Source organism: Pseudomonas sp. PS01303, from assembly GCF_029959385.1.
Lineage (GTDB): Bacteria > Pseudomonadota > Gammaproteobacteria > Pseudomonadales > Pseudomonadaceae > Aquipseudomonas > Aquipseudomonas rustica.
Genome location: NZ_JASCPK010000011.1, coordinates 1 through 57,671, shown reverse-complemented (window position 1 = coordinate 57,671; position 57,671 = coordinate 1). Strand labels below are relative to the sequence as shown.

General features: G+C 60.4%; 27 protein-coding genes and 1 rRNA gene (1 of these 28 running past the window's edge). 12 read left to right on the top strand and 16 right to left on the bottom strand.

Annotated elements, in window-relative coordinates; all coding sequences use genetic code 11:
- Positions 1-652, top strand: the 3' portion of a protein-coding gene (locus tag QMX93_RS06400) for a slipin family protein (protein WP_007917711.1). It extends 107 nt beyond the left edge of the window; only the last 652 of its 759 coding nucleotides appear in the window; its start codon lies off the left edge, out of view; it ends in the stop codon at positions 650-652.
- Between the two features lie 38 nt (positions 653-690).
- Here the strand turns inward: QMX93_RS06400 and QMX93_RS06395 are convergent, their stop codons facing one another.
- The 12 genes from QMX93_RS06395 to QMX93_RS06340 all read right to left on the bottom strand — a co-directional run bounded on the left by QMX93_RS06395 (position 691) and on the right by QMX93_RS06340 (position 16,772).
- Positions 691-2,271, bottom strand: coding sequence for a glycosyltransferase family 39 protein (locus QMX93_RS06395; protein ID WP_282353772.1), 1,581 nt, complete (start codon positions 2,269-2,271; stop codon positions 691-693).
- Between the two features lie 94 nt (positions 2,272-2,365).
- Positions 2,366-3,934 carry an efflux transporter outer membrane subunit gene (locus tag QMX93_RS06390; protein ID WP_282353770.1) on the bottom strand — a complete coding sequence of 523 codons (1,569 nt, stop codon included), beginning with the start codon at positions 3,932-3,934 and terminating at the stop codon, positions 2,366-2,368.
- Positions 3,931-5,001 (bottom strand): HlyD family secretion protein, encoded by a 1,071-nt coding sequence (locus QMX93_RS06385; protein WP_282353767.1) that lies wholly within the window; start codon positions 4,999-5,001, stop codon positions 3,931-3,933. The genes QMX93_RS06390 and QMX93_RS06385 overlap by 4 nt, the downstream gene beginning before the upstream one ends.
- 27 nt (positions 5,002-5,028) lie before the next feature.
- Positions 5,029-6,567 carry an MFS transporter gene (locus QMX93_RS06380; RefSeq protein WP_282353764.1) on the bottom strand — a complete coding sequence of 513 codons (1,539 nt, stop codon included), beginning with the start codon at positions 6,565-6,567 and terminating at the stop codon, positions 5,029-5,031.
- A gap of 195 nt (positions 6,568-6,762) precedes the next feature.
- Positions 6,763-7,680 (bottom strand): LysR family transcriptional regulator, encoded by a 918-nt coding sequence (locus QMX93_RS06375; protein WP_053116440.1) that lies wholly within the window; start codon positions 7,678-7,680, stop codon positions 6,763-6,765.
- A 130-nt stretch (positions 7,681-7,810) separates the two neighbouring features.
- Complete coding sequence (locus tag QMX93_RS06370; protein ID WP_212546384.1) at positions 7,811-8,677, bottom strand: ABC transporter permease; 867 nt, start codon at positions 8,675-8,677, stop codon at positions 7,811-7,813.
- 21 nt (positions 8,678-8,698) lie between these two features.
- The gene (locus QMX93_RS06365) at positions 8,699-9,559 is read right to left on the bottom strand and encodes an ABC transporter ATP-binding protein (RefSeq protein WP_282353760.1); all 861 of its coding nucleotides are present in this window, start codon (positions 9,557-9,559) and stop codon (positions 8,699-8,701) included.
- A gap of 5 nt (positions 9,560-9,564) precedes the next feature.
- Complete coding sequence (locus QMX93_RS06360; RefSeq protein ID WP_282353759.1) at positions 9,565-10,590, bottom strand: ABC transporter substrate-binding protein; 1,026 nt, start codon at positions 10,588-10,590, stop codon at positions 9,565-9,567.
- Positions 10,591-10,608: 18 nt separating this feature from the next.
- Positions 10,609-11,505: a TauD/TfdA family dioxygenase gene (locus tag QMX93_RS06355; RefSeq protein WP_053116436.1), complete on the bottom strand. Its 897-nt coding sequence runs from the start codon at positions 11,503-11,505 to the stop codon at positions 10,609-10,611.
- 370 nt (positions 11,506-11,875) lie between these two features.
- On the bottom strand, positions 11,876-13,243 hold the full coding sequence (locus QMX93_RS06350; RefSeq protein ID WP_282353757.1) for an HlyD family type I secretion periplasmic adaptor subunit: 1,368 nt from the start codon (positions 13,241-13,243) through the stop codon (positions 11,876-11,878).
- Entirely contained in the window at positions 13,233-15,389 is a 2,157-nt protein-coding gene (locus QMX93_RS06345) for a type I secretion system permease/ATPase (protein WP_212546386.1), read from the bottom strand. Before QMX93_RS06345 ends, QMX93_RS06350 begins: the two co-directional genes overlap by 11 nt.
- A gap of 33 nt (positions 15,390-15,422) precedes the next feature.
- Entirely contained in the window at positions 15,423-16,772 is a 1,350-nt protein-coding gene (locus tag QMX93_RS06340) for a TolC family outer membrane protein (RefSeq protein WP_053116433.1), read from the bottom strand.
- Between the two features lie 358 nt (positions 16,773-17,130).
- Here QMX93_RS06340 and QMX93_RS06335 point away from each other — a divergent pair, with 358 nt between their 5' ends.
- Both QMX93_RS06335 and QMX93_RS06330 read left to right on the top strand, forming a co-directional pair.
- Positions 17,131-38,466 carry an immunoglobulin-like domain-containing protein gene (locus QMX93_RS06335; RefSeq protein WP_282353752.1) on the top strand — a complete coding sequence of 7,112 codons (21,336 nt, stop codon included), beginning with the start codon at positions 17,131-17,133 and terminating at the stop codon, positions 38,464-38,466.
- Between the two features lie 148 nt (positions 38,467-38,614).
- Positions 38,615-38,953 carry a hypothetical protein gene (locus QMX93_RS06330; RefSeq protein WP_053116431.1) on the top strand — a complete coding sequence of 113 codons (339 nt, stop codon included), beginning with the start codon at positions 38,615-38,617 and terminating at the stop codon, positions 38,951-38,953.
- Between the two features lie 694 nt (positions 38,954-39,647).
- On the opposite strand, the gene lapD is transcribed toward QMX93_RS06330, so the two are convergent.
- Together lapD and lapG are read right to left on the bottom strand one after the other, a co-directional pair.
- Positions 39,648-41,594, bottom strand: a complete 1,947-nt coding sequence (gene lapD / locus QMX93_RS06325; RefSeq protein ID WP_282353746.1) for a cyclic di-GMP receptor LapD — start codon at positions 41,592-41,594, stop codon at positions 39,648-39,650.
- A 14-nt stretch (positions 41,595-41,608) separates the two neighbouring features.
- Positions 41,609-42,301 carry a cysteine protease LapG gene (gene lapG, locus QMX93_RS06320; protein ID WP_053116429.1) on the bottom strand — a complete coding sequence of 231 codons (693 nt, stop codon included), beginning with the start codon at positions 42,299-42,301 and terminating at the stop codon, positions 41,609-41,611.
- A gap of 194 nt (positions 42,302-42,495) precedes the next feature.
- Between lapG and QMX93_RS06315 the strand changes: the two genes are divergently transcribed.
- The 5 genes from QMX93_RS06315 (at position 42,496) to QMX93_RS06295 (ending at position 49,562) form a co-directional block, all read left to right on the top strand.
- Positions 42,496-43,206, top strand: a complete 711-nt coding sequence (locus tag QMX93_RS06315; protein WP_282353738.1) for a GntR family transcriptional regulator — start codon at positions 42,496-42,498, stop codon at positions 43,204-43,206.
- Positions 43,207-43,966: 760 nt separating this feature from the next.
- The gene (locus QMX93_RS06310; RefSeq protein WP_282353736.1) at positions 43,967-44,743 is read left to right on the top strand and encodes a DUF3050 domain-containing protein; all 777 of its coding nucleotides are present in this window, start codon (positions 43,967-43,969) and stop codon (positions 44,741-44,743) included.
- Positions 44,740-45,669, top strand: a complete 930-nt coding sequence (locus QMX93_RS06305; protein WP_282353733.1) for a diiron oxygenase — start codon at positions 44,740-44,742, stop codon at positions 45,667-45,669. Before QMX93_RS06310 ends, QMX93_RS06305 begins: the two co-directional genes overlap by 4 nt.
- Positions 45,670-45,679: 10 nt before the next feature.
- Positions 45,680-49,072 (top strand): amino acid adenylation domain-containing protein, encoded by a 3,393-nt coding sequence (locus QMX93_RS06300; RefSeq protein ID WP_282353730.1) that lies wholly within the window; start codon positions 45,680-45,682, stop codon positions 49,070-49,072.
- Between the two features lie 22 nt (positions 49,073-49,094).
- Positions 49,095-49,562, top strand: a complete 468-nt coding sequence (locus QMX93_RS06295) for an SRPBCC family protein (protein ID WP_282353727.1) — start codon at positions 49,095-49,097, stop codon at positions 49,560-49,562.
- Between the two features lie 142 nt (positions 49,563-49,704).
- On the opposite strand, the gene QMX93_RS06290 is transcribed toward QMX93_RS06295, so the two are convergent.
- Entirely contained in the window at positions 49,705-51,585 is a 1,881-nt protein-coding gene (locus QMX93_RS06290; RefSeq protein WP_159814713.1) for a methyl-accepting chemotaxis protein, read from the bottom strand.
- Between the two features lie 360 nt (positions 51,586-51,945).
- Between QMX93_RS06290 and QMX93_RS06285 the strand changes: the two genes are divergently transcribed.
- The 4 genes from QMX93_RS06285 (at position 51,946) to QMX93_RS06270 (ending at position 57,297) form a co-directional block, all read left to right on the top strand.
- Entirely contained in the window at positions 51,946-52,446 is a 501-nt protein-coding gene (locus QMX93_RS06285; RefSeq protein ID WP_026000801.1) for a sigma-70 family RNA polymerase sigma factor, read from the top strand.
- On the top strand, positions 52,446-53,447 hold the full coding sequence (locus QMX93_RS06280; protein WP_212551635.1) for a FecR family protein: 1,002 nt from the start codon (positions 52,446-52,448) through the stop codon (positions 53,445-53,447). The genes QMX93_RS06285 and QMX93_RS06280 overlap by 1 nt, the downstream gene beginning before the upstream one ends.
- Positions 53,448-53,535: 88 nt before the next feature.
- On the top strand, positions 53,536-56,040 hold the full coding sequence (locus QMX93_RS06275; RefSeq protein ID WP_282353699.1) for a TonB-dependent siderophore receptor: 2,505 nt from the start codon (positions 53,536-53,538) through the stop codon (positions 56,038-56,040).
- A gap of 78 nt (positions 56,041-56,118) precedes the next feature.
- A complete protein-coding gene (locus QMX93_RS06270; RefSeq protein WP_282353695.1) occupies positions 56,119-57,297 on the top strand; it encodes a PepSY domain-containing protein in 1,179 nt (392 codons plus the stop codon).
- 72 nt (positions 57,298-57,369) lie between these two features.
- Here the strand turns inward: QMX93_RS06270 and rrf are convergent.
- Positions 57,370-57,485: ribosomal RNA gene (gene rrf, locus QMX93_RS06265) — 5S ribosomal RNA — on the bottom strand.
- Positions 57,486-57,671 lie beyond the last annotated feature (186 nt).

The window sequence follows — 57,671 nt, the reverse complement described above, 5'->3', positions numbered from 1 at the left end:
CGGACGTTTCTGGCAGGTCAAAGGCCCGGGCCTGATCCTGCTGATTCCGGTGGTGCAGCAAATGGTTCGGGTCGATCTACGCACCGTCGTCCTCGACGTACCGCCGCAGGACGTGATCACTCGCGACAACGTGTCGGTGAAGGTCAACGCCGTGCTGTATTTCCGCGTACTCGATCCGCAGAAGGCGATTATTCAGGTGGAAGATTATCTGTCGGCCACCAGCCAGTTGGCGCAGACCACTTTGCGCGCGGTGCTCGGTAAACATGAATTGGATGAATTGCTGGCCGAGCGTGAGCAGTTGAACATCGATATCCAACAAGTGCTCGATGCGCAAACCGATGCGTGGGGTATCAAGGTCGCCAACGTCGAAATCAAACACGTCGACCTTAATGAATCGATGGTGCGCGCCATCGCCAAACAGGCCGAAGCCGAGCGGGAACGGCGGGCCAAGGTGATCCACGCTGAAGGTGAGTTGCAGGCGTCGGAAAAACTGATGCAGGCTGCGGAAATGCTTGGCCGTCAGCCTGGGGCGATGCAGTTGCGGTATATGCAGACGCTGAGCTCGATTGCCGGGGACAAGAGTTCGACGATTGTCTTTCCGTTGCCGATTGAGTTGCTCAAGGGGATGGCGGATCTATCGGGGAAATCTTGAGGAGCAAAAGATCGCAGCCTGCGGCAGCTCCTACAGGATTAGTCTGCGCGGGGTTTGGGGGTGAACAGGCGCGCTTTTATGCCTCCCGCGTGGATTTCAGCGCTGGGCTGCCAGGTTGCCGGTAGCGGTGAAAATTCTTCCGGGCCGTCGAAGGTTCCGATCAGCCACACCCGCCCTTGACCTTGCAGTTCCGCGAGGCTGTCCAGATATACATTCCGATTGACCAACGTGCCGAAGCCATACTCGTTAGGCCGCGTCGTCTGGCCATCCGCTGTCGGTGGCGTATAGAGGCGGATCTGCGCGCCGGTGCGGTCGTAATAGACGTAACTCAGGTACCAGAGCATGTCGCTGGTGATGATCCGGTCACCCGGCAGGAAATGTTGATTGACGTAATTTACGACGCGATCAAGCTGATCATTGCTGTCGACATTGGCGTTGTTACTGAGACCGACCAGCTCCACACCGATCAGTGACACCAGCACCGCCAGTGCAAACAACCGTGCGCGACTGTACAAGCGGTCAACGGCCATTGCCGCCAGCATCGGCAAACCGAGGGCGTACGCCGTCAGGTAGCGCTCGATGAACACCGGAGAGATAAACGACACAACGAACACCAGCAGCAGCGGCAGTCCGGTGTACAACGCCAATAGAACACTGCCGCGCGACACACTCAGATCGCGCATCACCGCGACAACCGCCAGTGCCAACAACGCCATCGGCAGCGCGACGAAAACCAACATCGGCAGGCTCTCGCCATCGTCCTGAATCAGCCACGACCAGATCATCGACGGCAGAGAACTCAGAGTCACCGCCGGCTCCCAGCCCACATCGCCGCCCGCCTTGAGTTGTTCCATGTGCTGCATCAAGTCGAGCAGATTGGGCAGCCAGGGCAGGTACAACGCGACGATCGCCAGATTCGCCAGCCACCAACTCCAGCGCTGAATATGCCGGAACCGATAACCGCGCTGGACGCGAATCACGATCAGGTAAAGCCAGTGACATAACGCCGCGAGCACGGCGAAGTAATGGGTGTACAACGCCGCGCTCATCAACAGCGTGTAAACCACCAGATAGCGGTGCCGTTGCGGGCGTCGGATCCAGTAGACCAGCGCCACACTCGCGGCGATCAGCAACAGGCCAAGCAGCGCATACATGCGCACTTCCTGGCTGTAGCGCACCGCTGTCGGCAGCAGCGCCAACAGCAAACCGGCGACGAAAGCGGCGCGGCGAGTGGCCAGACGATCAACCAGCCAGATGCCCATCCCGACCGCGGCGATGCCCGCCAGTGCACTCAGACAGCGGATCGCGAAAATGCCGTCACCGAACAGTTCGATCCAGCCATGCAGCAGCATGAAATACAACGGCGGATGCACATCGAAGGCCGCGTGCTTCCAGATCTCGCTCAGCGAATAGCGCGCCAGCAACAGGCTGGAACCTTCATCGCCCCAGATCGCCGCCGCTGTCAGATCATAAAATCGCACGAACGCGGCCAGCGCCAGCAGTGGCCACAGCCAGTGTTCTTTGACCCAGCGCACCAGCCACCGCGTGCCGAACCAGGAGCCGGGTGCGGCAAAGGGGTCTTGGGTGTCGCCGACCGGCGTGACTCTGTTAGCCGCCATTGCTTCCTCATGCCACGCCACGGCGCCACGAAAGTATGGCGTCGAAACCTGCCAATCACTTTAGGTCAGCCACAGCGCAACCGTCGATGAAGGTTTAGCGTTTCACGACACCCGGCGATGCGGCGGCCACTTCCCCCGCCGGATACACCGACTCCCAGCCCCCACCCAGCGCTTTGTACAACCCGACCATCGCCAACGAAACGCCAGTCGAGCTTTCCACCCACTGTTCCTGCGTCGCCAGTAGCGCGCCTTGTACGGTGAGGACATTGACGAAATCGACCACGCCTTCGACGTATTGCTGTTGCGCAGTGCGCAGGGCGATCTGGTTTTGCCGTACGGCTTCGGCGAGGCTGTCGCGGCGGCGTTGGCTGGCGTTGTAGGCGGTCAATTGATCGTCGATTTCGTGCCAAGCGCGCAGCACGGTTTGCTGGTAGGCGATGGCCGCTTCCTGTTGCTGGGCTTCACGCAATTGCAGCACGCCGCGCAGGCGGCCGCCGTCGAACAGCGGCAGGCTGAATTGCGGGCCGATGCCGAACGCGCGCGAGCCCCACGAGCCGAAGTCACTGAGCTGCATGGCTTGCGAGCTGAGGTTGCCGGACAAGGTGATGCGCGGGTAGAAATCGCCTTTGGCGACGCCGATATTGGCGGTGGCCGCGTGCAGCCGTGATTCGGCCTGACGGATATCCGGACGACGTTCGGCCAGTTGCGACGGCAGACCGATGGCTACTTGCAGTGGCGACTGCGGCACGGCAGCGTCTGTGGATAACTCTTTGGCCAAGGCTTGCGGTGGTTCACCCATCAACAGGCTGATCGCGTTGATCAGTTGCGATTGGCGTTGCTCCAGCGCCGGCAAGCGCGATTCGATGGCAGCCACTTGCGCGGCGGCTTCGGCGACGTCCAGATCAGTCGCGACGCCGTCGGCCAGACGCAGCTGCGAGAGGTTCAGGCTGTGTCGGGCGACGTCGAGGTTTTGCTCGGTGACGGCGCGGGTGTTTTGTACGCCGCGCAACTGAATGTAGTTTTGCGCGGTATCGGCGAGCACGGCCAGCAGCACACCGCGACGGTCGTTTTCGGCGACTTCGAGATTGGCGTCGGCGGCTTCGGTTTCGCGGCGCACGCGCCCCCAGAAATCCAGCTCCCACGAGGCGGAGAAACCGGCGTCCCACAGGTTGAAGGCGGAATCACCGTCGAGTCCGGATGGATCGCTGAGGCCTTTGCCGCTGTTGCGTTCGCGTCCGTAACTGCCAGTGGCGGCGGTTTTCGGGTAGCGGTCGGCGCTGATGACCTGGCGGGCAGCACGGCTTTGTTGCAGGCGGCTGCTGGCCAGTTGCAGGTCGAGGTTGCTGCGCACCGCGCGTTGGGTCAGCGCGGAAAGTTGCGGGTCGTGGAAGACTTCCCACCAGCGTTCGTTGAGGGGTTCGCTGACGGCTTGGCTCGGGGCGGACTTGGCGGGTTTGGCCCAGTCGCTGATTTGAGTGGCTTGGGGTTTTTGGAAGTCTGGGCCGACGGTGCAGGCGGTGAGACTTGCCATGAGCAAGGCACTTAACGTGAGTTGCTGCCACTGGCCTCTTCGCGAGCAGGCTCGCTCCCACATTTTGGATTGCGTTTTCCCTGTGGGAGCGGGCTTGCTCGCGAAGGCGTCGGCGCGGTCAACACTGTTCATCGCTGAGTCACCTCACGCACAGACTTCGCCGAACTCGCGGTATCAATCCGCGCCTCCACCGACATGCCCACCCGCAACCGCTCAGCCAACGGCTGACCCGGTTCGAGGATGATCTTCACCGGAATCCGCTGCACGACCTTGGTGAAGTTACCCGTGGCGTTATCCGGCTTCACCGCTGCAAACGTCACCCCCGTGGCCGGCGCAATGCTTTCGACGCGACCGCTCAAGGCTTCACCGCCCAGACTGTCGACACGCACCTGCACGGCTTGCCCCGGCTGCACATCCGTCAACTGTGTTTCTTGAAAATTCGCCACCACATACGCCTGCTGCAACGGCACCACCGCCAGCAATTTGCTGCCCGGCGTTACATAGGCGCCGACGCGCACCGCGCGCTCGCCGATCATGCCGTCCTGCGGCGCGGTAATGCGCGTATAGGAAAGCTCGAAACTGGCGATTTCCAGCGCCGCTTGCGCGTGCTTCAGGCTGCCTTCGGCGGCATCACGTTGGGCGGTGAGGATGTCGACTTGCTTGCGCTCCGCCGCCAGTTTCGCGGTGGCGGTGTCGAGGTGCGCCGTCGCTTGATCGATGCGCGTGCGCGCCTGTTGCGCGTTCTGCACAGTGCCGGCACCGACGCCGGCCAGGTGGTTGTAGCGATTCAATTCCTGCTGGGCAAAGGCCATTTCTGCTTTGGCCGACACCACCGACGCCTGCGCCTGAGCGATCACCGAGGTCTGCCGTTCCAGCGTCGCTTTGGCGTTCTGCAACTGCGCCCGCGCTACCAGCGTTTGCGCGTCCGCCGCTTCGGCGGACGCACGCAAATCGCGATCATCAATCAGCGCCAGCAACTGCCCGGCCTTGACGCGCTGGTTGTCTTCGACCAGCACTTCTTTGATAAACCCGGCCACACGCGGCACCACCAAGGTGTAGTCGGCAGAGACGAATGCGTCGTTGGTATTTTGCTGGGTGCGCTTACCAAACAGGCCCGGCATCGCCAGATACACCAGCACGCTCACGGCCAGCGCGGCGGCCACGGCCACGGCGAGTTTTTGCTTTGCTTGAGTTGTCATAAAAACCTTCATTGTTCAGTGCAGCAATCAGGTCGGCGCGCGCGGTGGAAAGATCCGCGTCGGCAGCCAGAAAATCAGCAGGATCAGCATCACCGCGACGCCAGCCATGCACACATAGAGATCGGAAGAAGTCAGCACCACGGCCTGTTCGTGCAGGCGATGAGCGAGGCCCGGATCGCTGCGATCGGCCAGCGGCGAATTGCCGAGGCTGTCGATCAACATGTTCGAATGGAAATGCAGACGCGACGTGGTCAGCGCTTCGATCACCCCGGTGGCGACCACGGCCGACAGGCCTTTCACCGTGTTGAACCACGCCGACGCGAACGGCCCTTCCAGCGGCGAAATGCTCCCGGTCGAGAGCATCAACAACGGCAACACCGCCATCGGCTGACCGAAAATCTGCAGCCATTGCAGGACATAAAAGTCGTCGCGAATCCACGCCGACGTCAGTTGCGAGCCACCGAGGCACGACAGCGCCAACATGCTCAAACCGATCCCGAGCACCCAGCGACAATCGACCCACCGCAGATTGCACAGCGCCGCCACAAGCGGCAGCGCGATCAACTGCGGCAACGCGGCGAGCAGCATGATCGGCGCGGTCTGCACCGGGCGATAACCCTGCACCTGTGCCAGATAACTCGATGGAATCAACACCACCGCCAGCAAAATCACCAACACACCGGCCAGGGTCATCAGCGCGAATGACAGGTTGCGAATACCGAGCATCTGCAATTTGAAAAACGGAATCGGCTGCGACCATTCATTGATCAAAAACGCTACCAGCAGCAGCGAACCAGCGCCGAGCAAGCCGCAGATCAGGCTCGATTCGAACCAGTCCAGCCGATTGCCCTGCAGCAAACCGATCACCAACATGCAGATCGCCGGGAAGCCCAGCAGCAGGCCTTTCCAGTTGAATGCCTTGAGGCGTTCCAGTCGTAGCGGATCCTGCGGAATGCCGTAAGCCACCATCGCCATGGCGACCAGGCACGGCACGATGATTTGCCAGAACGTCCATTGCCAGCCGACGTATTCCGTCCACAAACCGGCGAGCGGCGTACCGAGGCCGGGGCCGAAAGTCGCGGTCAGCGCGTAACCGGCCAGACCGTAGAGTTTGATATTTGCCGGCAAGAAGCGCAGGGCCACGGTCATCAGCATCGGCGGCAGCGCGCCGCCGGCCAGGCCTTGCAGGATGCGCATCAACAGCAGACTTTCGTAATTCGGCGCGAACGGGCACAGCACGCCGAGCACGGTGAACAGGCCGATCGCGCAGAGGGTGAAGCGGCGCAGCGAGAAGGTCACCGAGCACCACGGCGCAAACGCCATGGCCGCGACCGAGGTGGCGGTGTAACTCGCGACCAGCCAGGTGCCTTCGTCGTAACCGATGTGCAGCGCGCCACGGATGTCGGCGAGGGCCACTTTGGTGACCATCTCGTTGAGGCCCGACACCAGCACCGCCAGCAGCACGCCGACCAGACCGGTGATGATCCGCGCCCCGAACACCGGAGGCGCGGCCGCCGTCGCCGGGCTGGCCGCAGCGAGGGGCGCCGAGACCGTCAGGGATGTCATGAATGAAAACTCCGGGGGTGGGAAATACCGGAGCATTTTAGTCGGGCTTATCGCTGACGAAAATTGACTTATTGGCAGGTTATAAGTGCGCCAGACACAATGATTAAACGCAAAAGATCGCAGCCTTCGGCAGCTCCTACAGGGATTGCATTCCAATGTAGGAGCTGCCGAAGGCTGCGATCTTTTGATCTGTTGTTAAGGTTGAGCAGCCAGCCAGGTTTCGTCGCAGCAGGTTTTCAGGGTTTCCCGCAGCCAGCGGTGCGCCGGATCCTTGTCGAAACGCGGGTGCCAGGCTTGTGTCAGCATCAGTGTTGGCAACGGAATCGGCAGGTCGAACGAGCGCAGTTTCAAACCCAATCGCCGCACGCTGAGCAGCGCTTCCTTGGGCACCGGCAGAATCAGATCGGAATCCGGCAAGGCAAACATCGCCGCATGAAAACTCGGCGCAATCACCGCCACCCGCCGCTCCAGCCCCAACGCGTTCAACGCCGTATCAATCGGGCCCCGAGCGATACCTCGGCGCGACATGCTGATATGGGAAAAACCGGCGTAGCGTTCGGCGGTGATCTCACCGTCAAGCAGCGGATGATCTTCACGAACCAGACCGACGAAGTGCGTGGAGAACAGATTCTGCACTTTCACTTCAGGGCTGACCGGCCGGGTATTGCTGACGCTGAGGTCGATCCGTCCTTCGCGCAGCGCTTCATCATCGCCATCGCCCTCAGGGACAAAACGCAGCTCGCAGTGCGGCGCTTGTTGGTCGAGGGTGTCGAACAGCTTGCCGCCGTAGACGCCGATGAAAAAGTCATTGGCGCGAATGCTGAAGCGTCGGCGCAGCGTGCCCAATTCCACCGTGTCAGCGGAGCGGAACAGCAGCGCGGCTTGTTCGACGACGTCGCGCACCTGCTCGCGCAGCTCCAGTGCTTTGGGGGTTGGCACTAGGCCACGGCCGGCGCGCACGAGGATCGGATCGCCGATGGCTTCGCGGATACGCGTGAGGGTGCGGCTCATCGCGGCGGGGCTGAGGTTCATCCGCCGCGCGGCGCCGACCACACTGCCTTCGTCGAGCAAAGCGTCGAGGGCGACCAGAAGGTTCATGTCCGGAAGCTGCATGGAGAGCACTCGTGGCTGATCAGGATTGATCTGAGTGCAATCCTAGCAGATCAAAAGATCGCAGCCTTCGGCAGCTCCTACGGGGATCCCATTCCATGTAGGAGCTGCCGAAGGCTGCGATCTTTTCAGGTCAGCGCTGCATACCCCAGCGCTTCACAGTCACCCGCTCCAGCGTGTCAAACACCAGATTCTCCACCAGCAAACCAATCAGAATCACCACCGCCAACCCGGCAAACACCTTGTCGGTGTACAGCTCATTTCGATTCTGAAAGATGTACCAGCCCAAGCCACCCTTGCCACTGGTCGCACCAAACACCAATTCCGCCGCGATCAACGTGCGCCAGGCAAACGCCCAGCCAATTTTCAGCCCGGCCAGAATCGACGGCAGCGCCGCCGGAATAAGGATGAACAACACCAGCCGCAAACCCTTCAAACCGTAATTACGCCCGGCCATGCGCAGCGTCTCGGACACCCCGAGAAACCCCGCATAAGTATTCAGCGCCAACGCCCACAACACCGAATGCACCAGCACAAAAATCAGGCTGTTCTGGCCCAACCCAAACCACAGCAACGCCAATGGCAGCAGGGCAATCGCCGGCAACGGGTTAAACATCGAGGTCAGTGTACTCAGCAGATCGCGCCCAAACTGGGTCGACACCGCCAGTGTCGTCAGGGCAAACGCCAGAACGATGCCGATCAGATAACCCTTGAGCAGCACCACCAAGGATATCCACACCTTGCTCAGCAACTCGCCGCTGAGCAGGCCGTCGTACAACGCATGGCTGGTCTGCAGAAAACTCGGCAGCAACAGATCGTTGTTCTGCACCCGCGCGACAATTTCCCAAAGCACCGCGAGCAATATCAGGATCAGGCTTTTGCGCAGCCAACCCTGTTGCCACAGCCGCGTACCGAGGGACAGTTCGCGCTCGACCGGCACTTCAGTCAGCGGCTCTAAAACAATTTCGAATTCTTCACGCACAGATGATGACTGGCTCATCGGGTTGATCCTCCTGGCCGCTCAATAGGCGATGCGAATGTCGTTGAAGTCGTGGTCACGCTCGGTTTCCGGCGACTGCCCTTCGTCGAACAGCAGACGATGAATGCGCCGCGCCGATTCCTGAAACGCCACGCCACCGAGGCTGTGCAGATCGTATTGATGGCTGTGCACTTCGGCGCGCACCCGGCCGGGATGCGGCGACAGCAGCAGGATGCGATTGCCCACCACCAGCGCCTCTTCAATCGAGTGGGTGACGAACAACAATGTGAAACGCACCTCTTCCCAAAGCAGCAGTAATTCTTCCTGCATCTTGCGTCGGGTCAGCGCATCGAGTGCGGCAAACGGTTCGTCCATCAAGAGGATTTTCGGCTGCATCGCCAACGCCCGGGCAATCGCCACGCGCGCTTTCATGCCGCCGGACAAGGTGTGCGGATAAGCATCGGCAAACGCCGCCAACCCGACCTTTTCCAGATAGTGCAACGCGCGTTCTTCGGCCTCTTTGTTCTTCAGCGTGCGCGACGCGAGCAGCGGAAACATCACGTTCTGTTTGACGGTTTTCCACGGCGGCAGTTGATCGAATTCCTGAAACACCACAATCCGGTCTGGCCCCGGCGCGTCGACGCGCTGGCCTTGCAGACGGATCTCGCCTTCGCACGGTTGAATAAAACCGGCGACCGCTTTGAGTAACGTCGATTTGCCGCAACCGGACGGGCCGAGCAGCACGTAGCGATCGGCCGGGTCGATTTCAAAACTGACCTGGTGCGTGGCGCGCACCACACGTTGCGGCGTGCGGTATTCGAGGCTGACATGATCGACCGCCAACAGCGCTTCGCGGTTGACGATCAGGTTGCTGGCCGCGTGGCCTTGCAAAGGGGCGTTCATCTCGGTCAGCTCCCTTGCAGCGGTTTGGCGTCCTGGAAGAAATAGTCCTTCCACGATTCAGGTTTGTTTTTGATCGCGCCGACGCGGTAGAGGAATTCGGCCAGTGGATAAGTATTTTTCGGCGTCACGCTGAATTCGAACTGCGGGTTGTCGATGATTTTCAGTAACGCTGCGCGGTCGATTTTCGCTTTGGTCACGCGGATGTAGGTGTCGGCCGCCGCGCCCTTATCGTTCTGCGCAAATTGCGCCGCCTCGGTCAGTGCTTTAACGAAGGCTTTGTAGGTTTTCGGGTTTTCCTCGCGGAATTTCTCGGTGGCGAACAGCACCGTCGGCGAGTTCGGGCCGAGCACGTCATACGAGTTGAGCACGACGTGAACGTTAGGATTTTCCAGCGCCTGATCCTGGAACGGCGGGTTGGAGAAATGCCCGGTCAGCTCGGTGCCGCCGGCGATCAACGCAGCCGTGGCGTCCGGGTGCGGAACGGCGATGGTGTATTTGTCGAGGCGATTGAATTCCTTGTCGCCCCACTGCTTGGCCGCCGCGTACTGCAGGAAGCGCGACTGTACCGACACGCCAACCGCTGGCACTGCGATGCGATCCTTCTCGGTGAAATCGGCGATGGTTTTAACCTTCGGATTGTTGCTCACCAAGTAGTAAGGAAAGTTGCCCAGCGAGGCGACGGCTTTGACGTTTTGCTTGCCGTGGGTGCGATCCCAAATGGTCAGCAGCGGCCCGACGCCGGCGCCAGCAATGTCGATGGAACCGGACAACAGCGCATCGTTGACCGCGGCGCCGCCCGAGAGCTGCGTCCAGTCGACCTTGATGTCGATGCCTTCCTGCTTGCCGTACTTCTCGATCAGGCCCTGATCGCGCACCACGTTGAGCAATAAATAGACGATGCCGAACTGTTCGGCGATGCGGATTTCACCTTCGGCGTGGGCCACGGTCGGAGCGACCAGGCTGCCAGCAATCAGGCTGAAACCGAGGCCGATGGCGGCGGCCAGCGGTGCAAATGGAAGTCGTTTGGACATGATCGAATCTCCGGCAAATCAGAAAGGCGCGTCGCCCTGAATGGTCGTGCGATACAGCTTGCGGCGCAGGTGCGCGGGGCAGCCGGCGGCGAGGTGGATCAGCGAACGGTTGTCCCAGAACACCAGGTCATGGGGCTGCCACTGATGGCGGTAGATGTTTTGCGGCAACACGCTGTGGGCGTAGAGCTCGCTCAGCAGTTGCTGGCTCTCGTCGTCCGGCAGACCAACGATGCGCGTGGTGAAACCTTCGCTGACGAACAGCGCTTTGCGGCCGTTTTCCGGGTGCGTGCGCACCACCGGGTGCACCACTTCCGCGACCTGAGCGAGTTGCTCCGGGGTCAGCGTCGGGCGCCAGTTGCCTTCGAATTTGGTTTCGCTGTAACGCGCGGTGTAGGAATGCGCGGCGCTGCGCCCTTCGACCGCTTTACGCAGCTCGGCGGGCAGGTTGTCCCAGGCTTTGTGCATGTCGGCGAACAAGGTGTCGCCGCCCTCGGAAGGCAGCTCTTGCGCATGCAACATCGAGCCAAGGCTCGGCAGCTCTTTATAGGAAAGGTCGGAGTGCCAGAATTTGCCAGCGTCGCCGAGGCCGATGTTTTGGCCGTTTTCGACGATGTTGGAAACGATGAGAATTTCCGGGTGATTGGCCAGCAGGAACTGCTTGAGCACGTGGATCTGCAACACACCGAAGCGGCGGCTGAAGTCGATTTGCTGTTGCGGGGTGATTTGCTGATCGCGGAATACCACGACGTGGTGGTCGAGGTGCGCGCGATGGATGCGCGTAAAGTCTTGATCATTGATCGGCCGGGTGAGGTCGAGGCCAATGATCTCGGCGCCAACGGCACCGCTGAACGGGCGAATTTCGAAGGTTTGCGGCGCGGCGCTCGCGGCGCTTGGGGTAGCAGTAGCTGCGGACATCTTTCAATCTCCCACGCACGGCGCGCTCATGGGCGCGCTCGTCGATCAGACACTCACGCTGGATTGCGTGTCGGTTCAGGTCGTGCGGCGCGCCGATTGGTCGGCAGGTACGCAGGGGAGTGACTTTATAGCTATAAGAATCGGAAATTAAATACCGTTAATGAATAACGATATGGCGAATGGTGAGGAATGGACTGGGTGGTGAGTGACGGTTTTTGTCACTTGCTGACAGAGAAGTGCTGTTCCGACTGACGCCTTCGCGAGCAAGCTCGGCTCCTACAGGTTTTGTGTCGAACACTGGATCGCGTTTCAACCAAATCCTGTAGGAGCCGAGCTTGCTCGCGAAGAGGCCAGCAGCCGCGCTTAAGATCTAGCGCTCGTGCAACGCCTCAGCCCGCGCGCGGATGATCGGTTTGAGCAGGTAGCTCAACACCGATTTCTTGCCGGTAATGATATCCACCGACGCGACCATCCCCGGAATGATCAGCAACGGCTTGTCATCCGTACCCAGATGACTGCGCTCCGTACGCACTTTGATCACGTAGTACGTGGTCTTCTTGTCTTCATCGGTAATGGTGTCGGCACCGATCTGCTCAAGCTTGGCTTTCAGGCCACCATAAATGGTGTAGTCGTACGCGGTGAATTTCACCGTGGCTTCCTGGCCCGGATGCAGGAACGCGATGTCCTGCGGGCGGATTTTTGCTTCGACCAGCAAGGTGTCGTCCAGCGGCACAATCTCCACCAAATCGCTGCCCGGCTGGATCACGCCGCCGATGGTGTTGACCAGCAACTTGTTGACGATGCCCCGCACCGGCGAGGTGACCAGCGTACGGCTGACGCGATCTTCCAGCGCCTTGCCGGTAGCGCTGGCCTTGTTCAGGTCGGTGCGCGCCTCGTTGAGTTGGGTCAGCGCTTCGCTGCGGAATTTGCCGCGCGTCTCGTCGATCTTGCGCTGCACTTCCTTGATCGCCGATTCGGCACGCGGAATCGCCAAAGTTGTGGCATCGAGCTGACCACGGGTTTCCACTTCGGCGCGCTTCAGTCGCAAGACTTCAACCGGCGAAACTGCGCCCTGCGCCACCAGCGGCTCGGACATGTTGATTTCCTGACGCTGCAAGCCGAGTTGCTGGCGGTATTGGCCCTGCTTGGAGCCAAATTCGCGTAGCTCTTGCTGACGCTGAATCAACTGCTCCTGCAAACCGCCGATCTCGTCGTGCAGTTGCTGGCGGCGGCTGATGTACAGCGACTCTTCGCTTTTCGCCTGACCCGGCACGGCTCTCAGCACGTCCTCGGGGAAATTCAGCGGACGGTCATCGACTTCGGCGCTCAGACGCTCAACGCGCAGCAACATCGACAGACGATCGGCCTCGGTTTCGCCGACGTTGGAGGCAAATCGCGTGTCGTCGAGACGAATCAGCGGTGCGCCGGCCTCAACGATCTGGCCTTCCTTGACGAACAGTTCGGAGACGATCCCGCCCTCAAGGTTCTGGATTTTCTGGATCTTCGACGACGGAATCGCCTTGCCGTCGCCCTTGGTCACTTCGTCGATCACGGCGAAATTGGCCCAGAGCATAAGAAAAACGAAGAAGCCGATGATCGCCCAAATGGTCAGGCGCACGACGCGCGGGGCGTCCTCGATCAGCGCCTTGTTGACCTCTGGCAGCGGCTGGCCCTGCAACGATGCCGAGCCCTTGAAGTAGCGACGGATCGAATCCTTGAAACCCGACTTAAGCAACACTGATCTGCCCCTTCTTCAACGCTTCCATCACGGCGGCTTTCGGGCCATCGGCAAGAATCTGACCACGGTCGACCACCAACAGGCGATCGACCAGCGACAACAGTGAAGCCCGGTGCGTGACCAGAATCACGGTCTTGTTTTCAATCACTGCCGCGAGGCGTTGCTTGAGGCGTTCTTCGCCGGTGTTGTCCATCGCGCTGGTGGGTTCATCCATCAGCAGAATCGGCGGATTGAGCAACAGCGCGCGGGCCAGGGCGACGTTCTGTCGTTGGCCGCCGGAGAGGTTCTGCCCGCGCTCGCCGACTTGCAGCTCATAACCTTGCGGGTGCAGACGGGCGAATTCGTGGACGCCGGCCAGTTCGGCGGCTTGCAGCACCAGTTCGTCTTCTACATAACGCGCACCGGAAACGAGGTTGTCACGCAGGGTGCCGGCCAGCAGTTGGATGTCCTGTGGTACATAGCCGATGTTGTAGCGCAGCTCGCTGACGTCGATCTGGCGGATGTCCACACCGTCGACCAGCAAGGCGCCATCGTCCGGCTGATAGAGGCCGACCAGCAGTTTGGCCAGGGAGCTTTTGCCCGAGCCACTGCGACCGATAATGCCGATTTTCTCGCCGGGACGGATCACCAGGTTGATGTTCTTCAGCGCCGGGTTCTGTTGTTCCGGGTAGGTGAAGTTGAGCTGGCGGCATTCGATGGCGCCCTGCAAAACCTTGCGGCTCAGCGGGCGTTCTTCGAAGTTGCGCTCTTGCGGCAGCTCCATCATTTGATCGACCGAGGTCATGGTCACCCGCGCCTGTTGATAGCGGGTCAGCAGACCGGACAGCGAGGCCAGCGGGCTCAGCGCGCGACCGCTGAGCATGTAGCAAGCGATCAGACCGCCCATGCTCAGGTGCCCGTCGATGATCTGGTACACGCCGAAGACGATCATGATCACCCCGGCCAGTTGCTGGATCAGCAGGGTGATGTTCATCGCCAGACCGGAGAGCATTTTCACCCGCAGTTCGAGGCGGCTGAGGGTGCCGATGGTCTGTTCCCACTGGTATTGGCGTTCGCTTTCGGCGTTGTTGACCTTGACCGCGTCGAGGCCGGCGAGGGTTTCGATCAGGCTCGATTGACGCTCCGCGCCGAGGGCCATGGTGCGTTCCATCGTGGCCACCAGCGGCTTCTGCAAGGCGTAGCCGATCAGCAAGGCAATCGGGAATGCCAGCACCGGAATCCACACCAGATGCCCGCCAAGAATGGCGATCACGATGAAGATCAGGATGGTGAACGGCAGGTCGATCAGGCTGGTGAGGGTCAGCGAGGCGAGGAAATCGCGCAGGCTCTGAAACTCGTGAATGTTCTGCGCAAAGCTGCCGACTCGCGCCGGGCGATACTTCATCGACATGCCGACGATGCGCTCGAACAGCGTCGCCGAGATGATCAGGTCGGTTTTCTTGCCGGCCAGATCCAGGCACAAACTGCGCAGGCTCTTGAGGATCAGGTCGAACAGGTAAGCGCCGGTAATCCCGAGGGCCAAGACCCACAGGGTCGCTTCGGCCTGGTTCGGCACCACGCGGTCGTAGACGTTCATCACGAACAGCGGCGCAGCCATCGCAATGATGTTGATCAGGAAACTTGCGGCAATCGCATCGGCATACAGCCAGCGCGAACGCTTGAGGGTGTCGCGGAACCACGAGCGAGCGCGCGGAATCAGCGTGCCGTGGTTAACGTCGAATTTGTGTTGCGGCTGGGCGAAGAAGACTTTGCCGGTGTAATCGTCGGCGAGCAGTTCGCGACTGACCACGGATTCGCCGCCGTCGCTTTCGCTGAGCAGCACCCGCGCTTCGTCGTCACCTTGCCAGCCTAACAGGACGGCGCTGCGGCCATCCTTGAGCAGCAACAGCGCGGGCATGGCGATCGCCGGAATTTCTTCCAGTTTGCGCTGCAACACCCGCCCTTGCAGGCCGGCGCGAGCCGCCGCGCGGGGCAGCAACTCGACACTCAAACGTTGTTTGGGCAGCGGCAGGCCGGTGGTTAGCATCGCCGCGCTGGCAGGCTTCTGATGGAGCATGCAAAGGGCGAGCAGACCGTCCAGTAACGGATCGTCGTGCAACGCGCGTGGATCATGACTGAGATGAACTCGACTGACTTCTGATTCCACGCTCGACACTCTTTAACAGTTGAAAGGGATAACTCAATTCATCCCAGGCAGCTGAACCTTGGGCTTCACGTCGTTCTGCACAACGGATGCCAACGGCGCGACCACTCCCTGGCTTCTGAGCAACTCGCCCATGGTCGCCTTGATTCGGTACTGAGTAAATAACTGAATGTTTTTGATTTCAGCCAGACGACGCGATGCGGTGAACAGCTCGTTTTCGCTGTCGAGCAAATCGAGCAGGGTGCGTTCGCCGAGGCTGAATTGACGCTGGTAAGCAGTGCGCACGGCGGTGCTGTGATCGACGTATTGCTGCGCGATCGGCACCTGCGCATTGGCGTTGTTCAAGGCGTTCCAGGCCAAGCCCAGCTCTTCGTTCAACTGACGCAGGGCGTTGTTGCGGATGTCCAACGCCTGGTTCGACAGGTACGACTTCGATTCCAGATCAGCCTTGTTGCTGCCACCGGAATAGAGGTTGAAGCGCATGCGCAGCATGGCTTGCCACTCGTTGTTGTGACCATTCTGGCCATCGATATCGTTGTCGGCGGTGCGGCCCAGTTCAGCGTCGAAACGCGGGTAGAAGGTCGACTTGGCGGTCTCGTACTGCTTCTCGGCTGCGGCGATGTCGGACTCGGCCGAACGCAGGATCGGGCTGTTTTCGACCATCTGCGTGCGCGCTTCATTGAGGTTGGCCGGCATCATCGCGATGAACGGCGCCGGGCGCTCCAGCTGGTCAGGCATCTGGCCGACGGCGCTGAGAAAGTTGGTTTCCGAATCGGCGAGGTTGGTCTGCTCGGTGATCAGGTTGTTGCGGGCCTGAGCCATACGCGCTTCGGCCTGATCAAGGTCGGCGCCGCTGCCGACGCCGCGCTGGGTGCGCAACTGGATCTGGTCGTAGATACGCTGGTGGCTCTTGAGGTTTTCTTCGGCCAGACGCACGAACTCGCGACGCGTCAGCACGTCCAGATAAACCTGGGCGACGGTCAACGCGGTGCGCTCGGAAGTGCCGAGCAGCGAGTAAGCGCGGGAGTTAACGGTGGCTTGTTGACGCCCGACTTCGCTGGAAGTGGCAAAACCGTCAAAAACCATTTGCGAGAGACGTAAACTTGACTCGCTGCGGTTCAGGGTTTCGTAGTGGTTACCGGAATCGGCGCGTGTGGTCACGCTGTCGGTGCCCTCACGGCCATAACCACCCAGCAGATCGACCTTCGGCAGGTATCCACCTTTCGCTGCTCTTAATTGATAATCCGCCGCCAAACGACTGTTGACCCCTGCCTGGATCTCCGGATGGACATCCAATGCCTGCTGCATGGCTTCTGGTAAGGATTGTGCTTGTACAAAAGAGGCGGCGAGAGCGAAGGGTACGGCGAAAAGCAGGGGCGAACGCATGGTAGGAATTTCCCAGAACTTCTTGTCTTGAATCACAGCAAAAACGGGGCGCTGCGTCGGATGATGGCAACCAGATTGACCGTATGTCGGAAAGTTCAAAACAGGAACTGGATCACACGCTGAAGGACGGGTCGCCGCGGAAATATCAATGTGACATTACTGGGGCGATTGTTTAGGATGGCACCCAGAAGGTCAATAGTTTGGCATAAAGTTAATAGCGAAAGAATCTAGCCAAATTATTGACGATTAGACGCGTCAAACTTGCTACGTAAAATTTAAAAGTACGTCCAGACTGAATCGGCGCCCATGCCATCAGGTCCATGGAAGTCAACTGAACGTGACACCCGGAGAGTCTTCAATGAGCAGTGTTGTTGCCATCGTCAAAAGCATTGTTGGTCAGGTATTCGTGGTGTCACCAGAGGGCGTGCGTCGCGTACTCGTTGAAGGCGATCGCCTGTTTGTCGGCGACCAGATCGACACCGGCCTCTCCGGCGCCGTGTCGCTTGAATTGGCAGATGGCCGCACCCTCGACCTCGGTCGCGAAACGCAGTGGAGCGCCAACGCGCCCGACTCCAGCACTGACCTGGCTGAAGCCACCGCGCAGGCAGCGCCTTCTGTAGAAGAATTGCAGCAAGCCATCGCCGCCGGTGTCGACCCGACGACCGCCCTCGACGCCACCGCTGCCGGCCCAAGCGCCGCAGGCACTGGCGGTGCTGCCGGTGGTGGCCACAGTTTCGTGATGCTCGACGCCACCGCTGGCCGCGTTGACCCGACGATTGGCTTCCCGACCGCAGGCATCAACGCTGCAGGTCAGACCACGCAAGACATCACCGGCGGGCAGACCACCGACACCACCACGAATGCCCTGCGCGATTCGACCCTGAGCGTCAGCGCCACACCGACCATCACCGAAGCCGGCGGCGTGCTGGTGTACACCGCGACCCTGACCCAGGCGCCGCTGACCGACCTGACCATCACCCTGTCCAACGGCGCGGTGATTGTGGTTCCGGCCGGTTCCACCACGGGCACCGTCAACGTCCCGCTGGCGCCGAACGACACTGTTTATAACGACTCGACCCAGATCGACGTGACCGTCACCGGCACCACCGGCGGCAACGGCATCAACGTGACCCCGCCAACCGTCCCGGCCACGACGCAGGTCACCGACACCATCGACACCACCACCGTCACCCTGACAGCGGGCACGAACGTCACCGAAGGCGGCCAGATCACCTACACCGCGACCCTGACCAACCCGGCGCAGACGCCGGTGACCGTCACCCTGTCGAATGGCTCGACCATCACCATTGGCGCGGGCCAGACCACCGGCACCGTCAACGTGCCAACGCCGCCGAACGACGTCTATAACAATGGCAGCGCCGTCACCACCACCATCACTGGTGCCACCGGTGGCAACTTCGAAAATCTGGTGCCAAACCCGACGCCAGCGACCACCACCATTACCGATTCGGTGGACACCACCACGGTCACTCTGACCGCTGGCTCGACCGTCACTGAAGGCGGCCAGATCACCTATACCGCGACCCTGACCAACCCGGCGCAAACCCCGGTCACCGTCAATCTGTCGAACGGCTCGACAATCACCATCGAAGCCGGCCAGACCTCGGGCGTCGTCAACGTGCCGACCCCAGCCAATGACGTCTATAACAACGGCAGCACTGTCAGCACCACGATTACCGGCACCACCGGTGGCAACTTCGAAAATCTGGTGCCGAACCCGACGCCGGCAGTGACCACCATTACCGATGCGGTCGACACCACCACCGTCACCCTGACGGCGGGGACTAATGTCACTGAAGGCGGTCAGATCACTTACACCGCGACCCTGACCAACCCGGCGCAGACGCCGGTAACCGTCACTCTGTCGAACGGCTCGACCATTACCATCGAAGCCGGCCAGACCACTGGCGTCGTCAACGTGCCGACCCCGGCCAATGACGTCTACAACAATGGCAGCACCGTCAGCACCACGATTACCGGCGCAACCGGCGGCAACTTCGAAAATCTGGTGCCGAACCCGACGCCAGCAGTGACCACCATCACCGATTCGGTGGACACCACCACGGTCACTCTGACCGCTGGCTCGACCGTCACTGAAGGCGGCCAGATCACCTACACCGCGACCCTGACCAACCCGGCGCAGACGCCGGTGACCGTCACTCTGTCGAACGGCTCGACAATCACCATCGAAGCCGGCCAGACCTCGGGCGTCGTCAACGTGCCGACAGCGGCCAATGACGTCTACAACAACGGCAGCACTGTCAGCACCACGATTACCGGCACCACCGGTGGCAACTTCGAAAATCTGGTGCCGAACCCGACGCCGGCAGTGACCACCATCACCGATTCGATCGACACCACCACGGTCACCCTGACCGCTGGCTCGACCGTCACCGAAGGCGGTCAGATCACTTACACCGCGACCCTGGCCAACCCGGCGCAGACGCCGGTGACCGTCACTCTGTCGAACGGCTCGACCATTACCATCGAAGCGGGCCAGACCACGGGCGTCGTCAACGTGCCGACCCCGGCCAACGACGTCTACAACAATGGCAGCACTGTCAGCACCACAATTACCGGCGCAACCGGTGGCAACTTCGAAAATCTGGTGCCGAACCCGACGCCAGCAGTAACCACCATCACTGATTCGGTCGACACCACCAACGTCAGCCTCACCGCCACCGGCACCGTCGTTGAAGGTGGCCAGATAACCTACACCGCGACCCTGACCAACGCCGCGCAAACCCCGGTGACGATCACCCTGTCGAACGGTTCGACCATCACCATTGAAGCCGGCAAAACCACCGGCAGCGTCAACGTGCCGACAGCGGCCAACGACGTCTACAACAATGGCAGCACGGTCAGCACCACGATTACCGGCGCAACCGGCGGCAACTTCGAAAACCTGGTGCCGAACACCACGCCAGCGACCACCACGATTACCGATTCGATCGACACCACCAATCTGTCGCTGTCCGCGACCGGCACCGTTGCTGAAGGCGGTTCGATCGTTTACACCGCAACGCTGACCAATCCAGCCGGCACGCCAGTCACCGTGACCCTGAGCAACGGCTCGGTGATCACCATCGACGCCGGCAAAACCACCGGCACCGTGACCGTCGCAGCACCGGCCGATGACGTCTATAAGGACGCCGGCCAAGTCGAAGTCAGCATCAATAACGTCACTGGCGGCAATTTCGAGAACCTGGTGCCGAGCACCGTTCCGGCTGTCACCGAAGTGACCGACACCGTCGACACCTCGACCGTGAAATTGACGGCTGACACCTCGGTGGCTGAAGGCGGCACCGTCACTTACACCGCAACCGTTGGCGCGCCAGTCACTGGCGCCCCGGTTGTCGTGACCTTGGCCAACGGCCAAAACATCACCATTGCGGTCGGCCAAACCACTGGCACCGTGACCACCACCGCGCCGAACGACGCGCTGGCCGGTAACGCGCCGCTGAGCAACTCGATCACCAATGTGAGCGGGGGCAATTACGAAAATCTGGTCGCCGACAAAACTCCGGTTTCCACTAACGTCACCGATGTTGCCGACACCACCAACCTGTCGCTCAGCGCCACCGGTTCTGTGGCTGAAGGCGGTTCGATCGTTTACACCGCAACCCTGACCAACCCGGCCGGCACACCGGTGACCGTGACCCTGTCGAACGGCTCGGTGATCACCATCGAAGCGGGCAAAACCACTGGCACCGTGACCGTCGCTGCGCCTGCCGATGACGTCTATAAAGACGCCGCCAAAGTCGAAGTCACCATCGACAACGCCACCGGCGGCAACTTCGAGAACCTGGTGCCAAGCACCGTTCCGGCTGTCACCGAAGTGACCGACACCCTCGACACGTCGACCGTCAAACTGACCGCTGACACCACCGTGGCTGAAGGCGGGACCGTCACCTACACCGCGACCGTTGGCGCGCCGGTCACCGGTTCGCCTGTCGTCGTGACCTTGGCCAATGGCCAAACCATCACCATCGCGGTCGGCCAGACCACCGGCACCGTAACCGCCACTGCACCGAACGATGCGTTGACCGGCCATGCGCCGCTGACCACGTCGATCACTGAGGTGTCCGGCGGTAACTACGAAAATCTGGTGGCTGACAAAACTCCTGTCAGCACCACCGTCACCGACACTACCGACACCACCAACCTGACGCTCAGCGCCACCGGCACTGTGGCTGAAGGCGGTTCGATCGTTTACACCGCAACCCTGACCAACCCGGCCGGCACACCGGTGACCGTGACCCTGTCGAACGGCGACGTGATCACCATCGAGGCCGGTAAAACCACCGGCACCGTGACCGTTGCCGCACCTGCCGATGACGTCTACAAAGACGCCGGCAAAGTCGAAGTGAGCATCAAGGACGCCACCGGCGGCGACTTCGAGAACCTCGTTCCGAGCACCACGCCAGCCGTCACCGACGTGACCGACACCCTCGACACCTCGACGGTGAAACTGACCGCGACCGAGACCGCTGCTGAAGGCGGCACCGTCACTTACACCGCGACCGTGGGCGCGCCAGTCACCGGTTCGCCGGTGATCGTGACCCTGGCCAACGGTCAGACCATCACCATCGCCGTCGGCCAGACCACCGGCACCGCGACCGCCATCGCACCGAACGATGCGTTGACCGGTCACGCGCCTCTGACCAACTCGATCACCGAAGTCAGCGGCGGCAACTACGAAAATCTGGTGGCTGACAAAACTCCGGTCAGCACCACCGTGACCGACACCACTGACACCACCAACCTGACGCTCAGCGCCACCGGTACCGTGGCTGAAGGCGGTTCGATCGTTTACACCGCGACCCTGACCAACGCAGCAGGTTCGCCAGTCACCGTGACCCTGAGCAACGGTTCGGTAATCACCATCGAAGCTGGCAAAACCACCGGCACCGTAACCGTCGCTGCGCCTGCCGATGACGTCTATAAAGACGCCGGCAAAGTCGAAGTGACCATCAAGGACGCCACTGGCGGCGACTTCGAGAACCTGGTGCCAAGCACCGTTGCAGCCGTGACCGACGTCACTGACACCATCGACACCTCGACGGTGAAACTGACCGCCACCGAAACCGCTGCTGAAGGCGGCACCGTCACTTACACCGCCACTGTTGGCGCGCCAGTGACCGGCTCGCCTGTCGTCGTGACCCTGGCGAACGGTCAGAGCATCACTATCGCTGTCGGCCAAACCACCGGCACCGTGTCGACCACCGCACCGAACGACGTGCTGGCCGGCCACGCGCCGCTGACCAACTCGATCACCAATGTCAGCGGCGGCAACTACGAAAATCTGGTCGCCGACAAAACCCCGGTCAGCACCGCAGTGACCGACACCGTCGACACCACCACCGTTTCGCTGACCGCCACCGGCAACGTCAACGAAGGCGGGCAGATCGTCTACACCGCGACGCTGACCAACCCGGCCGGCACCCCGGTGACCGTAACCCTGAGCAACGGCTCGACCATCACCATCGACGCCGGCAAGACCACCGGCACCGTGACCGTTCCTGCGCCTGCCGATGACGTCTACAAAGACGCCGGCAAAGTCGAAGTGACCATCAAGGAAACCACCGGCGGCAATTTCGAAAACCTGGTGGCCAATCCGACGCCAGCAGTGACCAACGTCGCCGACACGATCAACACCACACACCTGACCCTCAGCGCTGAAAGCTATGTGCTCGAAGGCACCTCGATCACTTACACCGCGACCCTGACCAACGCTGCGCAAACGCCGGTGACCGTCAACCTGAGCAACGGCCAGACCATCACCATCGAGGCTGGCAAAACCAGCGGTTCGGTGACTATCGCGGCGCCGAGCGATGACGTTTACAAAGACGTCAGCAAGCTCACCGTGACCATGACCGATGCCACCGGCGGCAACTTCGAAAAACTTGACCTCAGCAAGACCCCGGTCAGCACCACCGTCAATGACACCGTCGACAAAACCACGCTGACCCTCAGCGCCAGCGACACCGTCAGCGAAGGTGGCCAGATCACCTACACCGCGACCCTGAGCAATCCGGCCGGCACCGCCATGACCGTGACCCTGGCCAACGGCGCGGTGATCAACATTGCTGCCGGTGCGACCAGCGGTTCGGTGAACTTCGCCGCGCCTGCCAATACCCCGTACATCGACGGCGGCAAAGTACAGACCGCGATTGCCAGCCACAGCGGCGGCAACTTCGAGCAGGTCGATGCCAACCGTTCGGCGGTGGTTACCACCGTCACCGACACCACCGACACCACCAATATCAGCCTGAGCGCCACCGGTTCGGTCGCCGAGGGCGGTTCGATCGTCTACACCGCAAGCCTGACCAACGCGGCCGGCACGGCCATGACCGTGACCCTGAGCAACGGCGCGGTGATCAACATCGCCAAAGGCGCGACCTCTGGCACTGCCACCGTCGCCGCACCGGGCGATGACGTCTACAAGGACGCCGGCAAAGTCGACGCGAGCATCACCAAGACCACCGGCGGTAACTTCGAGAACCTGGTAGTCGACAAGACTCCGGCCGTCACCGACGTGACCGACACCATCGACAACAGCACCGTTTCGCTGACCGCCACCGCCGCCACCGTTGAAGGCGGCGTGGTGGTTTACACCGCGTCCGTGACCGCTCCGGTCACCGGCGCGCCGGTTGTCGTGACCCTGTCCAACGGCCAGACCATCACCATTCCGGTCGGCGCCAGCAGCGGCAGCGTCAACTTCACCGCACCGAACGATGCACTGGCCGGCGGCAACACGCTGAGCGTGAAAATCGACGGCACCAGCGGCGGCAACTACGAAAATCTCGTCGCAGACAAAACCCCGGCCGTAACGTCGGTGACCGACACCGTCGACACCACCAACCTGTCGCTGAGCGCGACCGGCACCGTGGCTGAGGGTGGTTCGATTGTTTACACCGCGACGCTGACCAACCCGGCTGGCACGCCAGTCACCGTGAACTTGTCGAACGGTTCGACCATCACCATCGAAGCGGGCAAAACCACCGGTTCCGTGACCGTTGCCGCGCCAGCCGATGACGTCTACAAAGACGCCGGCAAAGTCGAAGTGACTATCAAGGACGCCACCGGCGGCAACTTTGAAAACCTGGTGCCGAGCACCACGCCAGCGGTGACCGACGTCACTGACACCATCGACACCTCGACCGTGAAACTGACGGCCGACACCACCGTGGCTGAAGGCGGCACCGTCACTTACACCGCCACTGTCGGCGCGCCGGTCACCGGTTCGCCAGTCGTGGTGAACCTGGCCAACGGCCAAAGCATCACCATCGAAGTCGGCAAAACCACTGGCACCGTCACCACCATCGCACCGAACGATGCGCTGACCGGTCAGGCCCCGCTGACGAATTCGATCACCGGCGTGACCGGCGGCAACTACGAAAATCTGGTCGCCGACAAAACCCCGATCACCACCACTGTGACCGACACCACCGACACCACCAACCTGTCGCTCAGCGCCACCGGTTCCGTGGCCGAGGGTGGTTCGATCATCTACACCGCGACCCTGACCAATGCTGCAGGCTCGCCAGTCACCGTGACCCTGTCGAACGGTTCGTTAATCACCATCGAGGCCGGTAAAACCACCGGCACCGTGACCGTTGCAGCGCCAGCCGATGATGTCTACAAAGACGCCGGCAAAGTCGAAGTGACCATCAAGGACGCCACCGGCGGTAACTTCGAGAACCTCGTTCCGAGCACCACGCCAGCCGTGACCGAAGTCAACGACACCATCGACACCTCGACGGTCAAACTGACCGCCACCGAGTCTGCTGCTGAAGGCGGTACCGTCACCTACACCGCGACCGTCGGCGCACCAGTGACCGGTTCGCCGGTTGTCGTGACCCTGGCTAACGGCCAGAACATCACTATCGAAGTCGGCAAAACCACCGGCACCGTCACCACCACCGCACCGAACGACGCGCTGAACGGCCACACGCCGCTGACCAACGCGATCACCGACGTGAGTGGCGGTAACTACGAAAATCTGGTCGCCGACAAAACCCCGGTTTCGACCACCGTCACCGACACCGTCGACACCACCGATCTGACGCTGAGCGCGACCGGCACCGTCGCCGAGGGCGGTTCGATTGTTTACACCGCGACGCTGACCAACCCGGCCGGCACGCCGGTAACCGTGAACCTCTCGAACGGTTCGACCATCACCATCGAAGCGGGCAAAACCACCGGCACCGTGACCGTTGCAGCGCCAGCCGATGACGTCTACAAAGACGCCGGCAAAGTCGAAGTGACTATCAAGGACGCGACTGGCGGTAACTTCGAGAACCTCGTTCCGAGCACCACGCCAGCCATCACTGACGTCACTGACACCATCGACACCTCGACCGTCAAACTGACTGCCACCGAAACTGCTGCTGAAGGCGGCACCGTCACTTACACCGCAACTGTCGGCGCGCCAGTCACCGGCTCGCCGGTTGTAGTCACCTTGGCCAATGGTCAGAACATCACCATCGAAGTGGGTAAAACCACCGGCACCGTGAGCACTACCGCGCCGAACGATGCGTTGACCGGTCATGCTCCGCTGACCAACTCGATCACCAACGTGTCCGGCGGTAACTACGAGAACCTCGTTGCCGACAAAACCCCGGTCAGCACCACCGTGACCGACACCACCGACACCACCAACCTGTCGCTCAGCGCCACCGGTTCTGTGGATGAAGGCGGCCAGATCACCTACACCGCAACCCTGACCAACGCTGCTGGCAGCCCGGTAACCGTGACCCTGAGCAACGGCTCGGTGATCACCATCGACGCTGGCAAAACCACGGGCACCGTGTCCGTCGACGCGCCGAAAGATGACGTCTACAAAGACGCCGGCACTGTTGAAGCGACCATCAAAGGCGCAACCGGTGGCGATTTCGAAAACCTCGTCACCAGCACCGCCCCGGCCGTCACCACCGTCAACGACACCATCGACACCTCCACCGTGTCGCTGACCGCCACCGCCAACGTCGCCGAAGGCGAAACCGTGGTCTACACCGCGACCGTAACCGCGCCAGTCACTGGCTCGCCGGTTGTCGTCAACCTGTCCAACGGCCAGACCATCACCATCGCCGTCGGTGAAACCACCGGCACGGTGAACTACGTTGCGCCGAACAGCCCATTGGCCGGCGGCAGCTCGCTGAGCGTGACCATTGATGGCGCCACTGGCGGCAACTACGAAAAACTCGCGGTCGACGGCAAGTCCGCCGACACCGCCGTGTCGGACACCAACGACACCACCAACCTCAACCTGACCGCTACCGACTCGGTGGCTGAAGGTGGTTCGATCGTTTACACCGCGACCCTGACCAACGCCGCCGGTACTCCGGTGACCGTGACCCTGTCGAACGGCGCAGTGATCACCATCGAAGCGGGCAAAACCAGCGGCACCGTGACCGTTGCTGCTCCTGCGGATGACGTTTACAAGGACGCTGGCAAAGTCGAAGCAACCATTTCGACGGCGACTGGCGGCAACTTCGAGAACCTGGTGCCGAGCACCGTTCCGGCCGTGACCAACGTCACCGACACCATCGACACCACCACCGTCAAACTGACCGCGACCGAGTCGGCGGCTGAGGGTGGCAACGTTACTTACACCGCGACTGTGGGTGCGCCAGTGACCGGTTCGCCGGTTGTGGTGACCTTGGCCAATGGTCAGAACATCACGATTGAAGTGGGCAAAACCACTGGTACCGTGACCACCACTGCGCCGAACGATGCGTTGACCGGTCATGCTGCGCTGACCAATGCAATTACCGACGTTTCCGGCGGCAACTACGAAAATCTGGTGGCCGATAAGACGCCGGTTTCGACCAATGTGACCGACACCGTCGACACCACTAACCTGTCGTTGTCCGCGACCGGTTCTGTGGCTGAAGGTGGCTCGATTGTTTACACCGCGACACTGACTAACGCGGCTGGCTCGCCAGTCACAGTGACTCTGTCGAACGGTGCCGTGATCACTATCGAGGCTGGCAAAACTTCGGGCAACGTCACCGTCGCTGCACCTGCCGATGACGTCTATAAAGATGCCGGCAAAGTCGAAGCAACCATTTCGAGCGCCACTGGCGGCAACTTCGAGAATCTGGTGCCGAGCACTGTTCCAGCCGTTACCGAAGTGACTGACACCATCGACACCTCGACCGTGAAACTCACCGCGACCGAGTCCGCTGCTGAAGGTGGTGCGGTTGTTTACACCGCTACTGTTGGCGCGCCAGTAACCGGTTCGCCGGTTGTGGTGACCTTGGCCAACGGCCAGAACATTACGATTGAAGTGGGTAAAACCACCGGCACCGTGACCTTCATTGCGCCAAACGATGCGTTGACCGGCCACGCGCCGATCACCAACGCGATCACTGACGTGACTGGCGGCAACTACGAAAATCTGGTAGCCGACAAAACGCCGGTCAGCACAAACGTCACTGATACCGTCGACACCACCAACCTGTCGCTGTCCGCGACCGGTTCCGTGGCTGAAGGTGGCTCGATTGTTTACACCGCGACACTGACCAACGCTGCTGGCTCGCCAGTCACCGTGACCCTGTCGAACGGTGCCGTGATCACCATCGAAGCGGGCAAAACTTCGGGCACCGTGTCTGTTCCAGCGCCAGCCGATGACGTCTACAAAGACGCCGGTAAAGTGGAAGCGACGATTTCCACCGCAACCGGTGGCAACTTCGAAAATCTGGTACCGAGCACTGCTCCAGCCATTACCGAAGTAACCGACACGATCGACACCTCGACCGTGAAACTCAGCGCCTCCGAAACAGCAGCCGAGGGTGGCACCGTCACCTACACCGCGACTGTCGGCGCGCCAGTGACCGGTTCGCCGGTCGTCGTCACCCTGGCCAACGGTCAGAACATTACGATTGAAGTGGGTAAAACCACTGGCACCGTGACCTTCACTGCGCCGAACGATGCGTTGACCGGTCATGCGCCGATCACCAACGCGATCACTGACGTGACTGGCGGCAACTACGAAAATCTCGTTGCTGATAAAACTCCGGTTTCGACCAACGTTACCGACACCGTCGACACTACTAACCTGTCGCTGAGCGCGACCGGTTCTGTGGCTGAAGGCGGTTCGATTGTTTACACCGCGACATTGACCAACGCTGCTGGCTCGCCAGTCACCGTGACTCTGTCGAACGGCGCCGTGATCACCATTGAAGCGGGCAAAACTTCGGGCAATGTGACCGTTGCTGCACCTGCCGATGACGTCTACAAAGACGCAGGAAAAGTCGAAGCGACCATTTCTGCCGCAACCGGTGGCGACTTCGAAAAACTGGTACCGAGCACTGTTCCAGCCGTTACCGAAGTGACTGACACCATCGACACCTCGACCGTGAAACTCACCGCGACCGAGTCCGCTGCTGAAGGTGGTGCGGTTATTTACACCGCTACTGTTGGCGCGCCAGTAACCGGTTCGCCAGTTGTAGTGACCTTGGCCAACGGCCAGAACATCACGATTGAAGTGGGCAAAACTACCGGCACCGTGACCTTCATTGCGCCAAACGATGCGTTGATCGGCCACGCGCCGATCACCAACGCGATCACTGGCGTTACCGGCGGCAACTACGAAAATCTGGTAGCCGACAAAACGCCGGTCAGCACAAACGTCACTGATACCGTCGACACCACCAACCTGTCGCTGTCCGCGACCGGTTCCGTGGCTGAAGGTGGCTCGATTGTTTACACCGCGACACTGACCAACGCTGCTGGCTCGCCAGTCACCGTGACCCTGTCGAACGGTGCCGTGATCACCATCGAAGCGGGCAAAACTTCGGGCACCGTGTCTGTTCCAGCGCCAGCCGATGACGTCTACAAAGACGCCGGTAAAGTGGAAGCGACGATTTCCACCGCAACCGGTGGCAACTTCGAAAATCTGGTACCGAGCACTGCTCCAGCCATTACCGAAGTAACCGACACGATCGACACCTCGACCGTGAAACTCAGCGCCTCCGAAACAGCAGCCGAGGGTGGCACCGTCACCTACACCGCGACTGTCGGCGCGCCAGTGACCGGTTCGCCGGTCGTCGTCACCCTGGCCAACGGTCAGAACATTACGATTGAAGTGGGTAAAACCACTGGCACCGTGACCTTCACTGCGCCGAACGATGCGTTGACCGGTCATGCGCCGATCACCAACGCGATCACTGACGTGACTGGCGGCAACTACGAAAATCTCGTTGCTGATAAAACTCCGGTTTCGACCAACGTTACCGACACCGTCGACACTACTAACCTGTCGCTGAGCGCGACCGGTTCTGTGGCTGAAGGCGGTTCGATTGTTTACACCGCGACATTGACCAACGCTGCTGGCTCGCCAGTCACCGTGACTCTGTCGAACGGCGCCGTGATCACCATTGAAGCGGGCAAAACTTCGGGCAATGTGACCGTTGCTGCACCTGCCGATGACGTCTACAAAGACGCAGGAAAAGTCGAAGCGACCATTTCTGCCGCAACCGGTGGCGACTTCGAAAAACTGGTACCGAGCACTGTTCCAGCCGTTACCGAAGTGACTGACACCATCGACACCTCGACCGTGAAACTCACCGCGACCGAGTCCGCTGCTGAAGGTGGTGCGGTTATTTACACCGCTACTGTTGGCGCGCCAGTAACCGGTTCGCCGGTTGTGGTGACCTTGGCCAACGGTCAGAACATCACGATTGAAGTGGGCAAAACCACTGGCACCGTGACCTTCACCGCGCCAAACGATGCGTTGACCGGTCATGCGCCGATTACCAATGCGATTACTGGTGTCACTGGCGGCAACTACGAAAACCTCGTCGCCGACAAAACCCCGGTTTCAACCAACGTCACCGACACCGTCGACACCACTAACCTGTCGTTGTCCGCGACCGGCTCCGTGGCTGAAGGTGGCTCGATTGTTTACACCGCGACGCTGACTAACGCTGCTGGCTCGCCAGTGACCGTGACACTGTCGAACGGCGCTGTGATTACCATCGAAGCCGGCAAAACTTCGGGCAACGTCACCGTCGCGGCTCCTGCTGACGACGTTTACAAAGACGCAGGAAAAGTCGAAGCGACCATTTCTGCCGCAACCGGTGGCGACTTCGAAAAACTGGTACCGAGCACTGTTCCAGCTGTTACCGAAGTGACTGACACGATCGACACCTCGACCGTGAAATTGACGGCGACCGAGACCGCTGCTGAAGGTGGTGCGGTTGTTTACACCGCCACTGTTGGCGCGCCTGTGACTGGCTCGCCGGTTGTGGTGACCTTGGCCAATGGTCAGAACATCACGATTGAAGTGGGTAAAACCACTGGCACCGTGACCTTCACTGCGCCGAATGATGCGCTGACTGGTCATGCTCCAATCACCAACGCAATTACCGGTGTGACTGGCGGCAACTACGAAAACCTCGTAGCCGACAAAACTCCGGTTTCGACCAACGTTACCGACACCGTCGACACCACCAATCTGTCGCTGTCCGCGACCGGTTCCGTGGCTGAAGGTGGCTCGATCGTTTACACCGCGACCCTGACTAACGCTGCTGGCTCGCCAGTCACCGTGACTCTGTCGAACGGCGCTGTGATTACCATCGAAGCCGGCAAAACTTCGGGCAACGTCACCGTCGCGGCTCCTGCTGACGACGTTTACAAAGACGCCGACAACGTCCAGGCCACCATCAAAACCGCCACCGGTGGCAATTTCGAAAACCTGGTAACCAGCACCGCGCCAGCCGTGACCAGCGTCACCGACACCATCGACACTTCGACCGTCAAACTGACGGCCGATACTTCGGTCGCTGAAGGCGGCAACGTCACCTACACCGCCACCGTCGGCGCTCCGGTTACTGGTTCGCCGGTCACCGTAAGCCTGTCCAACGGCCAGAGCATCACCATCGAAGTCGGCAAAACCACCGGAACTGTGATCTTCACCGCACCGAACGATGCGCTGACTGGCCATGCTCCGCTGACCAACGCGATCACTGGCGTAACCGGCGGCAACTACGAAAATCTCGTGGCCGACAAAACTCCGGTTTCGACCAATGTGACTGACACTGTCGACACCACCAATTTGTCGCTGTCCGCGACCGGCTCTGTCGCCGAGGGTGGCTCGATTGTTTACACCGCGACATTGACCAACGCCGCTGGCTCGCCAGTGACCGTGACCCTGTCGAACGGCGCAGTCATCAACATCGAAGCGGGCAAAACCACCGGCACCGTCACCGTCGCGGCTCCAGCTGACGACGTCTACAAAGACGCCGGCAACGTGCAGGCAACCATCAAAACCGCCACCGGTGGCAGTTTCGAAAACCTGGTGACCAGCACTGCGCCAGCCGTAACCAGCGTGACCGACACCATCGACACTTCGACCGTCAAACTGACGGCCGATACTTCGGTCACTGAAGGCGGCAACGTCACCTACACCGCGACCGTCGGCGCTCCGGTTACTGGTTCGCCGGTCACCGTAAGCCTGTCCAACGGCCAGAGCATCACCATCGAAGTCGGCAAAACCACCGGCACTGTGACCTTCACCGCACCGAACGATGCGCTGACTGGCCATGCTCCGCTGACCAACGCGATCACTGGCGTAACCGGCGGCAACTACGAAGATCTCGTGGCCGACAAAACTCCGGTTACGACCAATGTGACTGACACTGTCGACACCACCAATTTGTCGCTGTCGGCGACCGGCTCTGTCGCCGAGGGTGGCTCGATTGTTTACACCGCGACATTGACCAACGCCGCTGGCTCGCCAGTGACCGTGACCCTGTCGAACGGCGCAGTCATCAACATCGAAGCGGGCAAAACCACCGGCACCGTCACCGTCGCTGCTCCAGCTGACGACGTCTACAAAGACGCCGGCAACGTGCAGGCCACCATCAAAACCGCCACCGGTGGCAGTTTCGAAAACCTGGTGACCAGCACCGCGCCAGCCGTGACCAGCGTCACCGACACCATCGACACCACGACCGTGAAACTGACGGCCACCGCTAGCACAGCCGAAGGTGGCAACGTCGTCTACACCGCCACTGTTGGTGCTCCGGTAACCAATTCGCCTGTGGTCGTAACGCTGGCTAACGGTCAGACCATCACCATCGGCGTGGGCCAGACCACGGGCACTGCCACCACCACGGCGCCAAACGACGTACTGACTGGCCATGCACCGCTGACCAACTCGATCACCAACGTCAGCGGCGGCAACTTCGAGAACCTCGTCGCCGACAAGACGCCAGTCAGCACCACCGTGACCGACACCGTCGACACGACAAACCTGACGCTGAGCGCCACCAACTCGGTCGCTGAAGGTGGTTCGATCGTTTACACCGCAACCCTGACCAACGCCGCTGGCTCGCCTGTCACCGTGACGTTGTCCAACGGTGCGGTAATCACCATCGACGCCGGCAAAACCACGGGCACTGCGACGGTTCCAGCGCCAGCCGATGACGTCTACAAAGACGCCGGCACCGTGCAAGCAACCATCAGCAGCGCCACCGGTGGCAACTTCGAGAACCTGGTACCAAGCACTGTTCCAGCGATCACCAGCGTGACCGATACCATCGACACCACCACCGTGAAACTCACTGCGACTACAACCGCAGCCGAGGGTGGCAACGTCGTTTACACGGCAACCGTCGGTGCTCCGGTAACCGGTTCGCCAGTCACCGTGACCCTGGCTAACGGTCAGACGATCACCATCGCTGTGGGTCAAACCACTGGCACCGCAACCACCACCGCACCAAACGACGTGTTGACCGGTCATGCTCCACTGACCAACGCGATCACTAACGTCAGCGGCGGCAACTACGAAAACCTCGTCGCCGACAAGACGCCGGTCAACACCACCGTGACTGACACCGTGGACACCACTAACCTGTCGCTGTCCGCGACCGGCACCGTGGCCGAAGGTGGCCAGATCACCTACACCGCAACATTGACTAACGCCGCTGGCTCGCCAGTCACCGTGACCCTGAGCAACGGCTCGGTGATCACCATCGACGCAGGCAAAACCACCGGCACCGTCACCGTGGCTGCTCCAGCTGACGACGTCTATAAAGACGCCGGCAACGTGCAGGCAACCATCAAAACCGCCACCGGTGGCAGTTTCGAAAATCTGGTGACCAGCACTGCGCCAGCCGTGACCAGCGTCACTGACACCATCGACACCACGACCGTGAAACTGACGGCCACTGCGACAGCGGCCGAAGGTGGCAACGTCGTTTACACGGCAACAGTCGGTGCTCCGGTAACCGGCTCGCCAGTCACCGTGACCCTGGCCAACGGTCAGACGATCACCATCGCTGTAGGTCAAACCACTGGCACCGCAACCACCGCCGCACCTAACGACGTGCTGACCGGCCATGCACCACTGACCAACTCGATCACCAACGTAACCGGCGGCAACTACGAAAACCTCGTGGCCGACAAAACTCCGGTCAGCACCACCGTGACCGACACCGTCGACACGACAAACCTGACGCTCAACGCTACGAACTCAGTCGCCGAAGGTGGCTCGATCGTTTACACCGCGACATTGACCAACGCCGCTGGCTCGCCAGTGACGGTGACCTTGTCGAACGGCGCAGTGATCAACATCGAAGCCGGTAAAACCACCGGCACCGTGACCGTCGCTGCTCCGGCGGACGACGTATACAAAGACGCCGGCACCGTGCAGGCAACTATCAACACTGCCACCGGTGGCAACTTCGAAAGCCTGGTACCAAGCACGACGCCAGCCGTGACCAGCGTGACCGATACCATCGACACCACCACCGTGAAGTTGACCGCAACGGCGACAGCGGCAGAGGGCGGCAACGTCGTCTACACCGCGACCGTCGGCGCTCCGGTGACCAATTCGCCAGTTGTAGTGACCCTGGCCAACGGTCAGACCATCACCATCGACATCGGCAAAACCACCGGCACCGTGACCTCCACTGCGCCAAACGACGCACTGACTGGCCACGCTCCACTGACCAACGCGATCACCAACGTAACCGGCGGCAACTACGAAAACCTCGTAGCCGACAAAACCCCGGTCAGCACCACAGTGACCGACACCATCGACACCACCAACCTGTCGCTGTCGGCGACCGGCACCGTGGCCGAGGGTGGCCAGATCACCTACACCGCAACTCTGACCAACGCCGCTGGCTCGCCAGTGACCGTGACCCTGAGCAACGGCTCGGTGATCACCATCGAAGCCGGCAAAACCACCGGCACCGTGACCGTTCCGGCGCCAGCCGACGACGTCTACAAAGACGCCGGCAACGTGCAGGCAACCATCAAAACCGCCACCGGTGGCAGCTTCGAAAATCTGGTGACCAGCACCGCGCCAGCCGTGACCAGCGTGACCGACACCATCGACACGACGACCGTGAAGCTAACCGCAACCGGCACCGCCGCTGAAGGTGGCACCGTCACCTACACCGCGACCGTCGGCGCGCAAGTCACCGGCTCGCCAGTGACCGTGACCCTGGCCAACGGTCAGACCATCACCATCGACATCGGCAAAACCACCGGCACCGTGACCACCACCGCACCGAACGATGCGCTGACTGGCCACACCCCACTGACCAACTCGATCACCAACGTAACCGGCGGCAACTACGAAAATCTGGTCGCCGACAAAACCCCAGTCAGCACCACCGTGACCGACACCATCGACACCACCAACCTGTCGCTGTCGGCAACCGGCACCGTGGCCGAAGGTGGCCAGATCACCTACACCGCAACTCTGACCAACGCCGCTGGCTCGCCAGTCACCGTGACCCTGAGCAACGGCTCGGTGATCACCATCGACGCAGGCAAAACCACCGGCACCGTGACCGTTCCTGCTCCGGCGGACGACGTCTACAAAGACGCCGGCAACGTGCAGGCAACGATCAGCAACGCCACCGGTGGCAGCTTCGAAAACCTGGTGACCAGCAACACGCCAGCCGTGACCAGCGTCACCGACACCATCGACACCACTACTGTCAGCATCACCGGCAGCAGCTCGGTGACCGAAGGCCAGACCGCCAGCTACACCGTCAGCCTGAACCACCCGGCGCAAACCGACGTGACCCTGAAAATCGTCTACAGCGGTACCGCCGCTGACGGTTCGGACTTCACCGGTGTGTACACCGTGAAGATCCCGGCAGGTGCGAGCAGCGCGCAGTTCAACGTCGCCACCATCGATGACAAGATCACCGAAGGCACCGAGAACTTCGTGGTCAAGATCGACTCGGCCACGGGCGGCAACTTCGAGAACCTCGCGATCAGCGCCACCAACGGCAGCGTCAGCACCTCGATCATCGACAACGATGCGCCGCCGGTCATCGACCTGGATGCCAACAACTCCAGCGGCGCCACCGGTGCCGACTACAAGGTGACCTTCACCGAAAACACCCCGGGCGCGGGTGTGTCGATTGCCGACACCGATATCAAGATCACCGACCCGGACAGCACCATGCTCACCGGCGCGACCGTGGTACTGACCAACCGTCAGGACGGCGATGCGCTGAATCTGGGCAACAGCGTCAACGGCATCACCATCAATGCCAACAGCACCAACGGCACAGTGACCTTGACCTTGTCGGGTAACGCGACGCTGGCTGACTACATGCAGGCCATCAAGAACATCAGCTTCACCAACAACGGTGAAGACCCGAGCACCGTGCCGCGCATCATTACCGTCACCGTGACCGATGGCGGCAACTACTCCAACGTGGCGACCACCACGGTCAACGTGGTGGCGGTCAACGATGCGCCGATCGCCGCACCGAGCAACGTCACCGGCACGGAAGACACGCCGCTGATCCTCGGCTGGTCGACCTTCGGTGTGACTGACGTCGACAGCCCGGCCAGCAGCCTCGGGGTGAAAATCACCCAGCTGCCGGGCGAAGGCAAACTGCAGTATCTGGACGGTTCGACGTGGAAAGACGTCGCCAACAACCAGACCTTCAGCAAGGCCGATATCGACGCGGGCAAGCTGCGCTTCATGCCGGATGCCAACGAGTCGGGCGCGAACGGCAATGCTGCGGGCATTGGCGATCAGAAGGCTGATTACGCACAACTGCAATTCCAGCCAACCGACGGCCAACTGCTGGGCAGCACCGGCACGATCAAGATCGACATCACGCCAGTGGCTGATGCACCGACCGTGAGCGTGGCCGACAACAGCGTGAAGTCCACCGGGCTGATCAAGGAAGTCTGGACGGGCCTGTCGGGCCTCGGCACCAACGGCAATGGCGCCGACGCGACGACGTTGAAAAACGTCATCGACGCCGCCGGCAAACCGAACTCCAGCACCAACGTGACCAACGTGCAGTCCGACGGCAGCGTGACCGCCGGTACCGCATCGAAAACCTCGGGCCTGATTTATCTGGAAGCCGGCAAGAGCTACACCTTCACCGGTATCGGTGATGACAGCCTGCTGGTGACCATTGGCGGAAAAACCGTGGCCTCGACCACGTGGGGCGTGGGCGGCAACCTCAACGGCTCGTTCACCCCGACCACGAGCGGCTACTACACCCTGGACATCTACCACCACAACCAGAGCGGCCCGGGCAGCTATGACGTCAACCTGTCGGTCAACGGCGGCACGGCGATCGACCTGAGCAGCGCTGGCGTGCCGATCTACACCGGCGTGCAGGATCTGGTGAACTCCGGCGTGACCGTTTCCGATCTGCATGGCAGCAACGGCGAAGGCTATTACGACGGCTACAAGCTCAACACCGGCGCCGAAGGCACCAGCGTCAAGTTGTCGGCCGTGACCACGGGCCTGACCGACACCGACGGCTCGGAAACCCTGAGCGTGAAGATCAGCGGCGCACCGGTCGGCTCGGTACTCACCGACGGCGCGGGCCACAGTTTCACCGTCACCGCGACCAGTGGCGACGCCAACGTCACTGGCTGGAGCCTCGGCACCCTGACCGTGACCCCGCCGACCTACTACAACGGCCAGTTCAACCTGACCGTGACGTCGACCTCGACCGAAGCGCTGGGCGGTTCGGCCAGCACCACCGCGACCATTCCGGTCACCGTGGTACCGGCGGTCTATAACGCCATCGTCGGCACTTCGGGCGATGACACCTTCAGCGGCACCGACGGCAACGACATCATGGTCGCTGACATCGGCGGTCTGACCGTGGTGCCGGGCACCAACTACAACATCGCGTTCATGGTCGACAGCTCGGGCAGCATGAGCACGTCGTCGATCAACGCGGCCAAGGACTCGCTGACGTCGGTGTTCAACACCCTCAAGCAGAGCCTCGGCGGCAACAACTCGGGCACGGTGAACATTTTCCTCGCGGACTTCGACACTCAGGTGAACAAGTCGGTGTCGGTGAACCTCAACGACCCGAACGCGCTGACGCAGCTCAAAGCCGTACTCGACTCGATGGCGTCCGGCGGCGGCACCAACTACGAGGACGTGTTCAAAACCACGGCCAACTGGTTCCAGAGCGCTGACGCCGTGGCCAACACCGGGGCGAAGAACCTCACGTACTTCATCACCGACGGCCAGCCGACCTACTACCAGAGCGGCGAGCAGACCAACCCGACGCTGTACAACAGCGTGAAGTTCGACAGCGTGGTGACGACCAGCAATTACAAGCTGGGGGACACCTTCAGCACCTACATCGACAACACGCATTACCTGAGCATCAACGCCAGCGGTTTCGCCCAGTTGCAGACTTACACCAACCGCTACGGCTGGAGCACTACAAACCTGGGCACCGTTCACGCTCAGGGCGACGGCACTTACGAGTTGTCGACGCTGGCCGGTAGCGGTAACAGCACCGACTCTTACACCACCAGCAACTCGACCAGCAGCTTCTCGTTGCTCAGCGGTCTATCGAGCGTTGAAGCCATCGGCCTCAACAGCGGTGTCAGCCTCAATGACCTGAAACCTTACGACTCGGACAAAACGCCACAAACCAACATCGATCCGAAGGATCTCGCCAACTCGATCATCGGCCACACCGAAGCGACCCTGCCGGGCAACGACACGGTCAACGGTGGCGACGGCAACGACATCCTGTTCGGCGATCTGGTGAGCTTCAACGGCATTGCCGGCGAGGGTTATCAGGCGATGCAGGCGTTCGTGGCCAAGGAAACCGGGGTCGACGTCAGCAAAGTCACTACCAGCAACGTGCACCAGTACATCACCGAGCACTATCAGGCGTTCGATGTGTCCGGCGCGCATGACGGCAACGACACGCTGTTGGGTGGCGCGGGCAATGACATCCTGTTCGGCTCGGGCGGTAACGACACGCTCGATGGCGGCAAAGGCAACGACATCCTGCTCGGTGGTACCGGCAACGACACGCTGATCGGCGGTTCGGGCAACGACATCCTTATTGGTGGTTCGGGTGCCGACACCTTCGTCTGGAAATCGGGCGACACCGGCAACGACGTGATCAAGGACTTCAAGGCCGCCGACGGTGACCGCATCGACCTGCGCGATTTGCTGCAGGGCGAGACCGGCAGCACCATCGACAACTTCCTGAAGATCACCACGGTCGATGGCACGTCGTCGCTGCAGGTCAGCTCGGCAGGCAAGTTCAACTCCGGCGATGCGGCTGCGGCAACGCCGGATGTGACGATCAAACTGGAAGGCAACAACTGGTCGAGTGCCAACATTCATAACCTGATTGCCGGTAGCGACCCGACCATCAAGGTCGACCACAACAACAGCTGATGCATGAACAAAACGGCCGCCCTGATGGGGCGGCCGTCACGTTTACGCCGATCGTCACGGTGACGATTGCGTCGCCGCACCGCATACTCGCGCGCAGTTGGCTATGCTGCTGACAGCATGACGCTGGTTCATTTCTGAGGGATGCTCAATGTTTTACGTGCAACGCGATGCGCAAGGTGTGTTGACGCGCGTGGAAGCGGCGGCTTACGCCGAAGCCACGGAAACGCTGCCGGCCGACAACCATGAAATCCAGGCGTGGTTCGCCAACGCTGCGGTGGAAAACAGCCTCAAACAGCTCAAGCAGAGCGACTTTGAAATGATTCGGGTACTCGACGACCTGATTCAAGTGCTGACCAGCAAAGGCGTGATCCGCGTCACCGACCTGCCGCCAGCGGCCCAGGCCAAACTGCTGGACCGTAACCAGGCACGTGAGGCGTTGGGCGGGTTAAGCCAACTGATTGATGAAGATGAGAGCGGGCTGATTTAAAGCGAAAGATCGCAGCCTTCGGCAGCTCCTACATGAAATGCATTCCCCTGTTTTGATCGTTCCCACGCTCCGCGTGGGAACGCATCAAGGGACGCTCTGCGTTCCAGCCACACCGCTCAAACATCGTTGTGACGCGGAGCGTCACGGGCTGCATTCCCACGCAGAGCGTGGGAACGATCAGGTCAGGCCCAAGGCTTCGGCTCACCCAACAACTGCCCCTGAACCCCAAACGCTGCAGGCTCAAGTATTGGTCGGGTTGATTTAAAGCAAAAGATCGCAGCCTTCGGCAGCTCCTACATGGAATGCATTTGATCGTTCCCACGCTCCGCGTGGGAATGCGTCAAGGGACGCTCTGCGTTCCAGCCACACCGCTCAAACTTCGTTGTGACGCAGAGCGTCACGGGCTGCATTCCCACGCAGAGCGTGGGAACGATCAGGTCAGGCCCAAGGCTTCGGCTCACCCAGCAACTGCCCCTGAACCCCAAACGCTGCAGGCTCAAGTGTTGGGCGGGTTGATTTAAAGCAAAAGATCGCAGCCTTCGGCAGCTCCTACATGGAATGCATTTGATCGTTCCCACGCTCCGCGTGGGAACGCATCAAGGGACGCTCTGCGTTCCAGCCACACCGCTCAAACTTCGTTGTGACGCAGAGCGTCACGGGCTGCATTCCCACGCAGAGCGTGGGAACGATCAGGTCAGGCCCAAGGCTTCGGCTCACCCAGCAACTGCCCCTGAACCCCATACAAGCCCATCTCGCGAATCACCGACAATTCCCCTTCGGTCTCGACCCGCTCGGCAATCAGCGGCAGATCAATACTGTGCGCCGCGCGCTGAATCGCCTCGATAAACAGACGCTTGTCGCTCTCCTGATCGATCGCCCGAATGTAGCTGCCATCGATCTTCAGATACGCCAACCCAAGCCGCGCCAGGTTGCCGATCATGCTGAAGCGCCCACCAAAGCGCTGCAGGCTAAGCGAGAAGCCCAACTCACGCAGACGACGGGTCAACTGCTCCAACACAGCCTGATCCGGCAACTGTTCCTCGCCAATTTCCAGGGTCAAACGCGGGCCAAGATTGGAATGTGTACGCAGAATCTCAAAGACTTTATTCAGCGCCTGCGGATCCGCCAGCGTCGCTGACGACAAGTTCAGCGCCAGCGAATCCTCATGCCCTTTCATCTGCTCCAGCACGCGCTCAAGCATCAGGCGATCCAGCCGCGCCGTCCAGCCGAAGCGCTCCAGCCATGGCAGGAAACGCCCGGCAGGAATGGTCTGGCCGTGCTCATCGAGCAATCGCGAGAGCACTTTGTAATGCAGCACCAATTGCGTGTCTTGCGCCGCCACCACCGGTTGGAAATACAGCTCGAAACGCTGCTGAGTCAGCGCCTGATCGAGCAAGCGGTGCCAGGCATGGTGATCGTCGCCAACGTCGGCGGTCAGGCTCTGATCGAGACACGCCCAGTTCTGCTCGCCCTGCCCTTCGGCTTGCGCCAACGCCTGATCGCCAAGGCTCAGCACCGATTGCGGCGAGTCACCGTGAGCGAACGGCGCCAGACCAATCGATGCCACGGCCTCAACATCGGTCGCGCCGGTGGCGTGCAAACTGCTCAGCGCAGTGTCGAGATTCTGCGCCAGTTGCAGCGCTTCCTCACGCACCAGGCCCGGCGCCAACACCGCGAATTCACCGCCACGAATACGCGTGACGAGGTTCTGGGTTTCCGGGTATTTGGCGCACTCGCGGGACAATTGCTCGCCCACCGCTTTCAACAATTCATCCGTGCGCTGACCGCCCAGACGCTGGTTGAGCCCGGCCAGATCCTTGACCCGCAACAGCAGCAGATAACCGGAGCTGGCCTGTTCGGCATTGCTCACCCGGTTGTTCAGCTGCATCTCGAAATAACGCCGGTTGGCCAGCCCGGTGAGGTTGTCCTGATACGACTCGGCACGCAGTTTTTCACTGCGCTCGGCCTGCTCCTGGAACAGCGCTTTGAGTTTCTCGACCATCTGATTCATCGCCAGCACCACGCGGCGCAATTCCGGTGTGCGCGGCAAATCCGGCAGGCTGAGGAATTCGCGGCGGGCAATGGCGTGGGATTGCTTGACCATGTAATCCAGCGGTTTCAATTGCCGGCGCAACAGCAGCGCGCCAAGCACCGCACTCACCGCGCCACAGACCAGCAGCCAGCCAAGGCTGCCCAACGCGCTCTGCCACAGCTTGGCCACAGCGAACATCGGGTGGCTGACCACCTCGACCCGCGCCGCCTGCTCCCAGCCACGGCTGACCAGCGCATCGCCACCGGCGGGTTCGAGGCCGATCAGTTTGACGAACCAGTCCGGCACGTTGGTGACCGCCGGGCTGCCGCTGCGCTCGACCATGGTTTTGTCGGTCTTCACATCAACCACACGAATGCTCGCGTAATAGCCGCTGTCGAAAATCGAACTGACCAGCAACTCGACCATCGCCGGGTCGTCGATGTTCGGCGTCAGCGACAAGGCCAGCGCCGTCGCGGCGTCCTGGGCGTGCGAGCGCAACTGGTTGACGTACTGGGTACGCGAGCTTTCCAGACTGACCATGAAGCTGCCGGTGAAGGCGACCACCAGGAACAGACAGATAGCGATCAACAGCTGTTTGAACAAAGACATCTGAGCGCGTGCTCCTAGTTAGTCGTCTCGACCGGAAAACCTTCGGCCTGCATTTTCTTCAACACATCCTGCCAGCGTGACAGGCGTTTGGTATCACCGACCTTCTTGTTGCCCTTGGCGCCCGGCAAATACAACCCTTCCGCATTGAAAGAGTAGACCGGCAGCAAATCGGTTCGCTGCGACGCCGGTTGAATCTGATCGATCAGGCTGTCGAGCACCAGCGGCATGGCATCGGGGGTGGAATAGTACGTCAGCACCATGTGCGCGCGATTCTGGCGCAGTGCCTTGACGTAAGTGATGCGCAGCTTGTCACTGGAAACGCCGAGATGGCGCAGGCTGAAATACTTGGCGATCGCATAGTCTTCGCAGTCGCCAGCGCCCTTCCACAGCGCCTCGATCGGCGTTTCCCAATAATCGACCTCGTGCCACAGGTCGATGTCTTCGACGTAGCGCACCTGTTTATTGAAAAACAGGTTCACCACTTTCAGCTTGTCCATTTCGCTGGCCTGTTGCTGCGTCGCCAACAGATTCTGCCAGGCATCGATGCGCTGCTGCCCGGCACCGAGCGGCCCGTACAGGGCGGTGGCTTTGCGGCTGATCGCGGAAAAATCCCAATCGGCATGCAGACCGCCCAGCATAAGACTGGCCAGCAGCAGTGCGCAGCCTAGCCAGCGCAGAGTCCGAGGGATCGCGAAACGTACCGCCACAGCAGGTTTCCGGGGGGCAGGAAGGAAAGCGTTTGATGGTGAAGCTTAGCCCGTTAAAAGACAATGGCACGATGAGATCATCGGCATCGCGCTAAACTGTTTACCAAGTATTCCTCTACACGGTTTGACAACTTGTAGGGCAATCACTAGTGTCATTTGGATCCAAATTCAGCCGACCTACAGGGTGCGTAGTCGTGACACAGAAGCCCAAGCCGCTACACAGCATTAAAGTCGATGGGCCGATTCCTGCACACCTGGCCCGCTCGATCATCGAAGAAACCCTGCGCGCAGCCATTCTTGATGGTCGCCTGCCGTGCGGCACCGCTCTGCGCCAGCAGGATTTGGCCGATTTGTTCGGGGTCAGCCGCATGCCGGTGCGCGAAGCGTTGCGCCAGCTCGAAGCGCAAGAACTGCTGAGCGTGACCACGCACAAAGGCGCGGTGGTCGCCGCGCTGATTCAGGGCGACGCCACGGAAACCTACGAATTGCGCATTCTGCTTGAGGGCGAGGCGCTGCGGCAGTCGATTCCGTTGCTGACAACGGCCGATCACGAGCTCGCCGCCGGCTACATCCGCGAACTCGAAACCCAACACGACTACACCGAAATCGGTCGGCTCAATCGCCTGTTCCACATGGCGCTGTACGCCAAGGCGCCGAACAAGCGCCTGCTGCGTCTGGTCGAGGACGGTCTCAATGAAGAAGAACGCTTTCTGCGTTTCAACCTTGAAGCCATGGGCCTGGGCAAGATTTCCCAGGACGACCACCGCGCCCTGCTGCAAGCCGCGATCGAGCGCGACGTTGAACGCTCGGTGATGCTGCTTGAGCAGCACCTCAACCGTGGTGTCGAGGTGATTACCCGCTACCTCGCCAGCCCCGCCGCGCAAAATCGCAAAGCACTGCGCTAAAGCCTTCACGCCGGACGCGGACCATCGCGTCCGCCCGGCGAATAACCCGCTTACAAATCCCCTCAACCGGTCGCGCACAAACACTGTGGCGGATCGGCGTCTTCGCTCTAACCTCCCTGCGCCTGTGCGAACAAAATTGCCACCGTGGCAATAACCAAACGGTAATAGCCGTCGCGGTCATTTACCCGCACTCTTGAACGGCCAATCCCAATAAAGAACGGAGGCGCATCGCCTGGTGGTGCAGCCCCCGCAACAGGAACCTACGGAAGGAGCCTTGTCACGGGAAAAGGAAAGTCATGGCGCCGTTCCCGGCCAACTTTCATCCCTCAAACCACACCAATCTTTTTCATTAGAAAGTTGCTTCGAGTGAGGCATTCACTCTTGTCGATCAATTTTGGCCGTTATTGGCTGAAAGGAGTAACTACGCCCAAATAAAACTTAACCCGCAAGTTTTATCGGGGGCACTCATATTTGAAAAACACCCAACTTAAAATAATTAAAATTACACTTGTTAAATGCTTTTGCCGTGTATTACTTTTCTCTCGCCGAGTTTGAACTTCGCTGCAAACTTCGGCACAAGCTATATGCCACACCCATGACGACAGCGGCCCTCCAGCAGGCCGCAGGCTTTAATCGTCAGTACAACAACTTCCGTCTGGAAGTCTTTGTCGCCCATCGACAAGTCACATGTAAGCCTTCGCCCCACTGATTGCGCAGTTGAAACAAAAGTGCCATTCCATAATCAATGATAAAGGACATCATGATGCCCACTAAGCACCAACTCGCCCTGAAGAAAGCCGAACTTAGCATTCACCCGATCTTTTCCGAGATCAACTCGTTATCGGTCTTGCGCCGCTTTATGGAAACCCACGTGTTTGCCGTGTGGGATTTCATGTCGCTGACCAAACGCCTGCAGCAGGAACTGACCTGCACGCGTTTGCCGTGGCTACCGCCGCGTGATTCTCGCGCGGCACGGCTGATCAACGAAATTGTCCTCGGCGAAGAGTCGGACGACCGTCTGGCCCACGGTCACTACAGCCATTTCGAGTTGTACCTGGATGCAATGCGCGAAATCGGCGCGAGTACTACGGCAGTAGAGCGCTTCGTCGCGCTGCAACAGGAAGGCGTGAGCTACGACGTTGCGCTGCAAAGCATCGACGTCGATCCGGCCGCCGCGCAGTTTGTCCGCGACACCCTGCGCACCGCCCTCCATGCGCCGGGGCACAGCGTTGCAGCGGCGTTTCTGCACGGTCGCGAAAGCGTGATCCCGACCATGTTCCAGCGCATCCTCGACGACTGGGGCATCGGCATCGAGCAAGCGCCGACCTTTCGTTACTACCTGGAACGGCACATCGAAGTCGACTCCGAAGACCACGGCCCCGCCGCAGAACAACTGCTCGAGCGTCTGGTCGATGGCGATCCGCAGCGAGAAGCCGAGGTCTACGCCAGCGCCGTCGCCGCCGTCGAAAGCCGCATCGCCCTGTGGGACGGCCTGCGCCTGAGCATGCGCGAACCGTTGGCGGAGGTCGCGCAATGAATGCCGCCGACTATCAATCGTTCGCCGATACCTGGGAAAGCCGCGCGACCATCCGCACCCGCCCCCGTCGCGTGCTGGAAAATGATGAGCGCCTGATCTATCCGCTCAGTCGCCAACCGCTGGTGCTCAGCGAAACCTTCCTGCGTGAGTGCCCGCAGCAGCGCGATTTTGCGTTGGTGCAGACCTTGTACAAATTCATCAACGACGTAGTGATTTTCGAGACGGAAATCGTCGACAAGACCGCGCGCAGCATCGCCAAAAATCGCTTCGCCGTGGCCTTTCCGTTCGCCTGTCGGTATGACGCGATGACCGTGGTGGTCGACGAGGATTACCACGCCTTGGTAGCGATGGATTTCATGCAGCAAACGGTGGCGATGACCGGCATCGAACCGATTCAGTTGCCCGATGAAATCGAACTCAGCCGAGCGATTCCCGCCGCCGTCGCGTTGGCCCCGGAACACCTGCGCAGCGCCGTGGAATTGATCTGCGTGGCCATCGCCGAAAACACCGTGACTGGCGACGTCGCCGCGTTCGCCCGGGACGACACGGTCAAGCCGTCGATCAAAGGCCTGATGGCCGACCACTTGCTCGACGAGGGTCGCCACTCGAGTTTCTGGGCGCGGATGGTGCGCATCTATTGGCACACCGCGAGCGACGCCGATCGCGAAACCATCGCGCAGATTCTGCCGGTGTTCATCGGCCACTACCTGACCAACGACATCCAGAAATCCTTTGATCTGCGCCTGATCGATGCCCTGCCGGTCAGCCAGATCACAAGGCGATCACTCAAGGACGAAATCGCCGGGCTGGCCTTCCCGATCAATCGCCACCATCCGCTGGTGGGCAACATCGTCAAGTTCTTCCACAGCAGCTCGCTGCTCGACACGCCTTGCGTGCAACTCGCCCTGCGCGACTACCTGGTTTGAGGAGGCCGACATGAAACGTCTCGACATTTTGCTGATTGGCGCCAGCCAGGCCATGACCGACCTGGCGCAGGAACTGGAACAACACGGTCACGCATTGACGCGCAGCGGCGCCGCACAATCGACGGTGGATTTGATCATCGACGATGGCTTTATCGGCGCCGGTTATTTCTGCGCGATTCCGCATTTGCATCTGCGCTTAGGTATTGGAGCGCAAAGCGCTGCGGGTTTGCCGACACTCGATTTGCTGTGCTTTCTCGGCTCGTCTTTGATCAGCCGTGTGCCGATTGGTGATGAGCCATCCGGCAACGGCCAGACATTGCGCAAGCGGGTGCTCACGCATGTGGTGGACGAAGTGGCGTTGCTGGTCAGCCGCTTCTCCCGCGATGCGGATTATCTGCAGCAAGCCCATACGGTGACTGCGCCAGATTTCGAGCGGATGGAAAACCTGCTGTTTCTCGACAGCCTGGCCTACGTCCATCGCCTCAACCACACGGCGAAACCGGCGCTGCTGAAACAGGCGCAAATTCCGCTGATCGAGCGGCTGCAACAGAGCCTGATTGAGCATGCCGAACGTCCGGCGCTGCACCTCGGCGAACGCTCCATCAGCTACCGCCAATTGCACGCCCACAGCCGCGCAATTCAACAGCGTTTGTTGCCGATTCTTGAACAGCATCCGCAGCCGTGGGTGGTCGGCATCTGTCTGCCGAAAAGCCCGGCGCTGTTCGCTTCAATTCTGGCGATTCTCGGCAGCGGTGCGGTGTATCTGCCGCTGGAGCCGAGCCATCCGCTGCAGCGCCAGCAATACATACTGCACAACGCCGGCGCGCTGCTGTTGCTGCATGACGGCGAGCATCCGCTCAGCGCAACCATGGCAGGGCTGGACGTCAGTCGCATCGACAGCGCCCAAGCAGATCTCAGCCAAGCGTTGATGCGCCAGCGCCCCGCACTCGATGCGCCCTGCATGGCGCTCTACACCTCGGGCACCACCGGGCATCCGAAAGGCGTATTGCTCAGTCAGCACAACCTCGCGCACTTCACCGCGTGGTACGCCGACTACGTGCAATTGCACGCCGAGAGTCGGGTGTTGCAGTTCTCTTCACTGAGTTTCGATTCGTCGCTGATCGACATCTTCCCGACCTTGCTCACAGGCGCCGAACTGGTGGTGCCGGACGACACGCAACGCCGCGATCCGCTGCAACTGGTCGCACTGATCCGTCGCCGACAACTGACCCACGCCTTCCTGCCACCCGCGCTGTTGAGCATCCTGCCGCTGGAGCAACTGGAAGGCGTGCAAGTGATGACCGGCGGCGATGTCTGCGAACCGTTTGTCATTGAACAACTGACCCGCCAAGGCACGCTGCACAACCTCTACGGCCCGACCGAAGCCACGGTGTTGATCACTGCGCGACAACTCACACCCGGCGACAGCAACCGCAGCCTCGGCGCGCCGATTGCCAATAGCCAGGTGCTGATTCTCGATGACGATCTGCAACCGGTGCCCGAGCACACCGTCGGCGAGTTGTTCATCGTCGGCCCCGGCGTTTGCCTCGGCTATCTGAAAAATCCGCAGCAGACTGCCGAGCGTTATCTGACCCTGCAATTGCCCGATGGCGAAACCCTGCGCGCTTACCGCAGCGGCGACATGGCCAAGTGGAGCGAGCACGGCATCGAGCTGTGCGGACGCCGCGATAATCAGGTGAAGATTCGTGGTTTCCGGGTCGAGCCGGAAGAGATCGAACGCTGCCTGCGCGAGAGCAAGCTGTATCGACAAATAGCCGTGGTGATTGATCCGCAGCGGCGGATTCTGGCGTTCCTCGCCCAGCCACAATCCAACGATTCCCGTGATGCACTGAAGGCCCACGCCCAGCAGTTTTTACCGGACTACATGCAACCGGTGGCGTGGACTGAACTGCCGAGCATGCCGTTCGCCAGCAATGGCAAAGTCGACCGCAAAGCACTGCTGGAATTGCCGGTGAACGTGCAGGACAACGGCCCGAAATGTCTGCCGGCGAATGCTGATGAAGCGTTGTTGCTGGAGATCTGGGCCGAGTTGTTGGAGCTGCCCGTCAGCGACATCTCCACCGACGAAAGCTTTTTCAATCTCGGCGGCCATTCGATTCTGTTGTCGCGGATGTTGCTGCGTTTGCGTGAGGAATTTGGTCGCAGCATCTCGATCAATCGCTTCATCGAACTGCCGACCATCATCAAACTCGCGACGCTGGTGCGCGGCACCGATGACAGCGCGGTACTCAGCGCTCAAGCAATGGCCGACGCCGAACGTGTGCTGGATATCGAGCCGCTGCCGATCAGCCGCATGGGCGATGTGCACAAGGTCATCGTCACCGGCGCCAACAGTTTTGTCGGTGTGCACATCGTCGAGGCGCTGCTCGGTTGGGGCGCCAGCGAGGTCGCGTGTCTGGTGCGTGACGGCGGCGGGCAAACGGCGGCGCAGCGCTTTGCGCAGTCACTGCGCGAAAACCGGCTGGAGCATCTGGATCTGACTCGGGTGCGGGTTTACGCGGCAGATATCACTCGCCCGCAATTGGGCTTGGCCGACGACGATTATCAGCGTCTCGATCGCGAGTTCGGAGCGCTGGTGCACAACGCCGCCAACGTCAATCACGTGCTCGACTACGAGTCACTGGCGGCGGACAACGTCGAGCCGATTTTCGCCCTGCTGCATCTGTGCGAAGGGCAGAGCAAAAAGGTCTTCAATTTTGTCTCGACGCTGTCGGCGTCCAGCACCGTCGACGACGCCGGCCAGGTGCTGGAATTGCCCGCCGCACTGACGCCACCGATCTACATTCGCAACGGCTACAACCTGTCGAAATGGGTCGGCGAACGCATCCTCGAACGCGCGCGGGAACGCGGCGTACGGGTCAATCTGTATCGACCCGGCAACATCAGTTTCAACAGCCTGAGCGGCGTGTGTCAGCCGCACAAAAACCGTTTGATGCTGATGCTCAAAGGTTCGATTCAGCTCGGCCAGGTGCCGGCCTTCGCGTTGAATTTCGACCTGATGCCGGTGGATTTTCTCGCGCGGTTTATCGCTTTCCATGCCAGCCGTTATTCGCCCGATCACGCGGTTTTCAACCTGCATAACCCAGAGCCGCTGAGCTGGGATGCCTACGTCGCTTCGTTCCGCGAAACCGGCAGCGAATTCTCACTGGTCAGCGTCGCCGACTGGCAGCAGCAACTCGGCCGCGTCGACGCCGATAACGCGCTGTTCGGCGTGCTCGGTTTCTACCTCAACGGCTTTGAAGAAGACATCGGCGACATCTCCCTGATCGGCCACGCCAACGCTGAAGCCGGCGTGCAGCAGATGGGCGCGCACTACCCACAGAAATCCCCGGCGCTGCTGCGTCGCGGCTGCGCTTACCTGAAAGAAATCAACTTCATCTGATCCAACAACAAGGAGCAACACCATGAGCACACTGCAACCCGACACCCTGATCAAAAACCCGCATGGCTGCCACGTTGTGTCTTCGGTGGAAGTGCCGGTCGACGCGGCGCAGGTCTGGGCGGTGGTCGGCAATTTCGGCGGTTTCGACCGCTTCATTCCGGCGCTGTCGCACATCGAAATGACCGGTGAGGGCGTGTCCTCGCTGCGCAAGAAATTTTTCAAGGATGGCAACGTGGTGGTCGAGCAACTCAACTCCCGCGACGACCAGGCGCTGAGCATGACCTGGACGACGATTTACAACACGCTGGGCGTGGCGAATCTGTGGGCGGCGATGAATGTAGAAGCGCTGGCCACGGGCAAATCCCGCGCGACATGGACGATCATTGCCGAGCCTGCCGGCGGTGGCGAAGAGGCGCTGCCGGGGTTCAAGGATTTTGTGCAGGGGTTTGCCGATGATGCGATGGGGAATGTTTTGAGGCTGTTTGTTTAAGTCTTTAGCTTTGCGGTGAGTTTTAGACCGCTATCGCGAGCAGGCTCACTCCTACAGTTGATCGCATTTCTCCAGAAGGAACGCGATTTATTTGTAGGAGTGAGCCTGCTCGCGATGAACGATAACTCGGTCTGACGTGCGGTCAGATTTTGAAACTGTCGACCAACTGCTTCAACCGATTCGCCTGCTGCGACAACGCATCGCAATCCTTCAACGTTTCATTGAGGTTGGCCACGCTCTGCTGGTTCAGCATGTTGATCTGGTTAACGTCGACATTGAGGGTTTCCACCACCGCCGTCTGCTCTTCCGTCGCCGCTGCCACCGACTGGTTCATGCCGTCGATTTCACCGATGCGCTGGGTCACGCTGACCAGGCGCAAACCGGCCTGATTGGCCACTTCCACGCTTTGCTCGCTGGATGCCTGACTGGCGTTCATCGTACTCACCGCTTCACGCGAACCGACTTGCAAGGAAGTGATCATTTTGTGGATCTCTTCCGCCGATTCCTGGGTGCGATGGGCCAGGTTACGCACCTCATCCGCGACCACGGCAAAACCACGCCCGGCCTCACCGGCACGCGCCGCTTCAATCGCCGCGTTCAGCGCCAACAGGTTGGTCTGCTGCGAGATGCCTTTGATCACATCGAGGATGTGGCCGATGTTGTCGGTACTCGCATTCAGGGTTTCGATCTGCGTGCACGACAGGCTGATTTTCTGCGACAACTCGGTCATCGCCAGAATGGTTTGTTCCACCACCTGACGACCATCGTCGGCCTGCTCGCTCGCGCCGCTGGCGTGCTGCGAAGCATCGGCGGCATTGCGCGCGATTTCCTGCGTGGCGGCGCCTAATTCGTTGATCGCCGCCGCGACGCTGTTGGTGCGCGCACTTTGTTCGTCGGAACCGACGATCGAGGCGTTGGACGACGCCATCACTCGTTGCGATAAGTCATGCACTTGGCGGGTCGCGGAGGACACTTCGGAAATCGACGCGTGAATCCGTTCAACGAACTGGTTGAAGGCGCTGCCCAGTTCGCCGAATTCGTCTTTGCTTTCCACGACCAGACGGCGGGTCAAATCACCCTCGCCCTGCGCAATGTCCTGCATCGCACGACCCATGGTGGTCAGCGGACGCATCAACACGTTGATCAACAGGCTCAGCAGCAAGGCAATAGCGCCCACGGCAACGAACATCGCGATCAGCGCCGACGTGCGGAATTGGCTGAGTGCGGCGTAGGCTTTGTCGCGATCGATCGACAGACCGATGTACCACTGCGCATTCGGCAGGTCGCTGACCGGGGTGAACGACAGAATGCGTTCCTCGCCGTTGAGCAGCACATTCTGGTTGCCCTTTTCGATGCGCACGTTGCTGTTCGGGTAGATGTCCTTGAGGTTTTTCATCACCTGATCTTTGTCCGGGCTGACGATCACCTGACCGTCAGCGCTGACCAGAAACGCATGGCCGAGGCCACCGAAGTCCACCGAGTTGATGATCTTCACCAGGGTTTCCAGGCTCAAGTCACCGCCGACCACACCGAGCAATTCGCCGTTGTGTTTCACCGGCATGGCGATGGTCACTACCAGGCCACCGACAGCGGCCATGTACGGCGGGGTGAGCATGGTTTTATCGGCGGCGACCGCTTGTTTGTACCAAGGGCGCTGACGCGGATCGTAACCGTCCGGCATCTTCGCGTCAGGGCGCTGGGTGAAGACACCGTTGGCCTGACCGACGTAGGTGAACTGGAAGTTCTGGGTGAAGGCCGGTTGATCGACCAGCCCCGGGAAGTCGGCGTCTTTGCCTTGATGGGCGACATTCTGCGCGAGGTTTTCCAGCACCAGAATCCGCCCGCTCATCCAGTTCTGCACGCTGCTGGCGGTCAGATCGCCGGCCTGCTGTACGGAGGATTGGAGATTCTGGCGAATGGTGTTTCGCTGCAGATAATCGTTGTAGAGGGTGAATAACGCGAAAGCCAGGACCACGACGCCCGAGGCGGCCAACAAAATTTTATGGCTGAACTTGAGATTCATTTCATGGGACTTCTTATGCCGAAGGTGGGGATGCGTTCCAGATGCAACATTCCATGTAGCTCCGATGTTCAGTAGCGCTGAGGTTCAGCCGCTCTGATTTCCAGTGACGGGTAGGCAACGTTCTGCCGGTCGCTCTACTTTGGTGCACGCATGTCTCACCAGTCTGTCGGCACGTGAAGGAGAAATCTTAGGGTTGCGTGGGAAATGGACGGCTTTTGCCTCGGATTCCCGCCGAACGGCGTGCTAGAGCCTGCGCAGCAAAATTTTTTAGGACGGATGTTCGAGCGGCGGTTGCAAAACCTGTAACCCTTGATAACAATGCGACTAATTATCATTTGTGACGTTTTGGCAGCCGCGTTCATGTCCTCACCCGAGTTCGCCGTTCAGGCGCTTTACAGTAGTCATCACGGCTGGCTCAACGCTTGGCTGCGCGCACGGCTGGGCAACGCAGCGGATGCGGCGGATCTGGCGCAGGACACCTTCGTGCGTCTGCTGCAACGCACCGAACGCCTAGAACTGAAAGCGCCCCGCGCCTTTTTGCGCACCATCGCCCGTGGTCTGGTAATCGACCACTGGCGCCGCGAGGAAATCGAACGCGCCTACCTGGAAACCATCGCCCATCTGCCCGAAGCCGAAACGCCGAGTGCCGAAGCCCGTGCGCTGGTGATCGAATTGCTCGAAAGCATCGCGCGCATGCTTGAAGGATTGAAGCCGAAAGTGCGTCAGGCATTTCTCCTGGCGCAGTGCGAAGGTTTGACCCACAAGCAAATCGCCGAGCAGATGGGTTTGTCGCTGCGCTCGGTGGAACGTTACGTCGCCGATGCGCTGTATCACTGCTACGTGCTGCGGTACGAAAGCTGATGGCTGTGGATAACTTGTCCCTCGGCCGCCGCGCCGAACCTCCGCAAAAAGCAGTGAAGCAAGCCATTCACTGGCTGCTGCGTCTGCGTAATAACCATGGCAATGCGCGGCTGAATCGCCAGTGCGAACAGTGGCGCGCCGAGCATCATGAGCATGAATTGGCATGGCAACGCGTGCAGTCGCTGCACGCCGAGTTGAGCAACAACCTGCGCGCGGTGCCGGGCGCACAAGTGGCATTCAATACCTTGGAGAACAGCGCGCAGGGACTGAATCGTCGGCAGGCGTTGAAGCTGTTGTCTGGCGCAGTGTTGATGGGCTCCGCCGCATGGTTGGCCAAAGACACGGCCGCGTGGCAGCAATGGAGCGCCGATTACGCCACGGCCACCGGCGAGCGGCGTGGCTTCCAGTTACCGGATGGAACGCGGATCGAGCTCAACACCGCCAGCGCGGTGGATCTGGACTACACCGCGCAACAACGGCTGATCAAACTGACGCGCGGCGAAATCATCGTCACCTGTGGTGGCGCCGATGAAGGCGCCGACTTCGAGCGACCACTGCGCGTGCAAAGTCGTGACGGATCCTACGAGCCGCAGAATGCGCGGTTCATCCTGCGTCAGGACAGCGATTGCACGCGGCTGAGCGTCACCCACGGGCAGGTGGCCATTCATTCTGCCGGGACTGTTATCGAAGCGCTGGCCGGGCAGAGTTATCTGATCGATCCCTATCAAGTGCGTCCGGCACCGGCGCTGGATATGGATGCGGGCGCGTGGGTCGACGGCTTGATCGTTACCCGCAACATGCGTCTGGGCGATTTCCTCAAGGAAGTCGGCCGCTATCGTCAGGGTTTTCTGAATTGCGCATCAGAGGTTTCCGACTTGCGCCTGTCCGGCGTGTTCCGCCTCGAAGACACCGACAAGTTGCTGGCCATCCTGCCGCAGACCTTGCCGGTGCAGTTGCGCTATCGCACACGCTGGTGGGTGACCCTGGAACGTGTGGTCTGAAATTATTTTGGCGGGTTTTCGCGGCAAGTCCGGCTTAGTCAGTAAGCACTTCAATTCAAGCGTTTGCGACTTCCTACGGAAACCTACAATGACTGTCCGCGCCACCTGTAAGAACCCTCTGAATTTCACCTGCGAATCGGGCCTGTTGCGCCACGCCGTTCGGGCGGCGCTGTTTTCCACTGCGTTGGGCGTCGCTGTGCTGCCAAGCGTCAGCGTGGCGGCCGACACCGTTAACAGTGAAGTCGGCCAGCGCTTCAACATCGCTGCCGGGCCGCTGGGCGAAGCGCTGAATCAGTTCGCACGTCAGGCCGGCATTACCTTGTCGATGACGCCGCAGCAAACTCAGGGCCGGCAATCGCCGGGTGTACAGGGTGAATATTCGACCGATCAGGCGCTGAGCCATTTGCTTGGCGGATCCGGTCTGGAAGCGGTCAGTCAGGATGGCAGCAGCTACGTCCTGCGCGCGATCGCCGAGACCGAAGCGCTGGCCCTGCCGACCACCGACATCAAAGGCTTCGCCCTCGGCAACGCGCTGGGCAGCATGGATGGCTACAACGCCACGCACAGCCAGATCGCCACCAAAACCAGTACCGCATTGCTGGAAACCTCGCAGAGCGTGTCGGTAGTCACTCGCGAGCAAATGGACGACCAAGGTTCGCAAACCGTCTCGCAAACCATGCGCTACACCCCGGGTGTGCTGACCAATCCGTATGGCGCGACCCATCGTTATGACTACGTGGCGATGCGCGGTTTCAACGACGGCTCGGTGGATAACATCTACCTCGACGGCCTCAAGTCGATGGGCGACAGCGGCACTTACAGCACCATGCAGGTCGACCCGTATTTCCTGGAACGCGTGGACATTCTCAAGGGGCCGTCGTCGGTTCTGTATGGCCGCAGTTCACCGGGCGGCCTGGTGGCACTGACCAGTAAAAAGCCGCTCTACGAGGCTTATCATCAGGTGCAAGCCACCGTCGGTACGCAGGGTCAGCGCGGGGTCGGTTTTGACTTCAGCGGCCCGGTCGATGACGACAAGCGCATTGCCTATCGTCTGATCGGGTTAACGGATCAGTCCGACACGCAGTTCGACCACAACAAGGAAAAACGCTTCGCACTGTCGCCAACCGTCAGCATCGATTTCAATGAAGATACGTCGCTGACTTTGCAGGCGTATCTGCAACACGATCCGGATGGCGGCTACCACGGCGGCGTGCCGGCGGACGGCACGATCCATCAGCGCAACGGCAACCGGATCTCGCCGCACTTCTTCGAGGGTGAGCCGGGGATCGACGGTTACTCGCGTGATCAGCAGTCATTCGGTTATCAGTTCGAACATCGCTTCAATGATGTCTTCACCGCTCGGCAGAACTTCCGCTACCTCGATTCGAAAGTGAACATGGATCAGGTCTACGCCTATGGCTGGACGACGCCAACCAGCAACGAGCTGAACCGCTACTACACCGGCGGTGATGAGCGCCTGCATGCGTTCATCGTCGACAATATGCTTCAGGCCGAATTTTTCACCGGCGCGACCAAGCACACCGTGTTGATGGGTGCGGATTACCAGCGACGAAAAACCGTGGTCGACTGGACCAGCGGCGGACTCGCGCCGATCAATGCGTTCAACCCGGTGTACGGCAACTCGGCGATCGATATGTACGGCGAGACCAGCTATCTGCGTCGTCTGGAGCAGACCGGCGTATACCTGCAAGACCTGATCGAGATGGATAAATGGCGCTTCTCGCTGGGCCTGCGACAGGACTGGGTCGAGACTTCCGATGAGAACCGCATCGCTGAAGCGGGGCGTCCGGAAGGTACAGAGATCAACGACCGACGCACCAAACTGACCGGCCGCGCGGGTGCGTTGTACCTGTTCGATAACGGTCTGGCGCCTTACGTCAGCTACTCGGAATCGTTCAACCCGAACTCCTATGCCGACAGCGCCGGCAATCCGTTGGCGCCTACCGATGGCACGCAGTGGGAAGTCGGTTTGAAGTACCAACCGCCGGGCACTGACAATCTGTTCACCGCGTCGCTGTTCCGCATCGACCAGGAGAACCTGGCGACCAAACTGCCGCAGGAAAACTTCTACCGCGCTGTAGGCGCTGTCCGCTCGCAAGGTCTGGAGCTGGAAGCGCACATGCAACTGACCGACAACCTGAAAGTGCTCGGCAGCTACACCTTCACCGACATCGAATATTCGAAGTCGATGGTCAGCACCTTGAGCACGCCGACCGACGTGATCGAGAACAAAGGCAACTCGCCAACGCAGGCGCCGCGACACATGGCGTCATTGTGGGCTGACTACAAGTTCGACAGCGCAGCGCTCGATGGCCTGCGCCTTGGCGGTGGCGTGCGTTATGTCGGTTACAGCTGGGCGGATGCGGAAAATACGTTGAAGGTGCCGTCCTACACACTCTTCGACGCCTCGATCGGTTATGACTTGGGCAAGGTTGGCTTGAAAGGCGTCGACGTACGCCTGAACGCGAACAATCTGACCAACGAGTCCTACGTCGCTTCCTGCGCCAGTCTGAACTTCTGCTACATGGGCGAAGAGCGTAACGTCGCGGCGACGGTCAGCTACCAGTTCTAAGTCATTTGTCTCGTGCATAAAAAAGCCAGCCCCTGAAATTCAGGGGCTGGCTTTGTCGTTTCAGTGAGGAAAATTTTCATGCGTGCGTTTCTGGTTTTGTTGCATCGCTATATCGGTTTGGCCACGGCAGTGTTCCTGCTGCTGGCCGGGATTACCGGAAGCATTCTGGCGTTCAACCATGAGCTGGATGAGTGGTTGAACCCGCAGTTTTATTCGGCGTCTGCCGAGGGTTCGCGATTGCCGCCGGGCGAGCTGGTTGATGCGGTGCAGTCTGCGCATCCGAAGCTGCAGGTCTGGTACATGGAGTATCCGCATGAGGCCGGGCATACCGCGCTATTGGCGGCGGTGCCACGTAACGATCCGGCGACGGGCAAGCCGTTCGATGAGCGCAATCAAGTGTTCTATCTCGATCCGGTAAATGCTCAGCAAACGGGTCAGCGCTACTGGGGAGAGTGCTGTTTTCAGCGGGAGAATTTCGTCCCGTTCATTCTCGAATTCCATTACAACCTGACGCTGCCAGGCAACTGGGGACTGTGGTTGATGGGCCTGGTGGCAATCGCGTGGGTGATCGATTGTTTTGTGGCGCTGTGGCTGACGTTGCCGCGTGGCAAGCCGTTCTGGAAGAAGTGGTCGACGGCCTGGAAGGTCAAGGGCGGGCATGCCTATAGGCTTAACTTCGATCTGCATCGCGCGGGTGGATTATGGCTGTGGCTGTTGTTGCTGCCGATCGCGGTGAGTAGCGTGGCCATGAACTTGCCGAGTCAGGTGTTCAAGCCTGCGGTGTCGCTGTTTTCACCGATTGAGCCGAGCGTCTACGAGGCGCGAGGACGAATGCCTTCCTCAGAGTTGGGGGTGACTCGATTGAGTTATCAACAGGCGTACGAGAGGGCATTGGAAGAGGGGAAAAGGTTAGGGCTGACAGCAGCAATCGGGGAGTTGTATTACAGCTTTGAGTACAACTTCTACGGCGCAGGATTCGGGCAGCATGACACTGAAGCACATGGCAAATCCTGGCTGTTCTTTCACGGTACCGATGGGCGATTGTTAGGTCAGGAGATCGCGGGACAGGGGACGTTAGGGGAACAATTCTACCGTTTGCAGTTACCGATACACGGTGGACGGATCATTGGTGTGACGGGGCAAGTAATGATCGCGGTGTTAGGTGTTTTGATTGCGGGGTTGTCAGGGACTGGCGTCTACATCTGGTGGCGCAAATGGCAGGCTCGACGTATCAGCAAGGCACGTAAAGCGGTTTGATCATTGGATTGTGCAGACCCTGAAATGACAAAACCCCTGTCTGCGTTAGCAGACAGGGGTTTCGGAATTTAATCTTGACGATGACCTACTCTCACATGGGGAAACCCCACACTACCATCGGCGATGCATCGTTTCACTACTGAGTTCGGGATGGGATCAGGTGGTTCCAACGCTCTATGGTCGTCAAGAAATTCTTTATCTGGCCCGTCAACACGGTAACAAGCCAGCAAAAACAGATACTTCTACTAAAACAAAACCCCAACTGCTTTCGCAATTGGGGTTTCGGAATTTAATCTTGACGATGACCTACTCTCACATGGGGAAACCCCACACTACCATCGGCGATGCATCGTTTCACTGCTGAGTTCGGGATG

Coding starts and splice junctions, on each gene's coding strand:
- QMX93_RS06280 (WP_212551635.1), top strand. CDS start 52,446: ATGGCTGTGGATAACTTGTCCCTCGGCCGCCGCGCCGAACCTCCGCAA.
- QMX93_RS06360 (WP_282353759.1), bottom strand. CDS start 10,590: ATGTCCAAACGACTTCCATTTGCACCGCTGGCCGCCGCCATCGGCCTC.
- QMX93_RS06370 (WP_212546384.1), bottom strand. CDS start 8,677: ATGAGCCAGTCATCATCTGTGCGTGAAGAATTCGAAATTGTTTTAGAG.
- QMX93_RS06335 (WP_282353752.1), top strand. CDS start 17,131: ATGAGCAGTGTTGTTGCCATCGTCAAAAGCATTGTTGGTCAGGTATTC.
- QMX93_RS06380 (WP_282353764.1), bottom strand. CDS start 6,567: ATGACATCCCTGACGGTCTCGGCGCCCCTCGCTGCGGCCAGCCCGGCG.
- QMX93_RS06355 (WP_053116436.1), bottom strand. CDS start 11,505: ATGTCCGCAGCTACTGCTACCCCAAGCGCCGCGAGCGCCGCGCCGCAA.
- QMX93_RS06375 (WP_053116440.1), bottom strand. CDS start 7,680: ATGCAGCTTCCGGACATGAACCTTCTGGTCGCCCTCGACGCTTTGCTC.
- QMX93_RS06290 (WP_159814713.1), bottom strand. CDS start 51,585: ATGAATCTCAAGTTCAGCCATAAAATTTTGTTGGCCGCCTCGGGCGTC.
- lapD (WP_282353746.1), bottom strand. CDS start 41,594: ATGTCTTTGTTCAAACAGCTGTTGATCGCTATCTGTCTGTTCCTGGTG.
- QMX93_RS06275 (WP_282353699.1), top strand. CDS start 53,536: ATGACTGTCCGCGCCACCTGTAAGAACCCTCTGAATTTCACCTGCGAA.
- QMX93_RS06270 (WP_282353695.1), top strand. CDS start 56,119: ATGCGTGCGTTTCTGGTTTTGTTGCATCGCTATATCGGTTTGGCCACG.
- QMX93_RS06390 (WP_282353770.1), bottom strand. CDS start 3,934: ATGAACAGTGTTGACCGCGCCGACGCCTTCGCGAGCAAGCCCGCTCCC.
- QMX93_RS06330 (WP_053116431.1), top strand. CDS start 38,615: ATGTTTTACGTGCAACGCGATGCGCAAGGTGTGTTGACGCGCGTGGAA.
- QMX93_RS06385 (WP_282353767.1), bottom strand. CDS start 5,001: ATGACAACTCAAGCAAAGCAAAAACTCGCCGTGGCCGTGGCCGCCGCG.
- QMX93_RS06310 (WP_282353736.1), top strand. CDS start 43,967: ATGATGCCCACTAAGCACCAACTCGCCCTGAAGAAAGCCGAACTTAGC.
- QMX93_RS06300 (WP_282353730.1), top strand. CDS start 45,680: ATGAAACGTCTCGACATTTTGCTGATTGGCGCCAGCCAGGCCATGACC.
- QMX93_RS06395 (WP_282353772.1), bottom strand. CDS start 2,271: ATGGCGGCTAACAGAGTCACGCCGGTCGGCGACACCCAAGACCCCTTT.
- QMX93_RS06365 (WP_282353760.1), bottom strand. CDS start 9,559: ATGAACGCCCCTTTGCAAGGCCACGCGGCCAGCAACCTGATCGTCAAC.
- QMX93_RS06340 (WP_053116433.1), bottom strand. CDS start 16,772: ATGCGTTCGCCCCTGCTTTTCGCCGTACCCTTCGCTCTCGCCGCCTCT.
- QMX93_RS06305 (WP_282353733.1), top strand. CDS start 44,740: ATGAATGCCGCCGACTATCAATCGTTCGCCGATACCTGGGAAAGCCGC.
- QMX93_RS06295 (WP_282353727.1), top strand. CDS start 49,095: ATGAGCACACTGCAACCCGACACCCTGATCAAAAACCCGCATGGCTGC.
- QMX93_RS06285 (WP_026000801.1), top strand. CDS start 51,946: ATGTCCTCACCCGAGTTCGCCGTTCAGGCGCTTTACAGTAGTCATCAC.